We start from the raw sequence: 56,401 nt of genomic DNA on the forward strand, positions 1-56,401 counted from the left end.
GCTATCTCCGTCAACGGTGGGTCGGTGCTGGGTTCGGGTGGGGTGCTGACTGATGGGGGCAGTCTGACGGTGGCCCATGGCGGTGCCCTGTCGGTGAATGGGGGGTCGGTCGTTGGCTCCGGGGGGACGGTGACGGTGGGTGCGTCCGGCACGTTGACCGATGGTGGTTCGGTCACGGTTGGCGGTGGAGGGCTGCTGGGCTCGGGTGGCACCCTGACCGATGGCGGCACCGTGACGGTCAGTGCCGGTGGCACTTTGACTGATGGCGGGACCGTGACGGTCAGCTCGGGTGGCTTGTTGACCGACGGCGGGACCGTGACGGTCAGTTCGGGTGGCACGTTGACCGATAGCGGCGCGGTGACGGTCGGCTCCAGTGGCATCCTGACCGATGGCGGCACGCTGACCATCAATGCCGGCGGCACGCTGACCGACGGCGGGACCGTCACTGTCACCAGTGGCGGCATCGTGACCGACGGCGGCACATTCACGGTCAGCGCGGGCGGCACGCTCACGGACAGCGGCACGTTCACCGTCAGTTCGGGCGCCGCGCTGACCAACGGTGGCACCGTCACGGTCGGCGGCACCCTGGCCGACAGCGGCATCGTCACCGTGAGTTCTGGCAGCACCTTCACCGTCGATGCCGGCGGCTTCCTCCCCATCCTCAATGGCGGAAGCATCACCATTGGCCCCGGCGAGGTCATCACCATTGGCCCCGGCGGGAGTTACACCTCCACCGGCGTGATCGGCCCCGTCACCATCGCCCCCGGTGCGCCGGTGCCGCCCGTGCCGCCGGTCCCGTCGCCTGTGGTGGTCGGCATCTCTCCGAGCGGGCTTGCCGCTCCGGGCCTGTCGGGCCTCGCGGGGCTCTCCGGAATCCAAGGCCCGCAAGATGATTCGACGTTGGCTGCGTCTGGATCGGACGGTAGATCTTGCTGTCGATATATAGATGTCAATGGAGGTCGGTGCTGCTGGGATCTCGTCGCGTCTGAGGTCGACTGATGAGTCCGGTTCAGGCAGGGGAGATCGCGGAAAGTGTTGGGCGAGGCAACGACTCGAACCCCAGAGCACCAGAGCCGGTGCAGTCCCCGGCGGGCGAGGCCGCCGGACGGCGCGGCAAGGCCATCACGCGCGGGCCGTTATCCGTGCCGCTGAGTTGGTCCACGGCGGCCCCGCGCATCCAGACGGCTTCGCTGTTGTCCGCTGCTGCCAGCCGTAACGCCACCGCTCGCTCCACCGCAGCCATCCCGATGGCAAGCACGTTCGTCAAGGGACTGATGACAATGCTTGCCGGGCCGGGTCCGATAACCGCAGCGACCCGTTCACGGGACTACCACAAGAGTCACGGAGAAAACGCCGAAATTCAGCACGCCGAGACACGGGTCCGAGACGACGGCTCCCCGGAAGCGGCCGGCACCGCCATCGATTCCGCGTCCATGAGCGCCCCGATCCCGGGCGGCGAATCACCGCAGAGCACCGATGCGCACGCGCAGGGCGCCCTTGCTCGTGCGGTGGCCCTGGCCGCAGCCAACACCGCCGAACGGACCGCGGGCCCCGTCATCGCCATCCGCATCCTGCAAGGTCAAACCGTCAGCCTTCGGTATGGCAGCACCATCGCTCTTGCCGAAGGCACCGTCATGCTCGTCAACAGCGGCTCCATCACCGTGCAAGGGGCCGGGACCTGCATAGCCAACGTCCCCGTCACCGTTAACGACGGCAGCACTGTCACCACTCTTGGTAGGTGTTACGCGGGCGGCGCCGTGATCCCTTCCGACACTCGATTACACGCCGGCAGCTACGGCCCGTTCACCCTCACCCAGTACCGCCGCGCCAAGGTCGAGGTCGAGCTATTCAGCGGCTCGGCCACCACGGGTGCCAGCCCACACGTCGGCGAGGTCATAACCCCCACACACCGAACCGCCACCGCCACCGTCGGCGCAGAGGGCGCCACCATCACCATCACCGAAGGCTCGATCACCGTCACCACCCGTCGGTATCCCCAACTCGGGCACTGCCACGGCGGGTCTTCACCGGCTCGCATGCGCCCATAGCCAGGGTGGAGTTTTCGACGCCTGGATGGCCTCACAGGCGGGCCGGGTCGCAGTCCCGCGGATAGTGCACTGACGCCGCCCGGCGAAAAGCGGCCACGCTGCGTCAACGACACGACTCGTATAGTCGACCGGGGGTCGGGGTGTGAACAGGAGGACAAGTGGCAGGTCGACCACTGCAATGCTTCGAAGTCGTCGGTACCGAACAGCTCACACGGCACATGGTGCGGATAGTGCTCGGAAGCAAAGATTTTGACGCTTTCGTGCCCAGCAAGTTCACCGACTCCTACGTCAAGCTGGTGTTCGTCGCCGACGACGTGGACGTCGCCGGCTTGCCCGGGCCGCTGACCCTCGACAGCTTCGCCGACCTGCCCCCGGAGAAAAAGCCCTCGGTGCGCACCCTCACCGTCCGCCACGTCGACGTCGAGAAACGCCGCATCGCGCTGGACGTCGTCGTGCACGGCGAGCGCGGCATCGCGGGTCAATGGGCATCCACGGCCCGGCCCGGCCAGCCGATCTACCTGATGGGCCCCGGCGGCGCCTACACACCCGACCCCGCCGCCGACTGGCACCTGCTGGCCGGCGACGAGTCGGCGCTGCCGGCTATCGCCGCGGCGCTGGAAGCGCTGCCGCCCAGTGCGGTCGGCAAGGCGTTCATCGAGGTTGCGGGCCAGGAGGACGAGATCCCGCTGACCGCACCCGAAGGCGTCGAGGTGCACTGGGTCTACCGCGGCGGGCGTGCCGACCTGGTTCCCGAGGATCGCGCCGGCGACCACGCGCCGCTGATCGAGGCCGTCACCAGCGCCCCCTGGCTGCCCGGGCAGGTGCACGTCTTCATCCACGGCGAGGCCCAGGCCGTCATGCACAATCTGCGGCCCTACGTCCGTAAGGAGCGGGGCGTGGACGCCAAATGGGCGTCGTCGATCTCGGGGTACTGGCGCCGCGGCCGCACCGAAGAGACGTTCCGCCAATGGAAGAAAGAACTGGCGCAGGCGGAGTCGGCGAACTCGTCAGCCTGACGGCCGCCTGGCATTGTCTACCGCATGGCATTCGGCGACTACCAGAACGAGATCTACTTCAAAGGCCTGGGCGGGGTGGCGCCCGCGCTGCCGATGGCCTTCGCGGAGCTGGAGGCACGCGCCGAGCGGGCGATGCCGCCGTCGGTGTGGTCCTACGTCACCGGTGGCGCCGGCGACGAACGCACGCAGCGGGCCAACCGGGAGGCGTTCGATCGCTGGGGTCTGATACCGCGGATGTTCGTCGGTGCCGCCGCGCGCGACCTGTCGGTGGAGATGTTCGGCCTGACCCTGCCGTCGCCGGTGTTCATGGCCCCGATCGGCGTCATCGGCATCTGTGCCCAAGACGGACACGGCGACCTGGCCACCGCGCGTGCGGCCGCCGCCAGCGGCGTCCCGATGGTCGTCTCCACCCTGACCGCCGACCCGATGGAAGACGTCGCCGCGCAGTTCGGTGATACCCCCGGCTTCTTCCAGCTGTACACGCCGAAGGATCGTGATCTGGCCGCCAGCCTGGTGCAGCGGGCCGAAGCCGCCGGCTACCAGGGCATCGTCGTCACCCTCGACACCTGGATTCCCGGATGGCGCCCGCGCGACCTCGCCACGGCCAACTTCCCCCAACTGCGGGGGCTCTGCCTGAGCAACTACACCAGCGATCCGGTCTTCCGCGCCAAACTGCAGCGCCCGCCGGAAGAGGACCCGCAGGGCACCGTGCTGCAGTGGGTAACGACCTTCGGGAATCCCCTGACCTGGGACGACCTGCCGTGGCTGCGGTCGTTGACCGACCTGCCGCTGATCATCAAGGGCATCTGTCACCCCGACGACGCACGTCGTGCCAGGGACGGCGGCGTCGACGGCATCTACTGCTCCACCCACGGCGGTCGCCAGGCCAACGGCGGCCTGCCCGCCCTCGCGTGCCTGCCCGGCGTCGTCGACGCGGCCGACGGGCTTCCGGTCCTGTTCGATTCGGGGATCCGCAGCGGCGCCGACGTCGTCAAGGCGCTCGCGCTGGGCGCCACGGCCGTGGGCATCGGCCGGCCGTACGCCTACGGCCTGGCGCTCGGCGGCGCCGACGGCATCGTGCACGTGCTGCGCTCGATCCTGGCCGAAGCCGACCTCATCATGGCCGTCGACGGCTACCCGACGCTCAAAGATCTCACCCCGGACACGCTTCGGCGCGTCGACTAGAGCGCCCCAGGCCGTGCCTGGGACCGTGGGGGAGTGCAGGCGATCCTCGACGAGTTCGACGAGTACCTGAACTTGCAGTGCGGCCGTTCCGCGCACACCCGTCGCGCCTACCTCGGCGACCTGCGCTCGCTGCTCGCCTTCCTCGGAGACCGCGGCGCCGGCCTCGACGGGCTGAGCCTGCCCCTGCTGCGCTCCTGGCTGTCCGCCGCCGCCGCGGCCGGCGTCGCCCGCACCACGCTGGCCCGGCGCACCTCGGCCGTCAAGGCCTTCACCGCCTGGGCGGTGCGGCGCGGCCTGCTCGCCGCGGACCCAGCCGCACGGCTGCAGGTCCCCAAGGCGCACCGCATCCTGCCCGCGGTGCTGCGCCAGGACCAGGCCGCCGACGCCATGGCCGCCGCCAAATCCGGTGCACAGCAAGGCGATCCGATGGCATTGCGCGACCGGCTGATCGTGGAGATGTTGTACGCCACCGGAATCCGGGTCAGCGAGCTGTGCGGCCTGGACATCGACGACGTCGACACCCATCACCGGCTCGTCAGAGTCCTCGGCAAGGGCAACAAGCAGCGCAGCGTGCCGTTCGGCCGGCCCGCCGCAGAGGCGCTCGACGCGTGGCTGGCCGGCGGGCGCCCGGCCCTGGTGAACGCCGAGTCGGGCCCGGCGCTGCTGCTGGGCGCGCGGGGCCGCCGGCTCGACGTCCGGCAGGCGCGCACGGTGGTGCATCAGACCGTCGCCGCGGTGGACGGCGCGCCGGACATGGGGCCGCACGGCCTGCGGCACAGCGCGGCAACCCACCTGGTCGAAGGCGGTGCTGACCTGCGCGTTGTCCAGGAGCTGCTCGGGCATTCGAGCCTGGCGACCACCCAGCTCTACACCCATGTCGCGGTGTCCCGGTTGCGCGCGGTGCACGACCAGGCCCACCCGAGGGCCTGAAGCCCGCTCAGCGGTTCAGCGGCTTGAGCCGCACCGGCGTGGACTGCAGCAGGCCCAGCGGATCGACATAGCGGGCGCCCGACGCCGGGCCCCACATCGCGCCCCAGTGCAGGCACGCCGCGGCCGGGCAGCCGGCATGCCCGGGCATCAGCTCGCCGATCACGGTCGAGGCGGTCACATGCTGGCCGACCCGCACGGTCGCCCGCACGGGCTCGTAACTGGTGTGCAAGCCACCGGGATGGGCCAGCGACACCACCGGCCGCCCGGCCAGCAGCCCGGCGAACACGACGGTCGCGGCGCCCGCCGCGTACACCGGCTGACCGGCGGCCCCGGCCAGGTCCACGCCCCGATGTCCGGGATTCCAGTTGGGCGACGGGGCGTCGAATCCGCGGGCCACGGCCGGCGGCGGGCGCAGCGGCCACTCCAGGCGATCCTCGGCGGCACCCGCGGGCACCGCGCTGACCAGGCCCGCACACACCAGCACCGCCGTCCACCGCATTCAGGCAGTTCAGCGCGCCGTCGGTCGCCCGGCCACCCGGCCGCGCCGGTTTTGTGGACGCGCGCCCGGTTGGGGAAGCGTGGCAAAACCACCTGCTGAGTCGGTGTAAACTGCTGGTCGCAGCTCGTTCGCGGGCTGACTTCGCGCGTCTGCAACGCGTCTCTGGTTCCACTAGGAGTTCGCAATCGCATGCCGGGCGGTCCCGTCCAACGACGGGTCCGGCATAGCAGCAGCCGCCAGGGCCCGGCGTCAACCCGATGCCAGGCGACAACCGACACAAGTAAGGCGCAACCATGGCCGTCGTAACCATGAAGCAGCTGCTCGACAGCGGCACCCACTTCGGGCACCAGACCCGTCGCTGGAATCCGAAGATGAAGCGGTTCATCTTCACCGACCGCAACGGCATCTACATCATCGACCTGCAGCAGACCCTGACCTTCATCGATCAGGCGTACGAGTTCGTCAAGGAGACCGTCGCCCACGGCGGCAGCGTGCTGTTCGTCGGCACCAAGAAGCAGGCTCAGGAGTCCGTCGCCGCCGAGGCCACCCGCGTCGGCATGCCGTACGTGAACCAGCGCTGGCTGGGCGGCATGCTGACCAACTTCCAAACCGTGCACAAGCGGCTGCAGCGCCTCAAGGAGCTCGAGGCGATGGAGCAGACCGGTGGCTTCGAGGGCCGCACCAAGAAGGAAATCTTGATGCTGACCCGCGAGAAGAACAAGCTGGACCGCAGCCTCGGCGGTATCCGCGACATGGCCAAGGTGCCGTCGGCCGTCTGGGTCGTCGACACCAACAAGGAGCACATCGCCGTCGGCGAGGCCCGCAAGCTCGGTATCCCGGTCATCGCGATCCTGGACACCAACTGCGACCCCGACGAGGTCGACTACCCGATCCCGGGCAACGACGACGCGATCCGTTCGGCCGCGTTGCTCACCAAGGTGATCGCCTCGGCGGTCGCCGAGGGCCTGCAGGCCCGCGCCGGAGTCGGCCGCGGCGACAAGCCCGAGGCCGAGGCCGCCGAGCCGCTCGCCGAATGGGAGCAGGAGCTGTTGGCCTCCGCTACCACCACCGCCCCCACCGAAGCCGCTGCGGGCACCCCCGAACCAACCACTGAATCCTCATAGGAAGGCTGACCATTGGCGAACTTCACCGCTGCCGACGTCAAGCGGCTTCGGGAACTCACCGGTGCCGGCATGCTCGACTGCAAGAACGCGCTGGCCGAGAACGACGGCGACTTCGATAAGGCCGTCGAGGCGCTGCGCATCAAGGGCGCCAAGGACGTCGGCAAGCGCTCCGAGCGCGCGACGGCCGAAGGTCTGGTCGCGGCCCGGGGCGGCGCGCTGATCGAGCTGAACAGCGAGACCGACTTCGTCGCCAAGAACGCGGAGTTCCAGGCGCTGGCCGACCAGATCGTGGCCGCGGCCGTGTCGTCGAAGGCCAAGGACATCGACGAGCTCAAGGCCGCCACCGTCGGTGACAAGACCGTCGAGCAGGCGATCGCGGAGCTGTCGGCCAAGATCGGCGAGAAGTTGGAGTTGCGCCGCGTGGCGAACTTCGACGGCACCGTCGAGACCTACCTGCACCGGCGGGCGGCCGACCTGCCCCCCGCGGTCGGCGTGCTGGTCGAGTACCAGGGCTCGGACACCGAGGCCGCCCACGCCGTGGCGCTGCAGATCGCGGCGCTCAAGGCCCGCTACCTGTCCCGCGACGACGTGCCCGAGGACGTGGTGGCCAGCGAGCGCCGCATCGCCGAGGAGACCGCCAAGGCGGAGGGCAAGCCGGAGCAGGCCCTGCCCAAGATCGTCGAGGGCCGGCTGAACGGCTTCTTCAAGGACGCGGTGCTGCTCGAGCAGCCGTCGGTGTCCGACAGCAAGAAGACGGTCAAGGCGCTGCTCGACGACGCCGGCGTCACGGTGACGCGGTTCGTCCGCTTCGAGGTGGGTCAGGCCTGATTCAGGCCTGACCGCCCGGTGCCGATGCGGCCCGGGCCGCGCATGAGGCGGGAAACCTCCCGGTGGTACGGGTCTGCGGGTTAGCGTCAGTGTCATGCGACACGTGCACGCGTTCGGCGACGATGCCCTTGGCGACCTGGACGCGGTCGGCCTGGCCGATGCGTTGAAGTCCGGCCAGATCGGCAGGGCCGAGGTGGTCGAGGCCGCGATCGCCCGCACCGAGGCCGTCGACCCGCTGCTGAACGGGTTGGCGTACGCCGCTTTCGAGCAAGCGCGGGCGGCCGCGGCGGACCCGCCGAGCGGTTACTTCGCTGGCGTCCCCACTTTCATCAAGGACAACGTCGACGTCGCCGGGCAGCCCACGATGCACGGCACCGACGCGTGGACGAGCCGGAATGCCGTCGCGGACAGCGTCTTCACCGAACTGTTCCTGGCCACCGGCCTGGCGTCGGTGGGCAAGACGCAATTGTCCGAGTTCGGGTTCAGCGCGTCGGCCGAGCATCCGCGGCTGGGTCCGGTCCGCAACCCGTGGGACACCGACTACACCGCCGGAGCATCGTCGTCGGGTTCGGGCGCGTTCGTCGCCGCCGGTGTGGTGCCCATGGCGCACGCCAACGACGGCGGCGGTTCGATCCGGATTCCGGCCGCCTGCAACGGGTTGGTCGGGCTCAAACCCTCGCGTGGGCGGCTGCCGCTGGACCCGACGCTGCGCCGGATGCCGGTCGGCGTCGTCGCAAACGGGGTGGTGAGCCGTTCGGTGCGCGACACCGCGGCCTTCTACCGCGAGGCCGAGCGGATTTGGCGCAACCCCAAACTGGCGCCCATCGGGGACGTCAGCGCGCCCGGCCGGCAGCGGTTGCGGATCGCGGTGCTGACCCGGTCGATACAGCGTGAAAGCAGTGCTCAGGTGCGGGAGTTGACGCTGAAGGCCGCCGGCCTGCTCGAGGAGCTGGGCCACCGCGTCGAACACATCGACGAGCCCCCGGTCGCCGCCAGCTTCGTCGACGACTTCGTTATGTACTGGGGATTTCTGGCGCTGGCCCAGGTGCGCGGCGGCCGCCACATGTTCGGCGCGACGTTCGATCGCAGCAAGCTGGACAGCCTGACCCTGGGCCTGCTGCGGCACACCAGCCGCAACATCCACCGCCTCCCGATGGCGATCGTGCGCCTGCGGCGGGCGCGCAGGCGCACCGCGCGGTTCTTCCGCACCTACGACGCGGTGCTCACGCCGACGCTCGCCGACGAGACGCCCCGCATCGGATTCTTGGCGCCCACCGATTACCAGCAGGTGATCAGCCGGCTGATCGACTGGGTCTCGTTCACCCCGCTGCACAACGTCACCGGCGAGCCCGCCATCTCGCTGCCGCTGGCGCAGTCCGCCGACGGTATGCCGGTGGGCATGATGCTGTCGGCCGACGTGGGCCAGGAGGCGCTGCTGCTCGAATTGGCCTATGAGCTCGAAGAAGCCCAGCCGTGGGCGCGCATCCACGCCGCCGGGTAACCAGACTGAGGGGCGCGCTCGCGGCTAGTCGGAGCCGAGTTTCTCGAGCATCTTTTTGAATTCGCGCTGCTGAGGTTCGGTGAGCTTGGCCAGGATGCGGGCGTCGGCGCCGCGGACCGCGACTTCGGCGCGCTTGAGCAGGGCGCGGCCCTGTCCGGTCAGGTTGGCCGGGAGCGCGCGCCCCGAGGACACCGACGACGGGCGTGCCACCGCCCCGACCTCTTCGAGCTTGCGCAGCACCGTGTTCATCGCCTGCGGAGTGACGTTGGTGTGGCGGGACAGCTCGGCGCTCGACATGCCTGGGAACATCGAAAGTATGCGCAGGCAAACGAATTCGGGCAGGGTCAGGCCCAGCGGACCCAGCGCGGTGGCGACTTCCGGTCGCAGCACCGCCCCCACCCGATAGAGCAGATAACCCAGCGGAGCATCGTCGGCCTGAATCATGTCAACGATATTGACATACTTTCGCCGGGCCGTTGCGCACATTGTTCAGACCGTGGTTGTCCGCGCCGCAACGGGGTAACCGACCGGTTACCCGCAGCGTTGCGGCACACGAGGAGGTTCGATGCCGAAGACGACGAAAGGCGGCGCGGCGAAGAAGAGCGAATTGCCCAGCACTCTGCAACGTTCCAGCGCCAAGGCCCAACGGACATTCGCGAAAACCCACGACGCGGCCGCCGACGAGTACGGCAGCGAGGAGCGCGCCCACCGAGTCGCCTACGCCGCCGTCAAGCACAGTTTCGAAAAGGTCGGCGACCATTGGGAGGCCAAGGACGAGAAGGGCCCATCCGACGAGCGGGCCGAGAGGGGTGGTCTGCGGCCAACCGGGGAGTCGGCCGAGGGCGTCGACGCCAACGCCAGCAAGAAGCACCTGCTGGACCTGGCCCGCCGCCTCGGCATCGCCGGCCGGTCCACCATGAACAAGTCGGAGTTAGTCGAAGCGATCAAGAAGCACAACCGCCGGGTGCGGGGTCGCTGAGGCGGGTGCGGGGTCGCTGAGGGCCGCATAGCACGGCGAAACCGGTGCCGGCCGCGCAGCTTTCGGCTCGCCGGCCGCCTCCGGCATTTCCGTGGCGGGGGCGGTTTAGACGCCGGGTTACCGGGCACCCCGGCCTCCCATAGTTGCGTCCACTACTCCCAGCTAACTTCGCCAGTGCCTCAGCGATGTGGACTTCCCGGTGAACTAAGAAGACCTGCTCAGTGCGGCCGAGCGCAATGGGTGCGACGGCCACCACCATCCGCGCCCAGAACCCGATCGTCGACGAGTTGGGCGAAAATCGGGGCGCGTGAGTACCGCTGCGGGATAACGGCTTTGGTTAGAGGATCGGTCTTCCGCCGGTCACAGCCACCCGCGCCCCGGAGATATAGCTCGCATCGTCGGAGGCCAACAACACGTAGACCGGCGCGAGTTCGGCCGGCTGCCCGGCGCGACCCAGCGGCACGTTGTCGCCGAAGGATTCCACGCTCTCCGGCGGCATGGTCGACGGGATCAACGGCGTCCATATCGGCCCAGGTGCCACACTGTTGACGCGAATGCCTTTGTCGCCCAACAGTTGGGCCAGGCTGGCCGAGAAGTTGGCGATGGCCGCCTTCGTCGCCGCATACGGCGCCAGGGTGGGATTGGGTGTATCGGAATTGACCGACGAGCTGCCGATGATCGACGAGCCGGGTCTCATGTGCGGCACGGCCGCCTTCGCGAGGTAGAAATAAGCGCCGATATTGAGGCGGAACGTGTACTCCCACTCCTCGTCACTGATCTCGTCGAGGCTTTTGTGCATCATCTGGTAGGCGGAGTTGTTGACCAGGATGTCCACTCCACCCAATTCCTGCACCGCTCGGTCGACGACCGCGCGGCAGTGCGCGGGGTCGGAGAGGTCGCCGGGTACCAGTACGCATTTGCGGCCGGCGTTGGTGACGTAGCGGGCGACTTCGCGCGCGTCGTCGTCCTCGTTGAGGTAGGCGATCAAAACGTCGGCGCCCTCCCGTGCGAACGCGATCGCGACCGCACGCCCGATGCCGCTGTCCCCGCCGGTGATGATCGCCTTTTTGCCCACCAGTTTTCCCGAGCCCTGGTAACTGTTTTCACCACAGTCCGGAATAGAGTCCATCTGCGCCTGCACGCCGGGGACGGATTGTTGTTGCGCCACAAAGCCCATGTGATTTCCTCCACGGATTGATCTGGTGATTCACAACCCGGACGAGCCGGGCAAGTGGCCGGCTTTTCCGGTCAGCGCTTTACGATTCGCGCGGCGCCGGCCCGGCCGTCCGGACATCCGGGTCGTCGTCGGCCGGCGGTTCCGGGTCGCGCCATTCCTCGCTGCGGCTGGAACGATTACCGTGAACCGTGCCTTCCAATTCTTCCTTGAGCGCGTCGTCGTCGCGTGCCCCGTGGTTGGAGTTTTCCGCGTTCCACCTGACTGCCCCCCTTTGCGACTGTTCGGCTCGCCCACCCTGACATGCCGATTGCCAGGTGACGGCCTCAGCGCACCGACTACCCGCCAGCACGCCACCTAATCGCGACGGCCGACTGTGAGTATTGGTACAGGTGTTATCCACTGGTGCGAAAGATGCTGTCCAAGAATGCAATCCCATTTCGGGGGCTAACCGGGCGATATAGGCGCTTCGCGGCCGCAAATGTTTAAAGCGGTAGTCGGCTGGCTATTTGCTGCATATAAATGTCTGCCCTTCGGGGGGCAATTGTTCTACACGAAAGGAATGAACAATGAAGGTCACCAAGATCGCTGCGACAGCTGCCGCTGCCGGGGGTATAGCGGTGGCAAGTGTTTTCGCGGCGACGCCCGCATCTGCCGCGCCCAACATTCAGGGCTTCGGCACCAGCGAGCAACTCGTCGACGGGCCGCTGGTCACCAACTACACGGTGAGCAACTTGCAGCCCAGCAACGTCGCCATCCCCGGCTACACGCCGAAGGGGACGCTGTACCAGGCTGACATCACCGCCAGGTCGGACGGCGGCCTCGTCACCCCGATGGTCAACGACTTCATCGCCCGCGGCCCCAACGGCCAGAACTACCGGGTGATCGACAAGGTCGGGGTCCCGAACGGGCTCAACCCCGCGCCGATCGCGCAGGGCAACGAGTCGACCGGCACGCTGTACTTCGACGTGACCGGTGCGCCCCCGAACGGCGTCGTCTACAACGACGGGATGCAGGACATCCTGATGTGGACGTCCAACGTGGAGGGTGGATCGGCGCCCGCCGCGCCGAATAGCCCGGCACCGGGTGCTCCGCCTGCGCCGGCACACACCTAAACCGGCCGTAAAATCTCCCCGCGCCACGCACGTGGTGCGGGGAGATTTACATCTGGACGAATCGTAAGCGCCCGAATCGGGTATGCGCTACGGCATGAGTAACCCGGATCACAGACCGGCGCCGGTACGCGCTCAAGCGCAGCGGCACGCCGAAGAGGCCCGCGAGGCAATGGAAGAACGACGCAGCAAGCAGAGCGGCGGGCTGAGCGGTTGGGTGGCCGAACGCGCCGCGAAGTGGGATCTCTCCGGCCAGGACGAGACCGCCCTGCAGCGACAGAAGTATCTGTGGAATGTGCTGGTGGACTATTGGTTTCGGATGGAGATCGACGGCTGGGAGAACATCCCGGAGTCGCCACCCACGCTGCTGGTGGGGATTCACTCAGGTGCCCCGTTCGTCTGGGATGCCTGGACCGTCGGCCTGCAATGGTGGCGGCGGTTCGGCCAGGAGCGCACTCTGCACGGCACGGCCCACGATGCGCTGATGGCAATTCCGTTGTTCGGAAGGTACTTCCGGTCGATGGGGGTGCTGCCTGCGGCCCCCGACGCCATTGCCACCGCGCTGGCCGAGGGGCGAGACGTGGCGCTGTGGCCCGGTGGGGAAGTGGACTCGCTGCGCCCATGGACGGAGCGCGACCAGGCCAACCTGGCGGGGCGGACCGGCTTCGTCAAGATGGCGATTCGTGCGGGCGTGCCGATCGTGCCTATCGCCACAGTTGGCGGAGCCGACGCGATGCCGGTGTTGATCCGGGGCGACCGGCTGTCGAAAGCGCTACGCCTGGACCGCATCCTGCGGCTCAAGGTGTTTCCGTTGGCCGTCTCGTTGCCGTGGGGGGTCGCGCCGGCGGCGCTGCCGCAGCTGCCCCTGCCGGCCAAGATCAGAACCCGGTTCATGCCCGCCGTCGAACTCGACAACGATCCCGCGCGGGCCGACGACGACCAATACGTCGACCGCAAATACCACGAGGTGCAAGACGCCATCCAGGAAGGCATGGATGCGCTCGCGCGCAGGCGCGCCTTCCCGTTGTTCGGCTAGCGGGTCACCAAAAGCTTTGTGGCTAAAGGTGTCAGGTCTCGGAGACCTGTGGATCCGGGCGACCCGGCGCGGGCGTTGTGGCCGAGGTCCAGATCGGAGTCAGCGTCGAGCCGGCGGCGACCCATTCCGGTTGCGGCGGCGCCGCCGCCCGGTAGCCGACGCCACGGACGGTGTCCACCAGGAACTGGTGGCGGGTGCCCAGCTTTGCGCGCAGCCGCCGAATGTGCACGTCGACCGTGCGGACCTTGCCGGCGCTGTCGTGGCCCCACGCCTCCCGCATCAATCGGGTCCGGGTGAATGCCTGACCTGGATGCTGCACAAGGAAATTCAGTAATTTGAACTCGGTGAGGGTCAGGCCCAGGTCGTTGCCGTCCAGCGTCGCGGTGAATCTGGCCGGCTGCAGCAGGAGGTCGCCGAATTTCAGCGTGCCGTCGACCACGCCGCGCCGTCGTCCGATGGCAAGGCGCATCCGTGCCTGCAGTTCTTCGGCTCCGGTGCCGGGCAGCATCACGTCATCGAAATTGCAGTCGACATCGACGGACGCACAATCCGCCGGGGCAACCAGCGCCACCACCGCGGTGCCGGGGTTGTCGGTCGTCAGTCGATGGCTGATGGCCTGCGCCGCCGCCATATTGCTGCGCGCGTCGATGATCGCGATGTCGGCCGCGGCGAAATGCCCTTCGGGTTCTGCCGCCAGGGTGATGCGGCGCATCGGCTGCGCGAACGTCGCCAAATCCGGTAGGGCCGACTCGAAATCGTCCTCATCGGTGAGCACCACTACGTCCAACGACCATCTCCAAACTCGTGACGTCCCGGCTTCCCCCCGATCCCTAGGCACCTCTGCGGAGATGTCTTACAGCGCTACGCGTGGGTACCCGCCCTGCTCGAAACTAAGCAAACTCGTTCCGCACACCGACCGAATCGACCTTGAGAATCTTGAGAAAAGCGGTGGGCCCGGCCCGTTTCCACGGACCGGGCCCATCGACTACACCGTGCTACTGGTTGTCTTTCTGGCGCTCTTCGGCGGCCTTGGCGCCACCGCGCGCGGCCTCCGCTTCGGCTTCCTTCTTCGCCGCGTCGCGCTGCGCGTCGGCCTTGTCCTGCTGCGCCTGGCCCTCACGGGTGAGGTCATCACGACCGGCCACCGCGCCTACGGCCTCCTTGGCCTTGCCTTTGACGTCCTCGACGACGCCCTTCACAGCTTCGGCAGGTCCCGACTTGTTTTCTTCAGCCATGGAAAGTGCTCCTCCTCGTTGGCGTACTGCGAGCGATTCACGCTCGACGGCGATCGCGAGCGATCGACCCGTCATACGGCGAGGCCGGTCCTTCTTGCTTAAGACCGCATATTTCTGCCGCGTTGATGCGGGTTCCCATGCCAACCATCGCTCAAACGCGGGCTCGAACAAGCCCGCAGCGCGGGCCTATTCCGGTACCACGAGACTCGAAAATTGGCCCGGCGCGCCAACTATGCGCATAATGCACCCCGCCGGCGCCGCATTGTGCTGCGATGAGGCAGGATGTGAAATGCCGTTCCGGGATGGAGATCGCCCGGGATGGCACTCTCATGCGAGGAGTCTGATGACGGAGTCCAGGGAGCCCCAAGTCGCCGGCTCGGCGGCTCCGAGCCCGGAGCCGACAACCACCAGCAACGGCGTATCCGGCCAGCCATTGAGCCGGGCCAGGTATTCGCGAGTGTTGCTCAAGCTCGGCGGCGAGATGTTCGGCGGCGGCCAGGTCGGCCTGGATCCCGATGTCGTGGCGCGGGTGGCTCGGCAGATCGCCGAGGTGGTCCGCGGCGGTGTCCAGGTCGCCGTGGTGATCGGCGGAGGCAACTTCTTCCGGGGTGCGCAGCTTCAGCAGCGCGGCATGGAACGCACCCGGTCGGACTACATGGGCATGCTGGGCACCGTCATGAACAGCCTCGCGCTGCAAGACTTTCTGGAGAAGGAAGGCATCGTCACCCGGGTCCAGACCGCGATCACCATGGGCCAGGTGGCCGAGCCGTACCTGCCGTTGCGCGCCGTACGCCACCTGGAGAAGGGCCGCGTGGTGATCTTCGGGGCCGGCATGGGGCTGCCCTACTTCTCCACCGACACCACCGCCGCGCAGCGCGCCCTGGAGATCGGTGCCGAGGTGGTCTTGATGGCCAAGGCGGTCGACGGCGTGTTCGACGCGGATCCGCGGCAGCATCCCGATGCCGAATTGATCGCCGCGATCAGTCACCGTGAGGTGATCGACCGCGGGCTACGAGTGGCCGATGCCACCGCGTTCAGCCTGTGCATGGACAATGGCATGCCGATCCTGGTGTTCAACCTGCTGACCAATGGCAATATCGCCCGGGCGGTCGCTGGTGAGAAGATCGGGACTCTGGTCACCACCTGAGGGGAAAACGCGATGACTTGCGCGTGCGATGATGCGCAGCGCAGCAATGAGGAGGAGCGGCGCACATGATCGACGAGGCTCTCTTCGACGCGGAAGAGAAAATGGAGAAGGCCGTGGCGGTCGCCCGCGACGACTTGTCGACCATCCGGACCGGGCGCGCCAACCCGGGCATGTTCTCACGGATCGTGATCGACTACTACGGCACGGCCACGCCCATCACGCAGCTGGCCAGTATCAACGTGCCCGAGGCGCGCCTCGTCGTCATCAAGCCGTACGAAGCCAGTCAGGTGGGCGCGATCGAGACGGCGATCCGCAACTCCGACCTCGGCGTCAATCCCACCAACGACGGCACCCTGATCCGGGTGGCCGTGCCGCAGCTGACCGAGGAACGCCGCCGGGAGCTGGTCAAGCAGGCCAAGAGCAAGGGTGAGGACGCCAAGGTCTCGGTGCGCAACATCCGCCGCAAAGCGATGGAGGAGTTGCATCGCATCCGCAAGGACGGCGAGGCCGGCGAGGACGAGGTCGGCCGGGCCGAAAAGGACCTGGACAAGACCACGCATCAATACACCACCCAGATCGAAGAGCTGGTCAAGCACAAAGAAGGCGAACTGCTGGAGGTCTAGTGACCTCAGCAGCTAAGTCCACCAGGCCAGTGGCAACTCCAGAACCCGGCGCAGACGACCGGCCCGACAATCCGTCGCGCGCCGCCAAGGAGACGATCCAGCAGCCGGCCAAGAAGACATCGCGCGCCGGACGTAACCTGCGCGCCGCCATCGCGGTGGGCGCCGGTATCGGCGGCGTCCTGGTCGTGACGCTGGTGTTCGCGCCGCGCTTCTGGGTTCCCATCGTCGCCATTGCCATCGTCGTGGCCACCCACGAAGTGGTTCGGCGATTACGCGAAGCCGGCTACGTCATACCCGTCATCCCGCTGCTGGCCGGGGGCCAGCTCACCGTCTGGCTGACCTGGCCGTTCCACGCCGCGGGCGCACTGGCCGGCTTCGGCGTCACCGTGGTGGTCTGCAACGTGTGGCGGCTGTTCATGCAGGACAAGCGCAAACGGCCCGAGCCGTTCGACGGCTCGCCGTCGGCCAACTACCTCAGAGACGCCTCGGCCACGGTGTTCCTGGCCGCGTGGGTGCCGCTGTTCGCGTCCTTCGGCGTGCTGCTGGTCTACCCGCACGACGGTGCCGGGCGGGTCTTCTGCCTGATGATCACGGTCGTCGCCTCCGACACCGGCGGATATGCCGTGGGGGCGCTCTTGGGCAAACACCCGATGGTTCCGGCGATCAGCCCCAAGAAGTCCTGGGAGGGATTCGCCGGCTCCCTGGTGTTCGGCATCACCGCGGCGACGCTGACGGCGACCTTCCTGGCCGGCAAACCGTGGTGGATCGGCGCGCTGCTGGGAGTCGTCCTCGTGCTGACCTGCACCCTTGGCGATCTGGTGGAGTCGCAGGTCAAGCGTGACCTGGGCATCAAGGACATGGGCCGGCTGCTGCCCGGCCACGGCGGCCTGATGGATCGGCTCGATGGCGTCCTGCCGTCGGCGGTCGCGGCATGGACGGTGTTGACGCTCGTTCCCTAGGCAGGCCCGAGCGTGACCGATACTGGACAGGTCATGGTTCAACAATTGGTGTTCTCCGAGCCGCGGCGCGGCAAGCCGCCGCGGCACCTGGCCGACCTCGATGAGGACGGCCGCGCGTCGGCCGTCGCGGAGCTGGGCCTGCCGGCGTTTCGCGCCAAGCAGCTGGCGCATCAGTACTACGGCCGGCTGATCGCCGATCCGCGGCAGATGACCGACCTCCCAGCGGGCTTGCGCGACGCCATCGCCGAGACGATGTTCCCGATCCTGCTCACCGCGGCCTCCCAGGTGACCTGCGATGCGGGCCAGACTCGAAAGACGTTGTGGCGCGCGCTCGACGGGGTGACCGTCGAGTCGGTGCTGATGCGCTATCCGCAACGCAACACCGTGTGCATCTCGTCGCAGGCGGGCTGCGGTATGGCCTGTCCGTTCTGCGCGACGGGCCAGGGCGGGCTGACCCGCAACCTGTCGACGGCCGAGATCCTCGAGCAGGTGCGCGCCGGCGCCGCGGCGCTGCGCGACGACTTCGGGGACCGGCTGTCCAACGTGGTGTTCATGGGCATGGGCGAGCCGCTGGCCAACTACGCCCGCGTGGTCGCCGCGGTGCGGCGCATCATCGCCGCGCCGCCACACGGTTTCGGCATCTCGGCCCGTTCGGTGACGGTGTCGACCGTGGGCCTGGCCCCCGCCATCCGCAAACTCGCCGACGAACGGCTCGGCGTCACGCTGGCGCTGTCGCTGCACGCGCCCGACGACGAACTGCGCGACACGCTGGTGCCGGTCAACAACCGGTGGAAGATCACCGAGGCCCTCGACGCCGCAAGGTATTACGCCGACGCCACCGGGCGGCGGGTGTCGGTGGAGTACGCGTTGATCCGTGATGTCAATGACCAGCCTTGGCGCGCAGACCTTTTGGGGCAGCGGCTGCATCGTGCGCTCGGGCCGCTGGTGCACGTCAACCTGATTCCGCTCAACCCGACCCCGGGAAGTGAGTGGGACGCCAGCCCCAAGCCGGTCGAGCGGGAGTTCGTCCGACGGGTCCGCGGCAAGGGGGTGTCCTGCACGGTGCGCGACACCCGCGGACGTGAGATCAGCGCCGCCTGCGGGCAGCTGGCCGCCGAGCGCGGATGAACCGGGAGGGCGACGCGCACGTCTTAAAGGCATAACGCCAGCAAACGGGGGTGCGCCATGACTCGCCTGTTCTCTCCGCTCAGGTTGTTCGCCGCGGCCGTCTTCGCCGTGGCACTGATCGTCGTACTGGGCGGTGCGCCGCGCGCGCTGGCCGCCGACGACCGGCTGCAATTCACCGGGACGACGCTGAGCGGTGCGCCTTTCAACGGCGCCACTTTGCAGGGCAAGCCCGCGGTGCTGTGGTTCTGGGCGCCGTTCTGCCCGTTCTGCAACGCCGAAGCCCGCGGCGTCAGCCAGGTGGCGGCCGCCAACCCCGGCGTGACCTTTGTCGGGGTGGCCGGACGCTCCGACGTCGGCGCGGAACAGACCTTCGTCTCCAAATACGGCCTGAACTTCACCAACCTCAACGACGCCGACGGATCTATCTGGGCTCGTTACAACGTCCCCTGGCAGCCCGCGTACGTCTTCTACCGCGCGGACGGCAGCTCGACGTTCGTCAATAACCCGACCTCGGCGATGTCGCAGCAGGAGCTCTCCGACCGGGTCTCCGCCCTGAGGTCCTGACTTGGCGGACCAGGGTCTGGCCGGCCTGGCCTTCGCCGCCGGATTGGTGGCCGCACTGAACCCGTGCGGATTCGCCATGCTGCCCGCTTATCTCCTGCTGGTGGTGCGCGGCCAGCGTGCCGGGGCCTCGTCGGGTGTGGCGGCTGTCGGGCGGGCGCTGGCGGCCACCGTTGGGATGGCGCTGGGCTTCCTGACCGTGTTCGGCCTGTTCGGCGCGCTGACCGTCTCGGCGGCCACGACCGTGCAGCGGTACCTGCCATACGCCACCGTGGTCGTCGGCGTGGTCCTGATCGGGCTCGGGGTGTGGCTCCTGTCGGGCCGTGCGCTGTCGGCCCTGACCCCGCGGCCGCTGGGGCCGCGGTGGGCTCCCACCGCCCGGCTGGGCTCCATGTACGGCTACGGCATCAGCTACGCGATCGCCTCGCTGTCATGCACCGTCGGGCCGTTTCTGGCCGTCACCGCCGCCGGCCTGCGCGGGGGATCGATCGCCACCGCCGTGGCGATCTACCTCGCCTACAGCGCCGGGCTGACGCTGGTGGTCGGGGTGCTCGCCGTCGCGGCGGCGACGGCGAGCTCGGCGGTGGTCGACCGGCTGCGCCGCATGCTGCCGTTCGTCAACCGGATCGGCGGCGCGGTGCTCGTGCTGGTCGGGCTGTACGTGAGCTATTACGGCAGCTACGAGGTGCGCCTGTTCGGCGCGAACGGCAACCCGCAGGACGCGGTGATCAGCGCGCACGGGCGGCTACAGGGCGCAGTGGCCGGCTGGGTGCATCAGCACGGGGTGTGGCCGTGGGTGATCGCCCTGGTCGCGCTGGCGGTCGTCGTGATCGGCGGCGCCTGGCATCGCCGGGCCCACCGCTAGGGCGAACGGGGTGGCCGCTACCTGATCCAGCCGCGGCGGCGGCCCCACAGGTCGCGGATCAGCGCGACGAGAACCAGCGCCGCGAACCCGATCAGGAACCAGTTCTCGATGTGGCCGACGTGGTTGCCGCGCAGCATCGCCAGCAGGAATCCGAAGCCGATCAGGCCGGCAATGTGCCAGGTCCGGTGGTTGATCCTGCTCCAGCCCCACCCTGCCGACGGCACCTCGACGTCGTCGACGCCGTTGAAGCGCTCCACCTCGGTACTGGCCACGGCGAATCCCCTTCGGATCGGATTGGCTTGTCGAACCCAAATTCTGGCATACCCGCCAGCGGGCCTGCGGGGCATGGCCCGCGTCGGCGCCGGGCGGCACAATGAATGGGTGACCAACCCGACGACCGATGGGCAAACGCGGGACCGCCTGCGCGTGCTGGTGCTGGGCAGCACCGGCTCCATCGGCACCCAGGCGCTGGACGTCATCGCCGCCAACCCGGACCGCTTCGAGGTGGTCGGTCTGGCCGCGGGCGGCGCCAACCTGGACACGCTGTTGCGGCAGCGCGCCGAGACCGGTGTGACCAACATCGCCGTCGCCGACGAGGGCGCGGCGCAGCGGGCCGGCGACATCCCATTTTCCGGCCCCGAAGCGGCGACCCGGCTGGTGCAGGAGACCGAGGCCGACGTCGTCCTTAACGCGCTGGTGGGGGCGTTGGGGCTGCGGCCCACGCTGGCCGCGCTGGAATCGGGCGCCCGGCTGGCGCTGGCCAACAAGGAATCGCTGATCGCCGGTGGTCCGCTGGTGCTGCGGGCCGCCGAGCCGGGGCAGATCGTGCCGGTGGACTCCGAACACTCCGCGCTGGCGCAGTGCCTGCGCGGCGGGGGCCCCGACGAAGTCGCCAAGCTGGTGCTGACCGCATCCGGCGGCCCGTTCCGTGGCTGGACCGCCGCCCAGCTCGAGGACGTCACCCCCGAGCAGGCGGGCGCCCATCCGACGTGGTCGATGGGCCCGATGAACACGCTGAACTCGGCCTCGCTGGTCAACAAGGGACTGGAGCTGATCGAGACCCACCTGCTGTTCGGCATCCCGTACGGCCGCATCGAGGTGGTCGTGCACCCTCAGTCGATTGTTCATTCGATGGTCACGTTCGTGGACGGCTCGACCCTCGCCCAGGCCAGCCCGCCGGACATGAAACTGCCGATCTCGCTGGCCCTGGGCTGGCCGCAGCGGGTCCCCGGCGCGGCCGCCAGCTGTGACTTCAGCACGGCGTCTAGCTGGGATTTCGAGCCGCTGGACGACGACGTTTTCCCCGCCGTCGAGCTGGCCCGGCACGCCGGGCAGACCGGTGGCTGCATGACCGCCGTCTACAACGCGGCCAACGAGGAGGCGGCGGAGGCGTTCCTCGCGGGCCGGGTCGGGTTCCCCGCGATTGTCAAAACCATCGCCGACGTGCTGCACGCCGCCGACCAATGGGCCGTTTCACCCGCTAACGTGGATGAGGTACTCGACGCGCAGCGCTGGGCACGTGACCGGGCGCAGCGTGCCGTCGCGCAAGCCCAGCCCGCCAAGGTGTCAGCAAAAGCCTCCGGAGTGGTGTGAGAAAGGTCTTCGCAACCAAATGATGTTCGTCATCGGCATTGTGCTGTTCGCACTGGCCATCCTGATCTCGGTGGCCCTGCACGAGTGCGGGCATATGTGGGTTGCGCGCGCGACCGGCATGAAGGTGCGGCGTTACTTCGTCGGCTTCGGCCCCACCCTGTGGTCGACCCGGCGCGGTGAGACCGAGTACGGCCTTAAGGCGGTTCCGCTGGGCGGCTTCTGCGACATCGCCGGCATGACCTCGGTGGAGGAGTTGGCGCCCGACGAGACCGACCGCGCCATGTTCAAGCAGAAGGTCTGGAAGCGGGTCGCGGTGCTGTTCGCCGGGCCCGCCGCGAACTTCATCATCTGCCTGGTGCTGCTCTACGGGATCGCGCTGATCTGGGGGCTGCCGAACCTGCATCCGCCGACCCAGGCGGTGGTCGGCGAAACCGCTTGTGTGGCACCGGAAGTAGCGCCCGGCAAGATCGCGGACTGCACCGGGCCCGGACCGGCGGCGCTCGCCGGAATCCGGCCGGGCGACGTGATCGTCAAGGTGGGCGACACCCCGGTGTCGACCTTCGAGGACATGGCCGCCGCCATCCGTAAGGCGCACGGCAACGTCCCGATCGTCGCCGAGCGCAACGGCACCACGATCACCACCTACGTCGACGTCACCACCACCCAGCGCTACCTGACCACCGGGACCAACGGGCAGGGCGGCCAGCAGCAGCCCTCGACGGTCGGCGCCATCGGCGTCGGCGCCGTCAAGGTCGCGCCCATGCACTACGGGGTGTTCACGGCGATCCCGGCCACCGTCGCCTTCGCCGGTGACCTCACCGGCGAGGTGGGCAAGGCGCTCGTCGCGATCCCCACGAAGGTCGGCGCGCTGGTGCACGCCATCGGCGGCGGGCAGCGCGACCCGCAGACGCCGATGAGCGTCGTCGGCGCCAGCATCATCGGCGGCGACACCGTCGACCACGGGTTGTGGGTGGCGTTCTGGTTCTTCCTGGCCCAGCTGAACCTCATCCTGGGTGCGATCAACCTGGTGCCGCTGCTGCCCTTTGACGGCGGCCACATCGCCATCGCGGTGTTCGAGAAGATCCGCAACCTGGTCCGGTCGGCACGCGGCATGGTCGCGGCCGCGCCGGTGAACTACCTCAAACTCATGCCCGCGACGTACGTCGTGCTGGTGTTCGTGGTCGGCTACATGCTGCTCACCGTGACCGCCGATCTGGTCAACCCGATCAGGCTCTTCCAATAACGAAACCGAAGGAATCAACACAGTGACCATTGGCCTGGGCATGCCGCAGACTCCGGCGCCCACGCTCGCTCCCCGGCGTACCACGCGCCAACTGATGGTCCGCGACGTCGGGGTCGGCAGCGACTATCCGATTTCGGTGCAGTCGATGTGCACGACCAAGACGCATGACGTCAACACGACGCTGCAGCAGATCGCCGAGCTGACCGCGGCCGGCTGCGACATCGTCCGGGTGGCCTGCCCGCGTCAGGAGGACGCCGACGCGCTGGCCGAGATCGCCCGGCACAGCCAGATCCCGGTCATCGCCGACATCCACTTCCAGCCCAAGTACATCTTCGCGGCCATCGACGCGGGGTGCGCCGCGGTGCGGGTAAACCCCGGCAACATCAAGGAATTCGACGGCCGGGTCGGCGAGGTCGCCAAAGCGGCTGCAGCGGCGAACATCCCGATCCGCATCGGCGTCAACGCCGGCTCGCTGGACAAGCGGTTCATGGAGAAGTACGGCAAGGCCACCCCCGAGGCGCTGGTCGAGTCCGCGCTGTGGGAGGCCTCGCTGTTCGAGGAGCACGGCTTCGGCAACATCAAGATCAGCGTCAAGCACAACGACCCGGTGGTGATGGTCGCCGCCTACGAGCAGCTGGCCGCGCAGTGCGATTACCCGCTGCATCTCGGGGTCACCGAGGCCGGTCCGGCCTTCCAGGGCACCATCAAGTCCGCGGTCGCCTTCGGCGCCCTGCTGTCGCGCGGCATCGGCGACACCATCCGGGTGTCGCTGTCCGCGCCGCCGGTCGAGGAAGTCAAGGTCGGCAACCAGATCCTCGAGTCGCTGAACCTGCGGCCGCGCGGGCTGGAGATCGTGTCGTGCCCGTCGTGCGGTCGCGCCCAGGTCGACGTGTACACGTTGGCCAACGCGGTGAGCGCCGGCCTGGACGGTCTGGACGTGCCGCTGCGCGTCGCCGTGATGGGCTGCGTGGTCAACGGTCCGGGGGAGGCCCGCGAGGCCGACCTCGGTGTCGCGTCGGGAAATGGCAAGGGCCAGATCTTCGTTCGCGGCGAAGTCATCAAGACCGTGCCCGAGGCGCAGATTGTCGAGACGTTGATCGAAGAGGCAATGCGGATCGCCTCGGAGATGAACAGCGATGACGGGCCGGAAGCAACATCCAGCGGTTCACCTGTTGTCACCGTAAGCTGATAAACGCCAACGCCGGTCTGAGAGTTCGCACCACAGAGAGTTCGCCATATGTCGGCTCCGCCCCTGTTCCGCCTTGTCGGTGAGCGACGGGTGTCCGTGGTGCGCGACGCGGCCGCGGTCTGGCGGGTGCTCGACGGCGATCCCGTCGCCTCGTGCATGGTCGCCGCCCGGGTGGCCGACCATGGCATCGACCCGAATTCGATCGGCGGCGAACTGTGGACGCTGCGCGGTGCCGACGAATCGCTGTGTTTCGCCGGCGCCAACCTGATCCCGCTGCGGGGCGCGCCCGCCGACCTGAGCGCGTTCGCCGACGAGGCCATGCGGGGGACGCGGCGCTGCTCGTCGCTGGTCGGCAGGGCCGATTTGGTGATGCCGATGTGGGAGCGGCTCGAGGCGGCGTGGGGCCCGGCCCGTGACGTGCGCGACCACCAGCCGCTGCTGGCGTTGTCCAACCACCCCAGCTGCGAGCTGGATCCCGGTGTGCGGCAGGTCCGGCCCGAGGAGCTGGACGCCTACCTGGTGGCCGCCGTCGACATGTTCATCGGCGAAGTGGGCGTCGACCCGCGGCTCGGCGACGGCGGCCGCGGCTACCGGCGGCGGGTGGCCAGCCTGATCACGGCCGGGCGGGCCTGGGCGCGGTTCGAGCACGGGCAGGTCGTCTTCAAGGCCGAGGTGGGCTCGCAGTCCCCGCGGGTGGGCCAGATCCAGGGGGTGTGGGTGCACCCGGAGTGGCGTGGACTGGGCCTGGGCACCGCCGGCACCGCGACGGTCGCCGCGGTGATCGTCGGCACCGGGCGCACCGCCAGCCTCTACGTCAACGACTTCAACACGGTGGCGCGCGCCGCCTACGCTCGAGTGGGCTTCACTGAGATCGGCACCTTCGCGACGGTGCTGCTCGACTAGCGGATCACTCCTTGCGAGCGAGGGTGCGGCTGTCCGCACACTCGGCCCCGACTGCGCGGCTGCCCGCACATTCGCGCGAGCGTTCGACCCCGATCCACGTATAACGGTTGGGTCTCGGTGTGTCGGCGCCGCCGTTCAGCCCGCAGTTCTTAACATTTGCAACGATGGCAACTAGAACAACAATGGCCTCATCCGCCTCAGGCTTGCTGCTGGTCGCGGTCATCGTCCTGTCCGGATGCACGCCCCGGCCCGACGGCCCGGGCCCGGCGGCGGAGAAGTTCTTCCGCGCCCTGGCCGTTGGCGACACCGCGACCGCCGCGCAGCTCAGCGACAGTCCCAACGAGGCCCGCGAGGCGCTCAACGCGGCCTGGTCCGGCCTGCAGGCCTCCCACCTCGACGCGCAGATCCTCAACGCCAAGTACGCCGAGGACAGCGGCACCGTCGGCTACCGCTTCACCTGGCACCTGCCCAAGAACCGGACCTGGACGTACGACGGCCAGCTGCGGATGGCGCGCGACGAGGGGCACTGGGCGGTGCGGTGGACTACCACCGCGCTGCACGCCAAGCTGGGCGAGCACCAGACGTTCGCGCTGCGGGCCGACCGGCCGCACCGCGCCTCGGTGAACGAACTCGGCGGCAGCGACGTGCTGGTGCCCGGCTACCTGTACCACTACACGCTGGACGCCACCCAGGCCGGACCGGCCCTGTTCAGCACGGCCCACGCGATCGTCGACGTGCTGCACCCCTTCAACGGGGCCCTCAACGACCCGCAGCTGCTCGCCGAGCAGGCCAGCTCGACGCCGCGCCCGGTGGACCTGGGCGTGACGCTGCACCCCGACGACAACGACAAGGTGTCCCCGCTGGTCGGGCATCTGCCCGGCGTCGTGGTCACCCCCCAGCCCGAAATGCTGCCCACCGACCCGCATTTCGCGCCGGCGGTCATCTCCGCGGTGAAGAAGGCCGTGGTCGACCAACTCGACGGCCAGGCGGGCTGGCGGGTGGTGAGCGTCAACCAGAACGGCGTCGAGGTCGAGGTGCTGCACGAGGTCGAAGGGTCGCCGGCGCCGTCGGTATCGATCACCCTGGACCGGGTCGTGCAGAACGCCGCCCAGCGCGCGGTCGACAACAAGGGCGGCAAGGCGATGATCGTCGTGATCAAGCCGTCGACCGGGGAGATCCTCGCGATCGCGCAGAACGGCGGGGCCGACGCGGACGGTTTGCCCGCCACCAACGGCCTGTTCCCACCGGGGTCGACGTTCAAGATGATCACCGCCGGCGCCGCCGTCGACCGCGACATGGCCACGCCCAACTCGATGCTCGGCTGCCCCGGCCACCTCGACATCGGGCACCGCACCGTGCCCAACTACGGCGGCTTCGATCTCGGCGTGGTGTCGCTGTCGCGCGCATTCGCCAGCTCGTGCAACACCACCTTCGCGGAGTTGAGCAGCCGGATGCCGCCACGCGGTCTGACCCAGACGGCCGCCCAGTATGGGATCGGCCTCGACTACACGGTGGACGGCGTCACCACCGTGACGGGGTCGGTGCCCCCGACGGTGGACCTGGCCGAACGCACGGAGGACGGTTTCGGCCAGGGCAAGGTGCTGGCCAGCCCGTTCGGCATGGCCCTGGTGGCGGCCACGGTCGCCGCCGGCAAGACACCCGTGCCCCAACTGATCGCGGGCCGGCAGACGGCGGTCCAGGGGGACACCACGCCGATCAGCCCGAAGATGATCGATGCGCTGCGGCCGATGATGCGGCTGGTGGTGACCAACGGGACCGCCAAGGAGATCGCGGGCTGCGGCGAGATCTACGGAAAGACCGGTGAGGCCGAGTTTCCGGGCGGATCGCATTCCTGGTTCGCCGGATACCGCGGCGACCTGGCCTTCGCCTCGCTGATCGTGGGAGGCGGCAGCTCCGAGTGGGCGGTCCGGATGACCAAGTTCATGTTCGAGGCGCTGCCGCCGAACTTCCTGGCCTAGCGCCGGTCGCAAGCGCGGCGCGTGCGCCGGTCGCAAGCGCGGCGCGTGCGCCGGGCGCAGCGGGGCGGCGCCATCTGGCCTAGCGCCGGTCGCAAGCGCGGCGCGTGCGCCGGTCGCAGCGGGGCGGCGCCATCTTGCCTAGCGCAGGTCGCACCGGGCCGCATCAGCGGTAAATTGCGAACATGACCGATACCGGCGGCGACATGGTGGCCTTGCGGGTCTCCGACGCCGACCGCAACGGCACGATGCGGCGACTGCACAACGCCGTCGCGCTCGGGCTGATCGACATCGACGAGTTCGAGCAGCGCTCGTCGCAGGTGTCCTACGCGCGCACCCGCGGCGAGCTGGACGGGCTGGTCGGCGACCTGCCGGGACCGGGCGCCATCGTTACCTCCGCGGCCGACCGGGTGGAATTGCGCGGCTGGGCGGGTTCGCTGAGGCGCCACGGCGAATGGACGGTGCCCACCCGGCTGGCCCTGGTCCGCCGCCTGGGCTCGGTGGAACTCGACCTCACCAAGGCGCGGTTCGCGGGCCCGGTGGTGGTCATCGAACTCGACATGAGGTTCGGCTCGGTGGAGATTCGATTGCCCGACGGTGCCAGCGCGTCGATCGACGACGTCGAGGTCTACGTCGGCAGCGCCAGCGACCGGCGCAAAGACCCGCCTGGTGAGGGCAGGCCGCATGTGGTGCTGACCGGTCGGGTGGTCTGCGGCTCGGTCAACATCCGGGGACCGCGCCGCTCGCTGCTGCGCCGCCCGCGGCCCTAATCGCTTAGCTGGACCGCGGTTAAGCTGATCGCATGCCTGCTCGCACCGCGCTTTCCCCCGGAGAGTTGTCCCCGACTCTGCCGGTGCCCGGCCGTATCCCGCGCCCCGAATACGTCGGCAAGTCCACGGCCCAAGAGGGCAGCGAACCGTGGGTGCAGACACCCGAGGTGATCGAGAAGATGCGCGTAGCCGGCCAGATCGCGGCCGCCGCGCTGGTGGAGGCGGGCAAGGCCGTCGCGCCCGGGGTGACCACCGACGAACTGGACCGCGTCGCCCACGAGTACATGGTCGACCACGGCGCCTACCCCTCCACGCTGGGCTACAAGGGCTACCCGAAGTCGTGCTGCACGTCGCTCAACGAGGTCATCTGCCACGGGATCCCCGACTCGACCGTGATCGAGGACGGTGACATCGTCAACATCGACGTCACCGCCTACATCGACGGTGTGCACGGCGACACCAACGCGACGTTCCTGGCCGGCGACGTCTCCGAGGAACACCGGCTGCTGGTGGAGCGCACCCGTGAGGCGACGATGCGTGCCATCAACGCCGTCAAGCCCGGACGTGCCCTCTCGGTCGTCGGCCGCGTCATCGAGTCCTACGCAAACCGGTTCGGCTACAACGTCGTTCGTGACTTCACCGGCCACGGTATCGGCACCACGTTCCACAACGGCCTGGTCGTCCTGCACTACGACCAGCCGTCGGTGTCCACCGTCATGCAACCGGGAATGACGTTCACCATCGAACCGATGATCAACCTCGGCGGCTTGGACTACGAGATCTGGGACGACGGCTGGACCGTGGTCACCCGCGACCGCAAGTGGACCGCGCAGTTCGAGCACACCCTGCTCGTCACCGACACCGGCGTCGAAATCCTCACCCTGCCATGACGTTTGCCGGATGACCGGAGCGCTGCTGGTCGCGGGCACCAGCTCCGACGCCGGGAAATCGGTGGTGGTGGCGGGCCTGTGCCGGTTGTTGGCCCGCCGCGGGGTGCGGGTCGCCCCGTTCAAGGCGCAGAACATGTCCAACAACTCCGTGGTGACCGTCGAGGGCGGTGAGATCGGCCGCGCCCAGGCGATCCAGGCGCGCGCGGCGGGGCTGGAGCCGAGCGTGCGGTTCAACCCGATCCTTCTCAAGCCGGGCAGTGACCGCACCTCGCAGCTGGTGATCAAGGGTCAGGTCGCCGACTCGGTCAGCGCCACAAGCTATGTGCGACATCGTGATCGGCTAGCCTCCCTCGTAGTCGACGAATTGACCTGCCTGCGTGACGAATTCGATGCGGTGATCTGCGAGGGAGCCGGTTCGCCGGCCGAGATCAACCTGCGCGCCACCGATCTGGCCAACATGGGACTGGCCCGGGCCGCGCAGTTGCCGGTGCTCCTGGTCGGGGACATCGACCGCGGCGGCCTGCTGGCGCATCTGTTCGGGACGGTCGCGGTGCTCGAGCCCGACGACCAGGCCCTGATCGCCGGCTTCATCGTCAACAAATTCCGTGGCGACCCCGCGCTGCTCGAGCCCGGGTTGCGCCAGCTGCACGACATGACGGGCCGCCCGACCTACGGCGTGCTGCCATACGCCGACGAGCTGTGGCTGGACGCCGAGGACTCGCTGTCGGTGGTCGCGCACCGCGTCATCGGCACGCCCGCACCCCCGCACGGCGAACAGTGGCTGCGGGTGGCCGCCATCCGACTGCCCCGGATCTCCAACTCCACCGACGTCGAGGCGCTGGCCTGCGAACCGGGTGTGCTGGTGCGCTGGGTCACCGACCCCGCCGACCTCACCGACACCGACCTGATCGTCATCCCCGGCAGCAAAGCCACTGTCTCCGACCTGTCTTGGCTGCGCGATCGCGGCCTGGCCGACGCGATCTCCGCGCACGCCGACGCCGGCAAGCCGGTGCTGGGAATCTGCGGGGGATTTCAAATGCTGTGCAGTCGCCTGGACGATCCGGTGGAATCCGGGACCGCGGGCGTGCCGGGCCTGGGTCTGCTCGACGCCGACATCGCCTTTGATCCGGAGAAGACCTTGCACCGCTGGCAGCGGCCCCTCACCGGCTACGAGATCCACCATGGGCGGGTCGCCCGCTGTGCCGAGCAGGTCTGGTTCGCGGCCGATGCGGACCAGGGTCCGCAGGGTGTGGTGCGCGGCGCGGTCTTCGGGACCCATTGGCACGGCCTGCTCGACAACGACGATTTCCGGCGCGGGTGGCTGCGCCGGGTCGCCGATGCGGCCGGGCGCGGCGGTTTCGTGGTCGGCGACGTCAACGTCGCCGCGCGCCGCGATGCCCAGCTCGATCTCGCCGCCGACCTGCTGGCGTCTCATCTGGACATCGAGGGGGTTCTCAGTCTGCTTGATGGTCCGCCGCGGCGGCCGGTTCTCGCAAGTCGCTTGTCGCCGTAGGGCATTCGCCGCAGAATCGGCATGAACGCTGCAGTTGACGCTATGGTCAAATACCTAATTTGCATCCCAGATGCCCAGAATCGTCGCGCTCGCATGTCGTTTGGCTGTAGCGTGCTTGGGTGTCCTCGATGATGACCACTCTGGACGGGTTCCCCGTCCCGGTGGTTGTGGGCGGTCCGGAGAACGGCGTCGTCGTCGTCATACTGGGCGACGAGGACCGCGCCCCCGCGGCCTACGACGCCGTCTGCGAGCGGCTGCACACCGCATCGCTTCGAACGGTCGTGGTTGGCTTCGATCCGCGCCTGACCCCCAAGTCGATAATCGGCATCCTCGACGCGCTGGGCATCGGGTGGGCCGTGGTGATGGGGGACCGCGCCGGCGGCGAACTCGCCTGGGAACTGACCGCGACCCGGCTGGGCCGGTTCGTCGGCCTGGTGGTAATCGACCGCGGCCATCCGCGGGCCGGCAATTACGACGGCGCCATCACCGACGGACACTGCCCGCCGGTCGAGATCGGCACCACCGTGTTGGTCAGCTCGCCGGCCGCCCGGGCGGTGGCCCAGGCCAGCCAGCGCTACGTCTACGCCGACTACCGCGTTGTGCACCTCGGGCGGCGCACCGTGCAGGAGTCGACGGCCCAGCTGGCCGCCGAGATCATTTTGCGCACCAGCAGCTGGTAGCGCCTGGTTGACTGACGGTCATGGCCAGTGAAGAAAGTGCTGTGACCGATCCGAACGCTGCCATGTTGTCATTGACCGCGCTCGAACGACTCGTGGGCACCGGCGAGGTGGACACCGTCATCGTGGCGTTCGCCGACATGCAGGGCCGGCTGGTCGGGAAGCGGATCGACGCGCGGCTGTTCGTCGACGACGTGGCCGCCCACGGCGCCGAGTGCTGCGGCTACCTGCTCGCCGTCGACGTCGACATGAACACCGTGGGCGGGTACGCGATGTCGAGCTGGGACACCGGGTACGGCGACACGGTGGCCAGGCCCGACCTGTCCACCTTGCGGCGCATTCCCTGGCTGCCCGGTACGGCGTTGGTGATCGCCGACGTGGGCTGGGCCGACGGCAGCCCGGTAACCGTCTCGCCGCGGGCGATCCTGCGCCGCCAGCTGGACCGGCTGGCCGATCGGGGCCTGGCCGCCAACGCCGCCACCGAGCTGGAATTCATCGTGTTCGACGAGCCCTATCGCCAGGCCTGGGCCAACGGATACCGCGGGCTGACCCCGGCCAGCGACTACAACATCGACTACGCGATCTCGGCGTCGTCGCGCATGGAGCCGCTGTTGCGCGACATCCGCCGGGGAATGATCGGCGCCGGGCTGCGATTCGAGGCCGTCAAGGGCGAATGCAACAGGGGGCAGCAGGAAATCGGCTTTCGCTACGCCGACGCGCTGGTCACCTGCGACAACCACGTCATCTACAAGAACGGCGCCAAGGAGATCGCCGACCAGCACGGCAAGAGCCTGACGTTCATGGCCAAATACGATGAGCGAGAAGGGAACAGCTGTCACGTTCACCTCTCGCTGCGCGATCCGCAGGGCGGCGCGGTGTTCGCCGACCCCAGCCGCCCGCACGGCATGTCGTCGGCGTTCTGCGGTTTCCTGGCCGGCCTGCTGGCCACCCTGCGCGACCTCACACTCTTTTATGCGCCGAACATCAACTCCTACAAGCGATTCGCCGACGGCAGCTTCGCGCCCACCGCGCTGGCGTGGGGATTGGACAATCGCACCTGCGCGCTGCGGGTGGTCGGCCACGGTCCCAACACCCGGGTCGAGTGCCGGGTCCCCGGCGGCGACGTCAACCCCTACCTGGCGGTGGCGGCGATGGTCGCCGGCGGGCTGTACGGTATCGAACGGGGCCTCGAGCTACCGGAGCCCTGCGCGGGAAACGCCTACCAGGCTCCCGGCGTCGAGCGGTTGCCCGTCACGCTGGCTGAGGCGGCCTCGGTGTTCGAGCACTCGACGCTCGCGCGGGAGGTGTTCGGCGACGACGTGGTCGCCCACTATCTGAACAACGCCCGGGTGGAGCTGGCGGCGTTCAACGCGGCGGTCACCGACTGGGAGAGGATGCGTGGGTTTGAACGCCTGTGAGTTTGATGGTGGCGACCCGTCGCGAAGCCGCCCGGTGATCGGCCTGACGACGTATCTGGAGCAGGTGCAGACCGGCATCTGGAACATCCGCGCCGGGTACCTACCGTCCGACTACTTCGAGGGCGTCATCCTGTCCGGCGGGATCGCGGTGTTGCTGCCACCGCAGCCGGTTGACGCCGAGATCGTCGACGCGGTACTGCACGGCCTGCACGGATTAGTGATCACCGGGGGATACGACCTGGACCCCGCCAGCTACGGCCAGCAACCGCACCCGACCACCGACGCACCCCGCCCCGACCGCGACGCCTGGGAATTCGCGCTGTTGCAGGGCGCGCTGCGGCGGGGCCTGCCGGTACTCGGAATCTGCCGCGGCGCACAGGTGCTCAACGTCGCGCTGGGCGGCACGCTGCACCAGCACCTGCCCGACGTGCTCGGGCACAGCGGACATCGGGCGGGCAACGGGGTGTTCACCAGGCTGCCGGTGCGCACGGTGGCGGGCACCCGGCTGGCCGCGCTGGTCGGGGAGTCCGCCGACGCGCCGAGCTATCACCACCAGGCCGTCGACCGGGTGGCGGACGGCCTGGTGGTCAGCGCGCGGGACGCCGACGGCGTCGTCGAGGGGCTGGAGCTGCCCGGCGACAGGTTTGTGCTTGCGGTGCAATGGCATCCTGAACAGTCGCTGGAAGACCTGCGGTTGTTCGCCGCGATCGTCGACGCGGCCCGGTCCTACGCGGGGCGCGCGAGTTGAGCGCCGCGCGGCTGATCAACCCGGCGACCGAGGAAGTGCTGCGCTCGGTCGAACACGCCGACGCGGCCGCGGTCGACGACGCGGTGGACCGGGCGCGGGCGGCCCAGCGGCGGTGGGCGCGGTTGTCCCCGGCCGAGCGGGCCACCGGACTGCGGGACTTCGCCGCCGCCGTCGACGCCCATCTCGGCGAGCTCGCCGCACTCGAGGTGGCCAACTCCGGGCATCCCATCGCGTCGGCCGAATGGGAGGCCGGTCACGTCCGCGACGTGTTGAACTTCTACGCGGCCAGCCCGGAACGCTTGTCCGGCAAGCAAATTCCCGTGGCCGGTGGCCTGGACGTCACGTTCAACGAGCCGATGGGCGTGGTCGGTGTGATCACGCCGTGGAACTTCCCGATGCCGATCGCGTCGTGGGGTTTCGCACCGGCCCTGGCCGCGGGCAACGCCGTGCTGATCAAACCCGCCGAGGCGACGCCGCTGACCACCATCCGGCTCGGTGAGCTCGCGGTGCAAGCCGGACTCGACGCGGACCTGCTGCAGGTGCTGCCGGGTCCGGGCGCGGTGGTCGGGGAGCGGTTTATCAGCCACCCCGGCATCCGCAAGATCGTGTTCACCGGGTCCACCGACGTCGGCAAGCGGGTGATGTCCGGTGCGGCCGCACACGTGAAGCGGGTGACCCTGGAACTGGGCGGCAAGAGCGCCAACATCGTGTTCGCCGACTGCGACCTCGAGCGCGCCGCGGCGACCGCGCCGGCCGGGGTGTTCGACAACGCGGGGCAGGACTGCTGCGCCCGCAGCCGAATCCTGGTGCAGCACGGCGTCTATGACCGGTTCATGGAGCTGCTCGAGCCCGCCGTCGCCGGCGTCGTCGTCGGCGACCCGGCGTCCCGGGACACCGAGATGGGTCCACTGGTGTCGGCCGCGCACCGCGACAAGGTCGCGTCGTATGTGCCCGACGACGCCCCCGTCGCGTTCCGCGGCACCGCGCCGACCGGCCGTGGATTCTGGTTTCCGCCAACGGTTCTGACTCCGCAGCGCACCGACCGCAGCGTCACCGACGAGATCTTCGGCCCGGTCGTCACGGTGCTGTCGTTCGACGACGAGCAGGACGCCATCGGGTTGGCCAACGACACCAGCTACGGGCTGTCCGGGTCGATCTGGACCGACGACCTGTCCCGTGCGCTGCGCGTGTCCCGGGCGATCGAATCCGGCAATCTGTCGGTGAATTCGCACTCGTCGGTGCGGTACAGCACGCCGTTCGGCGGGTTCAAGCAGTCCGGGCTGGGCCGTGAGCTGGGCCCGGACGCGCCGCTGCACTTCACCGAGACCAAGAACGTGTTCATCGCGATCAGAGAGGACTAGGCGGTGGCGGTCGATCTCACCCAACGATTGGCGGGCCGCGTGGCCGTCGTCACCGGCGCCGGCGGCGGCATCGGGCTGGCCGCGGCGCGGCGGATGCATGCCGAGGGCGCCACCATCGTGGTCGGCGACATCGACGCCGACGCGGGCGGTGCGACGGCCGACGAACTGTCCGGCTTGTTCGTGCCCACCGACGTGTCCGACGAGGCCGCGGTCAACGCGCTCTTCGACACCGCGGCGCGGGCCCACGGGCGCATCGACATCGCGTTCAACAACGCCGGCATCTCGCCGCCCGACGACGACCTCATCGAGAACACCGAACTGCCGGCGTGGCAACGTGTCCAAGACGTCAACCTGAAGTCGGTGTACCTGTGCTGCCGGGCGGCGTTGCGGCACATGGTTCCCGCGGAGAAGGGCTCGATCATCAACACGGCGTCGTTTGTCGCCGTCCTGGGGTCGGCGACGTCGCAGATCTCCTACACCGCCTCCAAGGGCGGGGTGCTGGCCATGTCGCGCGAACTGGGTGTGCAGTTCGCCCGGCAGGGCATCCGGGTGAACGCGCTGTGCCCCGGGCCGGTTAACACCCCGCTGCTGCAAGAGCTTTTCGCCAAGGACCCCGAGCGGGCCGCCCGCCGGCTGGTGCACGTCCCGGTGGGACGATTCGCCAACCCCGACGAAATCGCTTCGGCGGTAGCATTTTTGGCCAGCGATGACGCGTCGTTCATCACAGCTTCGACGTTCATGGTCGACGGCGGCATCAGCGCCGCCTACGTCACCCCGCTTTAACCGCCGTACTTATCGGCCGCATGTGACCCGGGATGCTCGCTGATCGCGACCAGGCGGATGGGCTCCCCGACCCGGTCCTCGCGCAGCCGCTTCATCATCGGGGCGGCGGCCGCCCAGGCGCGCGGCACCGACAGCATACCGACTGGCGTCCCGCGCCCCAGGCCCGCATTCACGCCGTCGGTGACAGCGGGCTTGGGGAACAGCGATTGCAGGGCCGCCGTCTTGTTCATCGAATTGAGGTGGCCGATCGCGAAGTCCGACGGCGCGGTCACCGAATTCAGTTTCGACAGCGACGGGGTGACCGCGGCGAGGGACGCTTCGAGCCTGGTCAGCGGCGACGACGACAGCCCTTTGAGGGCGTCGGGTATCGCCGACATCAGTTCGCAGCCGGCGGATATGACGTCCGGCGCCGACTGCAGGGCCCAATTGCGTTTCTTCACAGCGGGATTGCCCGGCAGAGCGGGGAAGGGGGCCATCGTCACGGCACCGGCCGTAGCCTCGGCGTAGGCATGCATGGCGTCGGCGTTTCGCGCCCACATCGCGTCGTACTCGGCGTCGACGTTCGCGATCAACGCGCTCCGCTGGCCCAGGCAATTCGTCGACACCAGCGACGTTCGTCGCGTCCAGTTGCCGGCAATCTCCGGTGGCGGCACCGTCGCCGTGAAGGCGGACTGATGCGCGGCGGCCGCCGCCGTGAGCTGGGTGGCCGCGTGCTCGCTGCGGGCCGCGACGGCGTCGAGCCAGTCCACGTAGCGTGCCGCGGCTTGGCTGAGTGCCGCGCCGTCGCCGTCCGCCGCCAGCCGTGCGGTCACCGCCCGGTAGTCGGCCGCCGCGCTGAAGAGCCGTGCGGCCAACGCTTCCCACGCCGCCGCGGCGCGCATCATCGATCCCGCGCCGGGACCCGAATACATCAGCCCGGAGCTGACCTCCGGAGATATCGTCGCGAAATTCATGACAACCTCCGCCTGCCTGTGGCGGTACAAGTGGTGCCCGAAAACATGAGGGTCTTCTTTCACGAGATAGACACGGGGGTTACAAGCCGTGGGGCGCTCACGTGTCGCGCGCACACCGTGCGTCGGCGAACCACGCCCAGCGCGGGCGCAACGATCAGCGGCGGGCGACGCAGATCCGGGTCAAGATATCTCGGTCGGGCGTGACGGCCGCGGGCGCGCGGGGTTGAGTGCCGCCGGGCGCAACCCCTGTCGGGGTGAATGACAACGGCGCCGGCGTCAGCACCGACTGCGGTGACAACCGGTTCCACGTCAGGGGCCGTTCCTTGGTCATCCACGCGCTGCGGAACGGCTTCGTGTGGGTTTGGTTTGCCGGTGCCGAAGACCGCGCGGCGGCCCGGCCGATGGCGACGGGACGCTCATGCGTCAGCCCGGCCTGCGCGCCGACGGTTGCCGCTGACCACGCCGCCGGCTCCGGCGGCGCCGCCGCGGCGAAGTTGGGCCGCACCCACAAGCCGGTGACCAGGGCGATGAACACCCCCAGTGCCGCGGTAACCGCGATGGCCAGCTGCCATCGCCGAGTTACGCCAACGCCCCGGAAAACCACAGTGCACCGAATGTACCGCGCGAAGATCGGTGAATTGTTCGAGCGAGCTGTGAACTCGGTCCGAGTCCGATGAGTGTTTGCGCAGGTGGTGCGGCTGGCGCCCATCCGTCAGCGATTGGACCCCGCAGGCGGCGGAATTCGTCGTCACGACGGGTCCGTTCGGTGTCATCCATTGCCGGTCCGATCTGGGGAGACTGCATGCACGTGTAGCACCGGTCACCGACAGGCGCTACGGCCGGAAAGCGAGCAGCGGGATCGCCATCTCCGCCGCGGTGGCTCCGCCGTGAAAGCCGACCAGGCGGGCCGTTTCCGGCGGTTCGTGTGCGCTGGCCAGCACCGCGGCGTCGCCGGAACAGACGACCACCACGTCGCCGAGCCGCTCGATGTGTTGCGCGGCCACCGGCCCGAACATGCCGGTGGCCACCGCCTGCTCGCGGCTGTACACGGTGGCGTGGCCGTCCAGCAGCTCGCCCCACACGGCCTGCACGTCGGCGGCGGCGCCCGGCTCGGTGTGCAGATACCGCACCCGCGGCTCGCCGGCCACCACCCGGATTCCCTCGGCCAGCCGGGGGTCGGCGTCGAGGTCGATGCGCGCCTCCGGTGGAACGTTGATGCCGCCGTGGTCGGCGGTCACCAGCACCGCCGCGTTCGAGGGCAGCGCCTCGAGCAGGCTGGACAGCAGCGCGTCGATGTTGGTCGCCGCGGTGTGCCAGTGCGCGGAGCCGATGCCGAAGGCGTGGGCGGCGGTGTCGAGCTCAGCGGTGTAGCCATAGACCAGCCCGGGCGCCGCGCGCAGCTCGTCGGCCACCAGCCGCGCGTAGTCGTCGGTGGGGCTGGCCGGGTGGAATTCGGCGCCGCGATACGCGGCCTCGGTCAGTCCGCTGCCGGTGAACGCGGCCGGCAGCACGGCGCGTGCGCTCACGCCGGCGTTTTTGAGCCGTTCGAACCAGGTCGGCACCGGCTGCCAGATGGCGGGGGGCGGGTCGTCGCGCCACCGGACGTGGTGGAGCACCCGGTCCGTGCCGGGCACCCTGAGCGTAAAGCCCAGGATTCCGTGCTCGCCCGGGAGCGCACCGGTGCCCAGTGACACCAGGCTGGTCGGCGTGGTCGACGGGAACGTGCAGTCCAGCCGGGTCAGCCGCCCGGTGGCACCGGCCAGCACGGACGCGAGCAGCGGCGCGCTGCCGGCCAGCTGCGGAAGCAGGTGCCAGCCCAGCCCGTCGACCAGCACGACGAGCACCCGGTCGATCCGGTCGGCGCCCGCCCAGTCCGCCACCGCCAGGTTGTCCACCGCATCCGGGACCCCGAGCAGCGCGGCCGCGGCGGGCAGCACGTCGCACAGAGAACCAGGCACGGGGCCAGTCTGGCGGTGAAGTCAGACGCGCGCCAGTCGGTGGCCGGTCGCCAGCAGCTGCCGATTCGTGCTGTCGGTCAGCGCACGAAGCTGCGCCGGCGACAGCCGCCCGCACAACCGGCCCCAGTGCATCGCCACCACATCACCGGCGGCCACGTCGGGCACGGCGCTGTACCCGTCGGCCCACACCTCGAGCACGCGCGCCGACGGCTTCGACAGCGCCAGGGCCCGGCCGTCCCAGTCCAGCGTCCGGCACAACACCTCGACGCGGTCGGCGTCGCGGGAAAGCACTGTCCCAGAGGTGATTCGGCAGTTATCCAACACGCTCAGCGGCTGCTCGTCCATACCCCGACCCAGGAACCGCGTCCACGGATACACCCCGAACACGTGGAAGCAGTGGTTGCCGGCGGCCTCGCACGCCAGATCCGCGGTCAGGTGCGCCCAGTAGTGGCCTGCCTGCGGGCCGATGATCGCGAGCAGCCCGTCGAAGAATTCCTGCGGGTCCAGGCCGGCGGCGACGCCGTCGCCGAGCCAATACGATTCGACCAGACGGTAATCCAGCGGGTCGGCGATGCCGGTCAGTTTCGACAGCACCCGCAGATAGGGCCACGCGCCGGAGAACCTGGTCGCCGCCCTACGCACGTCGGCGACCGACCCGTCGCGCAGGGTGGCCCCCAACGGGGGACCGCAGTAGCCGAGCGCGTTGGGCGCGTAGGCGTACCGGGCGAACATCTCGGCGCCCTTGTCGCGGCTGTCCGGATCGGCCAAGGATCACCCCCGACCGGCCTGGCCCACCAGCTTGACGGCGTCGCGGTGCATGCGGCCGAAGTTGTAGTAGGCCGCACAGGCGCCCTCCGGGGACACCATGCAGGTTCCGATCGGTGTCTCCGGTGTGCAGGCGGTGCCGAAAACCTTGCATTCCCAAGGCTTGAGCACACCCTTGAGCACCTCACCGCACTGGCAGGCCTTCGGGTCGGCGACCCGCACGCCGGGCATCGCGAACCGCAGCTCGGCGTCGAACTCGGCGAAATCGTCGTGCAGCCGCAGCGCGCTCTGCGAGATGAAGCCCAGCCCACGCCATTCGAAGTGCGGACGCAGCGCGAACACCTTGCCCATCAACGCCAGCGCGGCGGGGTTGCCGTGCTCGGGCACCACGCGCTTGTACTGGTTCTCCACCTCGCAGCGGCCCTCACGGATCTGACGCAGCAGCATCGCGACCGAGGCCAGGATGTCCAACGGCTCGAAACCGGCCACCACCAACGGCTTTCGATACACCTCCGGGACGAACCGGTAGGGACGGTTGCCCACCACTGTGGAGACGTGACCGGGGCCGATGAAACCCGACAGCCGCAGGTCCGGTGACTCCAGGATGGCCCTGATCGGCGGGACGATGGTGACGTGGTTGCAGAACACACTGAAGTTGGGCAGGCCCAATTCGCGCGCCCGCACCAGCGTCACCGCGGTCGAGGGCGCGGTGGTCTCGAAACCGATGGCGAAGAACACCACTTGCTTGGCGGGGTTGTCGACCGCGATCTTCAGCGCGTCCAGCGGCGAGTAGACGAACCGCACGTCGGCCCCGCGGGCCTTGGCGTCCAGCAGGCTGCCGTGCGAGCCGGGCACCCGCATCATGTCCCCGAAGCAGGTGAAGATCACGTCGGGTTGGCCGGCCAGCCACATCGCGTCGTCGATGCGGCCCATCGGGATCACGCAGACCGGGCAGCCCGGGCCGTGCACCAATTCGACGTTGTCGGGCAACAGGTGTTCGATGCCGTGCCGGTAGATGGTGTGCGTGTGCCCGCCGCACACCTCCATGAACTTGAAGGTCTCGCCCCCGGTCCCGGCCAGGTGCTCGATGGCCGTCAGCAGCTTGCGCGCCGCGGCCGGGTCGCGGAATTCGTCAACGAATTTCATTGCCGCTCCTTGGTTCAGATGATGGCCGACGAATCGAAGGCCTGCATTTCGACTGCGTAGGTGTCGCCGAGTTTCTTGATGGCGGCCAGGGTGAGCAGCGCCTCGGTCTCGTCGATCTTGGCCATCGCGAACCCGACGTGCACCAGCACCCAGTCGTCCGGTGCGGGCATGTCGTTCTCCAGCAGCCGGACACTGATCGCCCGCTGCACGCCGCTGACGTCAACCTTGGCCAAGCAGTTGGCGGGATCGGTGATCTCCACGATCCGGCCCGGAATTCCCAGACACATGTTCATGCTCCTTTCGTCTCGTGGCGACCCGCTGCGCCCGGCTTCGCCGCGCTTGCGATCGCCACGTCAGCAGATCCGGGGCAGCGGGTCGCCGACCAGCATGTCGACGATCCGGGTCCCGCCGAATCCGGTGCGCAACACCACGGTTTCCGCGGGTTCGGCGACGATTTCCCCGACCTCGGCCGCCTGCGCGCCCAGGGGGTGCGACCGTAATGCGGCCAGTCCGGCCCCGGCCTCCTCCGGTGCGACGACGGCGACGAACTTGCCCTCGTTGGCGACATAGAGGGGGTCGATGCCGAGCAGCTCGCAGGCGCCATTCACCATGGGAGCCACCGGAAGTCGTTCCTCTTCTAGCAGCACCCCGAGGCCGCAGGCCTGGGCCAATTCGTTGCACACCGTGCCGACCCCACCGCGAGTCGCGTCGCGCATCCACCGGGTGGACGGGGCGGCCGCCAGCAACAACTCCACCAACGGGCTGACCGACGCGGTGTCGGAGGCGATGTCGGCCTCGATGGCCAGGTCGCCCCGGGCGAGCATCACCGCCATGCCGTGATCGCCCATCGACCCGGACAGCAGCACCTTGTCGCCGGCGCGGACCGACTGGGCGGACAGCGCGCGGCCCGCGGGGATGACGCCGGTTCCGGCGGTGGTGATGAACAGGCCGTCGGCCGCGCCCTTGGGTACCACCTTGGTGTCGCCGGTGACGACCTGCACGCCGGCGGCCGCGGCCGCGGCGGCCATGTCGGCGACGATCTCTTTCAATTCGGCGATCGGGAAGCCCTCTTCGAGCACGAACGCCGCCGAGATCCAGGACGGCACGGCGCCGGACACCGCGAGGTCGTTGCAGGTGCCGTGGATGGCGAGTTGACCGATGGACCCGCCGGGGAACCGGCGAGGCTGCACCACAAAGGAATCCGTTGACATCGCCACCCGCTCGCCGCTGGGTAGGGCCAGGACGGCCCCGTCGCCCAGCGACTCGAGCAGCGGGTTACGAAACGCCTCCACGAACACCGCGTCCACCAGTGCCGCCGACGCCTTGCCGCCCGCCCCGTGCGCCAGGGTCACATGATCGTCGAGCAGCCGGGGGCGACGCCGGCGGAACGACTCGATCCGCTGTATCACGTCGCCTTCGCCGAACCGCGGCCCCGACGACAGATAGTCGCCCGCCGACTTGGCCATCATGCCGCCCCCCAATCTTGATCTGTGCCAAGGCAATCGTGGACGGCCAGCCACAACTGGTAGCCGACCAGCGCTTGGGATTCCTGAATGCGGTGCACGCTCTGCGAGCGAACGACGAAGCAGGCGTCCACGTTCGGGTTGTTCACGAAGGCGCCTCCGTCGTAGCCGGCGAAACCGATGGTGTACAGGCCGCGCTTGTGCGCCTCGGCCAGCGCCGCCAGCAGGTTGGGCGAATTGCCGCTGGTGGACATCGCGATCGCAATGTCGCCGTCGCGCGCGCGGGCGATCAGCTGCCGGGCGAACACCAGCTCGAACCCGACGTCGTTGCCCAGTGCGGTCAGGATCGCCTGGTCGGCGGTCAACGACCAGGCCGGCAGGGGATTGCCGAGCGGTGGGCGCGCGAACAGTCCGGCCAGCGTGGTGCAGTCGGTGCAGCTGCCACCGTTGCCGAAGGTGAACATCCTTCCGCCGGCGGCGAATCGGCGCGCCAGCTCGGCGCCGGCGGCCGCCAGCAGGTCGGCGTTGGCTTCCAGCGTGGAGCGGCGCAGCGCGAGGCTTTCGGACGCCTTGGCCTGAGCGGATGCGGCGAGGTCGGCGAGCAGCGCGGAGGGGTCGTCCTCTTCGGCGTCGATGAACGGGTACAAGAAGTTCGTGGGCTCGTCGGTGGGACTCATGAAACGTCCTCCTCATCCACGTGGCTGATCGCCGTTCCGGCGTGTACCAGTACCAACTCGCCGGCAGCGACCGGGTCGACGAGCGTGGTGACCACGTCCTCGATCCCCCGGGCGGTGCGCACCCTAGCCTGTCCGTCGACCGAAGCGCTCACCACTTCGCCGAGCCGGCCCTCGTCGCTGCACGTGACACAGACTTCGTCACCGGGTTTGGGTTTGAGCAGCCCGGAGTGTTCGAAGCACACGTGGGTCAGCTCCCACAGCAGGTGGTAGAACAGCACGAAGCCACCGGTGGCGGGCACGCGCGGGTCGGGATCGTCCAGCCACAGCACGTGATCGGCCGCGGCGGCCGGGGGTGCGTCGCCGCTGCCAATCCAGATCGTGGTGGCGCCCCAGGCCGGGGCGCGGCGCATCACCGAGCGCACGTCGGCATTGTCCGCACCGGAGATCGCGATCACGATGTCGCCGGGGCGCACCGACACCCGCACCAGGTCCACCAGATCGGGCCCGGTCAACGCCACGGCCGGCAGGGCGCGCTTGCCCATGATCACCGGGTGGACGAATTCGACCGCGACGTGCAGCGCATGAGGTTCCCACGACGGCGCGATGGACCACATGGTGGCGCCCGCGGCGAATCGCTTGGCCAGCGTCAGGGCGGTGGCGGCGAGGTCTTCGGCCAGTTCCGCGCTCAGGCCGCGATCGATGGCGGTGGTGATCATCGCGTCAACCCCTCCTCCTGCGCGGTCAGCACCGAGACCGCGGCCTGCCCCAGGGCCAGCCCGCCGTCGTTCGGTGGCACGACGTGATGTGTGAGCACTTCAAACCCGTTCTGCCGCAGCCGCGTACGGCAGGCGTCCAGCAACAGGACGTTCTGGAACACCCCGCCGGTGAGGCCCACCAGCGTGGTGCCGTCCGCCACCTGGATGACGACCTCGGCAACGGCGTCGGCGACGGCTTGGTGAAACGCCGCGGCCAGCAACGCCGGTCGTGTTCCGGCGTACAGCGCCGCGACCATCGTCTGCACCATCGTGGCCGGATCGATCACCCCGTCAGGGCCCACCGTCAGGGGCAACGACGGCCGCGTGCGGGTTTCGCCGGGCGACTGCGCCAGTGCCTCGAGTTCGATCGCGGCCTGCCCTTCGTAGTCGATGCGATGCCGCACCCCGAGCAGGGAGGCGACCGCGTCGAACAGGCGGCCCATGCTCGAACAGGGCACGCAGCCCGCCCCGGTCTCCAATTGTGAACGGGTGAGCCGCAGTTCGTCGGCGGTCGCGGCGGCCACCGGCGCCAGGTCGGGGGTCCAGTCGATGTCGGCCATCCAGAGCTGGGACAGCGCCATCCGCCACGGATTGCGCACCGCCGCGTCGCCACCGGGCAGCGGTACCGCCGACAGGTGGCCGGCCCGAACGAAACGATGGCTACGGCTGTCGAGAGTGAGGATCTCACCGCCCCAAATGGTTTCGTCGCAGCCGTAACCGGTGCCGTCGAACGAGACCCCGACGATGGGTTCGCCGAGGCGCCCGTGTTCGGCCAGCAGCGACACCACATGGGCGTGATGGTGCTGGACCAGATCCAGCGGACGCTCGTCCGCACGACGCTCTGCCCAGCTCCGGGTGTGATAGCCGGGATGCAGGTCGGCGGCCAAACGCGCGGGCCGCCCGCGAATTTCGCTGAGCTGGCTCACCGCCCGCTCGAACGCGCGCAGCGTCTCCCAGGTGGCCATGTCGCCGATGTGTCCGGACAGGTAGGCCCGGCGGCCGTCGGTGAGGCAGAAGGTGTTTTTCAATTCGCCGCCCACGGCCAGCACGGCGGGGCCCTCGAGCTTCAAGTCGATCGGCAGCGGCGCGTAGCCGCGGGATCGGCGGATCGGCAGCTCGTGGGCACCCTCCTCGTCGTGCACGATGCGCACCACCGAGTCGTCGCACGGCACGTGAATCGGCCGGTCGTGGTCGAGCACCGCATCGCACAAAGCGGCAGGAGGCCGCAGAAGTCTGCGCGCGGCATCGTCGTCGGTGAAGCAGATGGGCTCATCGGAGCGGTTGGCGCTGGTCAGCACCAGCGCATCGGGCCCCGGTCCGGAGCCGCCGGGTACCGGCGCCAGCAGCAGGTGATGAACGGGGGAGTACGGCAGCATCAGCCCCAGCAGCGGGCTGCCGGGCGCGACGCCATCGGCGACCGGCGCGCCGGCGCGCCGCCGCAGCAAAACGATCGGGCGGGCCGGACCGGACAGCACCGCTGCCTCGGCGGCGTCCAGGTGGGCGTAGCGGCGCGCCACGTCGAGGTCGCGCACCAGCATGGCAAAGGGCTTGGCGCCGCGCGCTTTCCGTCTCCGCAACGCGGCGACCGCCGCCTCGTCGTTGACGGCGCAGGCCAGGTGATAGCCGCCGACGCCCTTGATGGCCACCACGGCGCCGGACGCCAGGGCGCCCTGGGTGGCGGTCAGCGCGGCGTCCGAGCCGCTCACCCGCCCAGCCGGCGACGCGAACCACAGGCTCGGCCCGCAGTCCGGGCAGGCAATCGGCTGCGCGTGGAATCGGCGATCTGCCGGATCATGGTATTCGGTGGTGCAGCGCGCACACATGTCGAACCGCGACATCGTGGTGGCCGGCCGGTCGTAGGGCAGCTCGGTGATAATGGTGAACCGCGGCCCGCAGTTGGTGCACGTCACGAACGGGTGCCGGTAACGCCGGTCGAGCGGGTCGAACAGTTCGGCGACGCAGTCGTCGCACACCGCGATGTCGGGCGGGATGGGGGTGGTCGTGCCGGCGGCCAATCGGCTTGGCACGATCAGGAATTCGGGTGGGCACGCGGGATCGGCGGCGACGTCGGCGAACCGTACCTCGGCGATCCGCGCCAGCGGCGGCGCCTCGGCGCACAGCCGGCGCCCGAATTCCGCCACCGCGGCGGGCAGGCCTTGCACCTCGAGGAAGACCGCACTCGAGTCGTTACCGACGAATCCGGCCAGGCCCAGCTCGGTTGCGATCCGATGCACGAACGGACGGAAGCCGACCCCCTGTACCACGCCGGTCACCATGACGCGCTGCCGCACTTGGGTGTCAGGGGGGCGGGGCCGCAACAGCAGGGGGGTGTCGGTCATGTCAGCCGGCCTCCGGGTGGGGTGTCAGGTCGGTGCGCCCGCGTCCCATCAACTCCAGGCCGGCCATGGCCTGTTCGGCCCCGGCCTGATCCGTCTTCTCGACGACGAAGCCCATGTGGATGATCACCCAGTCGCCGGGCGCGAACGTCTCGTCCGGCAACATGCCGACGTTGACCTTGCGTTGTTCACCGGCGACATCGACGAGTGCGAGCTGGCCCTCGTAACCGTCCAGCATTGCGACGACCTGCCCCGGTATGCCCAAACACATGGCTCAGCACCCCTTTTCGGCTGCCGAGGTTGTGGCGCTGTGTAAGGCCGCGACGATCTCCTCCACCGCCCGTGCCGCCCGTGGGACGGCCTGTGCGACGGGTTCGGTCAGCCCGATGCCCTCCTGGACGCTGCCCGCCTCGCACCCGACGACCACGGTGTAGGGCGGATGGCCGCCCAGCGCCCGCAGGCTGGCGAAGACCGCGGCGGGATCCATGCTGTGTCCGTCGAGGCCGTTCGTCTCGGGCGACCAATCGTGGTCGGCCTGAAAGATGTGCAACGTGCCGGGATGGCCCTGGCTGGGCACGGCGTCGACCAGGACCAGCGTGTCCCACTCTTCGAGCAGGTCATAGGCCAGGTGCATGCCCCGGATTCCGTAGTCGATGACCTGGACCGTCGGATCGTCCTGGGGCAGTTCGGCATTGCGGATCACCTCGGAGCCGAACCCGTCGTCGCCCAGGAAGATGTTGCCGATCCCGGCTACCAGGATGCGCGTCGTCATGGTGGTACTCGCGTCGGTTACATCCGCCTCAACTTGAGATAGCGGCGGGCATCCGGCACCGATATCACGCCGAACACCACCGCGACCGCGGCCACCAGCGCTACGAGGGCGATGAAGATCCAACCTAGGACTTCCATGGTGAACTCCTTTCAGAGGTTTGTGCTGTGCTGCGATTGCAGCGGTTCGACTTCGTCGGGGGAGAAGTACAGGTAGCGGCCGTACCAGTCGTGCAGCTCCGCGGCCGGGTCCTCGTCGACGACGACGCCCACGTGCTTATTGCCCTCGACGTCCTCATGCACCGATGTGACGCGGGCGGTCTTGCCGGCGACGAAGATGTCCTGCGCGTCGGCGTTGCGCCGCGGCCGCAGCCGGACCTTGCTGCCCCGCGCTATCCGGACCCCGTTCACCAGCACCGCGTCGATCTCGGGCCGGACGGCATTGTCGGCCAGTGGATCCCACCAATCGACGCCGTCGGGGATCTCGGGCACCAGGCCGGCGGAGACGTTGAGCCCGTGCGGGTCGCGCAGCACGCCGTGCAGTCGTGCCATGGCCTCCGGCGACATTGCGTCGCATTCGTCGATGATTCGCGCGGCCCGCGGGTCGGTCGCGCGGGCCTGCGCCTTCTCGTCGTCGGTCATGGTCATCACGCGCAGCGTGAGGATCTCGTCGATCTCCGTGCAGTCGTACAGGGCGGTGTCGCTCTGTTCGGCGACCTCGGGGTGGTCGTAGAGGATGATCGGTGAGATCAGCAGCATGTCGTCGGCACCCGGGGGCCCGGCCAGCACCGGGAAGCAGCGGTGCCGCCCGCAGCGGGACACCGCATCGGTCGCGGCCTGCGGCGGCTCGAGCAGCGAGATGAACCGGCCGCCAACCACTTCGGCGATGAGGTGCGTTCCGATCATGGATCGCGCGATCACTGAGTTTTTATCGTCATGTGCGCTTACGGCCGCACCGGTGTTGGCGACCCGCACCGAGACCCGGCGCAGGTCGCCGTCGGGCTCGCTGGTGACGGTCAGTTCGCCCCGTATCTCGTGTCGTTCGCGAACCAGCCGGCCGCCGTCCAAGGTTTCGATGTCGGTTGCCGCGCCGGCCGTCACCGGCAGTGACCAGGGCTGATCGCCGAACGCCAGGGGGCCGAAGGAAATCTCGCATTCCACGGCTTCATCCCAGGTCAGCCACGACCCGGCCGGGGTACGGAGCTCGTCGACGGGAACGAAATCACCGTCGCCGGTGGCTCGTTCGGCCCGCCGGCGCTGCAACTGCAGGAAGCGCACCACCAGCGTCAGCGCCCGGGCGTCGTCGACCAGGAAATCCGCGGACAGGGTGTCGTCTTCGCCCAGGCCGGCCCCGGCCGCGCCGGACGGACCCAAAACGCCGAACTGCCAACGTGATTGGTTCTTGCTCGACGTCCCCCGATACGGGTACAGCAGATAGCCCTCGTAGAGCACCGCGTCGGCGACGGCGCGGGCCCGATCCCAGCTCGATGTCATCGCGTCACCTCGTGATCGACGGTGGCATCCAGCAACGAGGTGACCGCGTGGTCGAAGTCGAGCATTCCATGGGCCGACTTGTATCCGGCCAATTCCGTGATGGTCTCGTGGCTCAGCCGAATCCACCCGCTGTTGGGATAGTGCTGTGCGATCAGGTCGCGCCAGACCGTGACCGGCATGGCGTAGTTGTCCTCACAGTCCCACGACACCTGCTGAACCGAGAACCCGCGCTCGGAGTTGACGAAAACCGTCCCGCTGAACAGGAACTGCAGGGGCACCGCCCCGTCGCGCAGCGCGTGCAAGTATTTGGCCGCGGCGACCTCGAAGTCGTAGGTGCAATCCAGGGACAGGTTCGCGGTCGTGTGACCGGTGAAGCCCGGCACCATCGCGGTGCAGTGCTGCCAGAGGAAGGTGCGTTGGGTGCTGGCCCAGCGTTCGCGGCCGCCGAACAAATCCATCAGCCCGGCGGCTTCGTCGTCGGAGTAGGTACGGCGCAGCGGCTCGATGCGGACCTGGCAGCGCAGGGCGATCGCGTGCACCGGGTCGTCGCCGCCCGCGGTGACGCCGACGCGGGCGGTGAGCACCGGGCTGACGGTGTACGGTTCGGCGGTCACGTCCAGAACCTCGAAGCTCACGTTCATCGGCGGGGCGTTCATCGCGGTATCTTTGCGGCGCGGGCGGCGAGCCGGTCGAAGAAGCCGTCGATGAATTCGCGGGCCTGCTGGCCGCCGTCGAAGCCGCGCCACAACATGCGCAGGCGTCCGACGAATTCGTAGCAGGCGTCGATCGGGACCAGATACGTTTGTGGCGCCGGTAATTCGCCATCCTGGGCGGTGTCGGCGACCCGGACCAGCAACGCCTCCACGTCGTCGGCCAGCAGGCTCACCCGCGGGTCGGCGCGGCGGATGGTCTCCCAAACCTCCATGTCCAGCTCGGATTCGGTTGCCCCGGCCGGTCCCGGGTAGAACGCGACGGTGTGTCCTAGGTCGGAGTTGGTGAAGAAGAAGGCCACCCCGACCGGGATCTGCAGTGCCTCCCACACCAGGCGATCCAGCGCGAAATCGGGAAACGACAGATACCGGTCCGGCACCGCACGGTACCGCAGGTCGGCTTCCGAGTCAGTGAACAGCAGATAACAGGCGCGGCAGACGCACATGAGTTGACGGCCAGCCACGTTGACTACGTGCTGGTGCTCGTCGGCGATCGACTCCGCACACATCTCACAGCGCTCACCCGCCGGCTCGGGAGTGCGCCGGTCGCTCCTGATACGGGCCAGGACATCGAACGGGGTACTCATGCCGGCGCGCCCGTCACGTCGGCCGGCAATGCCACCGACAGCAGGCCGTCGCGGGTCAGCAACGGAATCGGATCGAGATGGCCCGCCGAACCGCCGGCCGCGTCGGCTCCGGCATGGACGACGTCGAAATCCGTTCCACAGCCCGCACAGCGCAGCATCCGACTGTGCAGTTGCGAACCCGCCAGCGAGTCATCACACACCGGGCAGTGATCCCGGTAGGCGAACGTCTGGTCACCGACCCGGCAGGCCAGCACGGTCGCCCCGTCGATCGCGAAACCCGCGACTTCGCCGGGCGCCAACTCGGCCAGCTCGGGCGCCGGGTGCCAGGCGGTCGGTCTATGACCGTTCGAATGCAGGTGTGCCAGTAGCGATTCGGCGGGAATGACACTCGCCGGGGTGGTCGTGGCTTCGGCGGTCACCACCTCGATCGAGGAGATCTCCGGCGCCGCCGCGCGAACCGCATCCTGTACGGCCAGCTCCAGCGTCACCGTCGACGACGGGCAGGTCTTACAACTGCCCCGGAAAGCCAGCCGCACGGTGAGTTCTTCCGGGTGTCCGCCCGGAACGACCTCGAGCAGGTCGACGTCTCCACCGTGCGAACCCAAGTAGGGCCGCACCCGATCCAGCGCGTCGGAGACCCTGCGGTGCACATCGTGCGGATGTAGGCCGTGCACCAGGAGCAGGCTGGCCACCAGGTCGTCGGTGGCCAGCCGCTCGACCAGCCCCCGGTGCGGTCCGGGATCGTCGGCCATGCGGATGATCCGCTCCAGCCCGGCGCCGTAAAGCCCGACTACCTCGCGAACCAGTTGCTGGGCACGGTCATACGCGGCGGTCCCACTTGCTGCGCAGGAATCGAGCAGTGTCTGGATCCGATCGCCCGCTGTGCGCCATTGCGTGTCGGTCTCGGGGTTCTCCGGGCGATCCGCCATGTGTCACTCCCCGACGGGTGACTGGGTTGGCGTGTGCAGTCTGTCCAGGGTCTTACCCTTCCCCAGGTACATGTGCACACCACACGGCAGGCACGGATCGAAGCTGCGCACCGTGCGCATGACGTCGATGCCCTTGAAGTTGTCCCGGCTGTTCTCCTCGAAAATCGGTTGGCCCTGCACCGCGTCCTCGTACGGGCCCGGGGTGCCGAAGCTGTCGCGCGGGTTGGCATTCCACGGCGTGGGTGGGTACGGGTGATAGTTGGCGATCTTGCCGTCCCGGATCACCATGTGGTGGCTGAGCACACCACGCACCGCCTCGGTGAAGCCGCATCCGATGGCCTCGTCGGGCACCTCGAACTTCTCCCACGTCTTGGTGCGCCCGGCGCGAATCTCCTCGAGCGCCTTCTCGGCGAAGTGCAATGCGCACGCCGCCGCGTAGGCCTGGAAGTAGGTGCGCGCCCGGTCGCGTTCGAGCGTGTTGCTGCCGTACGAGGGGATCTTCCACTCCAACTCGACCGGTCCCTTCAGCGCCGTCTTGGGCAGGTTGATCTTCACACTCGAACCGGTCGCCTTCACGTAACCGATGTCGACCAGGCCGGCCAGTGCGGTCGCCCACAGCCGGGCCAGCGGGCCGCCGCCGGTGTCCAGCGCCAGGTGGTCCTTGCCGTCGAACCAGCGCGGCGACATCACCCAGCTGTACTTGCCGCCCTCGATGTCCCGCTTCTGCGGGTGCGGGTTGGTGTGCTGGTTCCACGGGTGACGCCGGTCGATTGCGTTGCCCAGCGGGTCGGTCTTGACGAACATCTCCTGGTCGGTCCAGTCGTCGTAATACGAACTGCCCAAAAGGATTCGGATGCCGAGGTTGATGTCCACCAGCGAGTGGGTGACCAGCTTGCCGTCGACCACCACACCCGGGGTGACAAACATCGCGTTACCCCAGCGCTCCATGTCCTTGTATTCGAAGTTGCACACCTCGGGATCCTGGAAGGAGCCCCAGCACCCGAGCAGGGTGCGGCGCAGCCCGACGTTCTCGTAACCGGGCAGCGCCTCGTAGAAGAAGTCGAACAGGTCGTCGTGCATGGGCACGACCTTCTTCATGAACTCGACGTAGCGCATGAGCCGGGTCATGTAGTCGGTCATCAGCTGGATGGTTGCGACCGTGCCGACCCCGCCGGGGTACAGCGTGGAGGGATGCACGTGGCGACCTTCCATGAGGCAGAACATCTCTCGCGTCCAGCGGCTGACCACGAGCGCTTCGCGGTAGAACTCGCCGCTGAACGGGTTGAGCGAGCGCATGATGTCGGCGATCGTCTTGTACCCGTGGGCGTCGGCGTGCGGCGCCGGTGTCTTCTCGGCCAGCGAGAGCACACTCGGGTTGGTCTCGGCGACCATCTTCTCGCAGAAGTCCACGCCGACCAGGTTCTCCTGGAAGATGTTGTGGTCGAACATGTATTCCGCGGCCTCACCGAGGTTGACGATCCACTCGCCCAGATGCGGCGGCTTGACGCCGTAGGCCATGTTCTGCGTGTAGCACGAACAGGTGGCGTGGTTGTCGCCGCAGATGCCGCAGATGCGGCTGGTGATGAAGTGGGCGTCGCGAGGATCCTTGCCCTTCATGAAGATCGAGTAGCCGCGGAAGATCGACGAGGTGCTGTGGCACTCGACGACCTCTCGGTTCTCGAAGTCGATCTTGGTGTAGATGCCCAGGCTGCCCACAATTCTGGTGATGGGATCCCAGGCCATGTCGACCAGTTGGCCGGGTTCCCGCTTGGCGTGGGTGGTTTCAGGACTGATGGTTGTCATCGCGTTACTTCTTCCGCTTTGGCTGCTGTCAGCGTTGGCTGATGCGGCGACGGCTCTTCGTCTATGACTGTGCGAGGGGAGCGCGCCGACCGGGTAGGTGGGCCTACCAGGTGCGGCGCGCTCCAGTGGTGAGTTGGTCGCCGTTGTGGCGCCACCGCGGCTCTTTGTCGACGGTCCGTTCCGTGATACCCCTCAGACTGCGAATCACGGCTCCGTACAAACCCGATGCGGTGCTCGAGATCTTGCCGCCCGGCGGCTCGTCCATGAACGGCATGAACTTGTCCGGGAACCCCGGCATCGTGCAGCCGATGCAGATCCCACCGACGTTGGGGCAACCCCCGACGCCGTTGATCCATCCGCGCTTGGGCACGTTGCATTTGACAACGGGCCCCCAGCAGCCAAGCTTGACAATGCATTTCGGCGACCCGTATTCGGTGGCGAAGTCGCCCTGCTCGTAGTAGCCGGCCCGGTCGCAACCCTCGTGCACGGTCTTGCCGAACAGCCACTGCGGGCGCAGCGCGTCATCGAGCGGGATCATCGGTGCCTGGCCGGTCGCCATGTAGAGCAAGTAGGTCAGCGTCTCCGACAGGTTGTCCGGCTGGATCGGGCAACCGGGCACGCACACGATCGGGATGCCCGCCTTGCTCTTCCAGCCCCAGCCGAGGTAGTCCGGCACGCCCATCGCCCCCGTCGGGTTGCCGGCCATCGCGTGGATTCCCCCGTAGGTGGCGCAGGTCCCGACCGCCACGATGGCGGTGGCCTTGGGCGCCAACCGGTCGAGCCACTCACTGGTGGTCATCGGCTGCCCGGTGGCCGGGTCGTTACCGAAGCCGCACCAGTAGCCCTCATCCTTGATCTTCTCGTTCGGAATCGATCCCTCGACCACGAGCACGAAGGGTTCCAACTCGCCGCGGTCGGCTTTGAAGAACCACTCCAAAAAGTCGTCCGCCCCTCCGTTCGGGCCGCATTCGAAGTCGATCAGGGGCCAGTGCACGGCGACCTGAGGGAGTCCGGGCAGGGCTCCCAGGGCGATCTCCTCGACGCTGGGCTGGGTGGCAGCAGTCAATGCCACCGAATCACCGTCACAACTGAGGCCCGCGTTAATCCATAGAACATGGATCAATGTTTGTTCTGCCTTGACTGCTGCTTCTGTTGGCATGCTGCAGCTCTCCGGAGCCGGGCTGGGGCTCCTGCGCCGCCGGAGTCGACCGTCGGCCCACTTGCGCAGCGCTAGTTTTTGGGTCTACTCCGGCTATCGAGCGTTGTCAACGGTCCGACATCACTTGCTGGTACGCACGCGTTGCATAGTACCGAAAAGCCATGGCGCGCTTAGGTGATTCGTCGAGTCCGGCTCGGGGGTCGTCCTGCGAATGTTTCGCAGGAGCGTGGTCGCCGTCGGGCATGATTCAGGCGTCGTCCGCAGCGAAGCGACGCAGCCAGCCGAACCACGCGGCCATACCGTCGCCGGTGCGCGCACTGACCGGCAAGATCGTCGCTGCCGCATTGACTTTGCGGACGTGGGCGATGTACGTGTCGACGTCCACGTCGAGGTGGGGAACCAGGTCGATCTTGTTGAGCAGCACCACATCGACCGACCGGAACATCACCGGATACTTCAGCGGCTTGTCCTCGCCCTCGGTCACCGAATACACCATGGCCTTGGCGTGCTCGCCGACGTCGAACTCGGCCGGGCAGACCAGATTTCCGACGTTCTCGATGATCACCATGTCCAGCGCGGCGAGGTCGAGCCCGGGCAGTGCGCGGTTGATCATGGGGGCGTCAAGATGGCATTCGCCGCCAAACCCATTGCTGGTATTGAGCAGCGACACCTGGGCGCCGCGGCCGCTGAGCTTGGCCGCGTCCAGGTCGGTGGCGATATCGCCCTCGATCACCCCGATGCCCAGCTCGCCGGCGAGTTCGTCGAGCGTTGCCTGCAGGATGGTGGTCTTGCCCGATCCCGGCGAGCTCATCAGGTTGAGGGTGCGCACCCCGTTGGTCTCGAAGGCCGCCCGGTTGGCGTCGGCGAGCAGGTCGTTCTCGGCGAAGATCGCCTCCAGCACGTCGATGCGCTGGCTGCCGGTCCGATAGCGGCTGTGATCGCCGTGGTCGTGATCGTGATCATGCGGAAGGTGATCGTGGGAGTGAGTGTGCACGGTTCCGTCGTCGTGCCGATGAAATCTACCCATCGCCAACGCCTTTCACGAGACATCCAATGACGTCACCAAGAATTCGTTGCCGCGCAGCACCTCGACGTCGGAGCTGTCGCACCGGGGACACCAGATCGACCACGGCGAGGTGATCTCGGACCGCCCGCCGCACGCACGGCACCGGACCTCGGCGTCGACGCATTCGAGTTCCAGCTCGGCGTCCGGCATGTCCTCGGCGTCGCGGACCAGCGTCCAGCAGAAGGACAGCGACTCAGGCACCACCTGACGAAGCGCACCCACCCGCACCCGCACCACGTCGACGTGCCGGCCGTCGGCGTGATCCTTGACCACGCCGGCGATCGCTTCGCACAGCGACAGCTCATGCACCGCCGATCACCGCCGATCCGCGAGCCGGGCGCAGGCCGAAAAGCCCATGAGCACTGTTCTACACCCGAACGGCCGTCTGCGGTCAGTCTCGTGCCGCTCGGCTCAGGGGGTCCACTTCTCTTCGATGCGCCCGTAGCGCCAGACGAGCAGGGCCACCGCCCACGTGACGACGAACATGCCGACGACGATGTAGCCGATCGTGTTCAGGTCCAGCCCGCCGATCCAGGTCCAGAACGCGCCGCGCCAACCGAACTGGTCGGCGAACAGGACGAGCAGTTCGATGCTGCCGATCAGGAGCGCGATCGCCACCGACAGGGCGGTGATGGTGAGGTTGTAGTAGATCTTGCGCACCGGGTTGGAAAAGGCCCAGCCGTAGGCGAAATTCATGAACGAGCCGTCGATGGTGTCCAGCAGGCACATGCCGGCGGTGAACAGCACCGGCAGGCACATGATGGCGTACCAGGGCAGGCCGGCCGCGGCGCTCGTGCCGGCCAGCACCAGCAGCGCGATCTCGGTGGCGGTGTCGAAGCCGAGCCCGAACAATAATCCGACGGGATAGCAGTGCCAGGACCTGGTGATCGACTTGGTGACGCGGCCGAGCAACCGGTTCATCAGTCCGCGGTTGTCCAGGTGCCGCTCCAGTTCGGCCGCGTCGGCGTCGGGATCGTATTCACCGCGGCGCAGCCGGGCGAAGACGCGCAGGATGCCGACCAGGACGATGACGTTGAGCAGCGCGATCGCGTATAGGAAGACACCCGAGACGCTGGTGCCGATCAGTCCGGTGTAGTGGTGCAGCGTCGAGGAGTCGTCGCTGACCGGTCCCACCACCGCCTTCACCCCGCACGCCAGCAGCACCGCCAGCCCGAAGACCACGGTGGAGTGGCCCAGCGAGAAGAAGAAGCCGACGGCCAGCGGGCGCTGGCCGTCGTTCATCAGCTTGCGGGTGGTGTTGTCGATTGCGGCGATGTGGTCGGCGTCGAAGGCGTGACGCATGCCCAGGGTGTAGGCCGTCAATCCGACACCGACGCCAAAAGCTTTGCCCCCCAAGCTGTATTGGGCCGGGGCGACGAAGACGACCATGGTGAACCAGCCGAGCAGGTGCAGCGCGACGATCACCGCCAGCATCGATCCCAGTCGACACCACTCCGCCGGCGACAGGGCGCCGAGAAACCTCGTCGTCCGTGACGGCCGCCGGTCGATCTCGGTGCTGGCCACTGGGGTCCTTCCGGCGCGTCCTTGCGGTATCGGCTGAGAACAACCGGCACGACTGTAAGTACCGCAGCTCGCCAGATGCAAGTGAGTCGCAGGAATTAAGGTGCCTCGATCGCGCCGAAGACTGGCGGTCCCGGCGCTGCGGCGCGACACTGAACCGGTGGCGCCCAAGCCTTCGGTACTGGATGCGTCGGTCAACGAGAGGATCGGCGATTTTCTGCGCGCCCGGGGGCTGCGGCGGATGGCCTCGCGGATCCAGGTGCTGGCGGTGCTCGAGCCGGTCAACGGTCACCTCCCGGTCGCCGAGATCGACAAGCGGCTGCGGGAGTGCCTGCCGCCTGGCGCCCACGCGCCCGATGTGGCCACCGTCTATCGCACGGTGACGACGCTGGTCGATCAGGGGGTGTTGCACGCGTTGACGCTCGACGGCGGTGTGACGACCTACGGCCTGGCCACCGCGCCGCACCATCACGCCGTGTGTACGAAGTGCGCCACCATCATCGAGGTGCCCGCCCGTCAGCTGAGCTCGGCGCTCGAACACGCGATGGCGGGCAGCTCGTTCGCGCTGTCGGAGGCGGCCGGGCTGACGCTGCACGGCCTGTGCCCGCAGTGCCAGCAGGACAAGTCCGCGGCGCGGCCGCGCCAGCGCTGAGGTCAGCGCAAGCCCAGCAGCGCGTTCTCGACCACCTCGGGCAGCGCCGGGTGGATCCAGTACTGCCCGCGGGCCATCCGCGGGGCGGTGAGCCCGAAACTCATCGCCTGGATCAACGGCTGGATGATCGACGAGGCCTGATGGCCCATGATGTGCGCACCCAGCAGCCGGCCGGTGCCGCGCTCGGCGACGAGCTTGACGATTCCGGTGGTGTCCTCCGACGCCCAGCCGTAGGTGACGTCGCCGTAGTCCTGGATCTTGACCGAAACCTTGAAACCCTTTGCGATAGCCTCGTTTTCGGTCAGCCCGACGGAGGCGACCTGCGGATCGGTGAACACCGCCGAGGGCACGTAGCGATGGTCGGTGACGGCCATCGCCTCGGTGTCGTCCCAGTCGCAGAGCAGGTTGTGTTGCACGACGCGCGCTTCGTGGTTGGCCACGTGCTTGAGCTCATACGGCGACGAGACGTCGCCGAGCGCGAAAACCCCACGCGCCGTGGTCCGCTGGTATTGATCCACGGCCACCAGGCCGTCCTCGACGGCGACGCCGGCCTGCTCGAGGTCGAGTTGATCGGCGTTGGACACCCGGCCGGTCGCCACCAGCAGCGCGTCGGCGTGCACGGTGCGACCGTCGTCGAGTTGTATC

At 68.5% G+C, this 56,401-nt stretch carries 57 protein-coding genes and 3 pseudogenes (1 of these 60 cut by a window edge); 31 read left to right on the top strand and 29 right to left on the bottom strand.

What is annotated here, in order from left to right:
• From B8W69_RS30745 to B8W69_RS24010, 5 genes and pseudogenes are all read left to right on the top strand, one after another.
• Nucleotides 1-999, top strand: a pseudogene (locus B8W69_RS30745) (autotransporter adhesin family protein); the annotation flags it as partial.
• The gene (locus B8W69_RS23995; protein ID WP_110882042.1) at nt 999-2,048 is read left to right on the top strand and encodes a hypothetical protein; all 1,050 of its coding nucleotides are present in this window, start codon (nt 999-1,001) and stop codon (nt 2,046-2,048) included. The pseudogene B8W69_RS30745 and the gene B8W69_RS23995, both read left to right, overlap by 1 nt.
• A gap of 158 nt (nt 2,049-2,206) precedes the next feature.
• The gene (locus B8W69_RS24000; protein ID WP_085292223.1) at nt 2,207-3,064 is read left to right on the top strand and encodes a siderophore-interacting protein; all 858 of its coding nucleotides are present in this window, start codon (nt 2,207-2,209) and stop codon (nt 3,062-3,064) included.
• A gap of 24 nt (nt 3,065-3,088) precedes the next feature.
• Complete coding sequence (locus B8W69_RS24005; protein ID WP_085292224.1) at nt 3,089-4,249, top strand: lactate 2-monooxygenase; 1,161 nt, start codon at nt 3,089-3,091, stop codon at nt 4,247-4,249.
• Between the two features lie 33 nt (nt 4,250-4,282).
• Nucleotides 4,283-5,179: a tyrosine recombinase XerC gene (locus B8W69_RS24010; protein ID WP_085292225.1), complete on the top strand. Its 897-nt coding sequence runs from the start codon at nt 4,283-4,285 to the stop codon at nt 5,177-5,179.
• 13 nt (nt 5,180-5,192) lie between these two features.
• Here the strand turns inward: B8W69_RS24010 and B8W69_RS24015 are convergent.
• Nucleotides 5,193-5,639, bottom strand: a pseudogene (locus tag B8W69_RS24015) (M23 family metallopeptidase); the annotation flags it as partial.
• 332 nt (nt 5,640-5,971) lie between these two features.
• On the opposite strand from B8W69_RS24015, the gene rpsB reads away from it, so the two are divergent.
• The 3 genes from rpsB to B8W69_RS24035 all read left to right on the top strand — a co-directional run bounded on the left by rpsB (nt 5,972) and on the right by B8W69_RS24035 (nt 9,131).
• A complete protein-coding gene (gene rpsB, locus B8W69_RS24025; protein ID WP_085292227.1) occupies nt 5,972-6,802 on the top strand; it encodes a 30S ribosomal protein S2 in 831 nt (276 codons plus the stop codon).
• Nucleotides 6,803-6,814: 12 nt separating this feature from the next.
• Nucleotides 6,815-7,630, top strand: a complete 816-nt coding sequence (tsf, locus tag B8W69_RS24030; protein WP_085292228.1) for a translation elongation factor Ts — start codon at nt 6,815-6,817, stop codon at nt 7,628-7,630.
• A gap of 94 nt (nt 7,631-7,724) precedes the next feature.
• Nucleotides 7,725-9,131: an amidase gene (locus B8W69_RS24035; protein WP_085292229.1), complete on the top strand. Its 1,407-nt coding sequence runs from the start codon at nt 7,725-7,727 to the stop codon at nt 9,129-9,131.
• Between the two features lie 24 nt (nt 9,132-9,155).
• Here B8W69_RS24035 and B8W69_RS24040 read toward each other — a convergent pair whose 3' ends face one another.
• The gene (locus tag B8W69_RS24040) at nt 9,156-9,575 is read right to left on the bottom strand and encodes a MarR family winged helix-turn-helix transcriptional regulator (protein WP_085292230.1); all 420 of its coding nucleotides are present in this window, start codon (nt 9,573-9,575) and stop codon (nt 9,156-9,158) included.
• Between the two features lie 121 nt (nt 9,576-9,696).
• Between B8W69_RS24040 and B8W69_RS24045 the strand changes: the two genes are divergently transcribed.
• Entirely contained in the window at nt 9,697-10,110 is a 414-nt protein-coding gene (locus B8W69_RS24045; RefSeq protein WP_085292231.1) for a ChaB family protein, read from the top strand.
• A gap of 337 nt (nt 10,111-10,447) precedes the next feature.
• On the opposite strand, the gene B8W69_RS24050 is transcribed toward B8W69_RS24045, so the two are convergent.
• The gene (locus tag B8W69_RS24050) at nt 10,448-11,287 is read right to left on the bottom strand and encodes an SDR family oxidoreductase (protein ID WP_085292232.1); all 840 of its coding nucleotides are present in this window, start codon (nt 11,285-11,287) and stop codon (nt 10,448-10,450) included.
• A 566-nt stretch (nt 11,288-11,853) separates the two neighbouring features.
• Between B8W69_RS24050 and B8W69_RS24060 the strand changes: the two genes are divergently transcribed.
• Both B8W69_RS24060 and B8W69_RS24065 read left to right on the top strand, forming a co-directional pair.
• Nucleotides 11,854-12,399: an MPT63 family protein gene (locus tag B8W69_RS24060; RefSeq protein WP_085292234.1), complete on the top strand. Its 546-nt coding sequence runs from the start codon at nt 11,854-11,856 to the stop codon at nt 12,397-12,399.
• Between the two features lie 94 nt (nt 12,400-12,493).
• Nucleotides 12,494-13,432 (top strand): lysophospholipid acyltransferase family protein, encoded by a 939-nt coding sequence (locus B8W69_RS24065; RefSeq protein WP_085292286.1) that lies wholly within the window; start codon nt 12,494-12,496, stop codon nt 13,430-13,432.
• A gap of 31 nt (nt 13,433-13,463) precedes the next feature.
• On the opposite strand, the gene B8W69_RS24070 is transcribed toward B8W69_RS24065, so the two are convergent.
• Together B8W69_RS24070 and mbp1 are read right to left on the bottom strand one after the other, a co-directional pair.
• Entirely contained in the window at nt 13,464-14,219 is a 756-nt protein-coding gene (locus B8W69_RS24070; RefSeq protein ID WP_181447472.1) for a winged helix-turn-helix domain-containing protein, read from the bottom strand.
• 208 nt (nt 14,220-14,427) lie between these two features.
• Complete coding sequence (gene mbp1 / locus B8W69_RS24075; protein ID WP_007775289.1) at nt 14,428-14,667, bottom strand: microaggregate-binding protein 1; 240 nt, start codon at nt 14,665-14,667, stop codon at nt 14,428-14,430.
• Nucleotides 14,668-15,010: 343 nt separating this feature from the next.
• Here mbp1 and pyrH point away from each other — a divergent pair, with 343 nt between their 5' ends.
• The 6 genes from pyrH (at nt 15,011) to B8W69_RS24105 (ending at nt 19,950) form a co-directional block, all read left to right on the top strand.
• On the top strand, nt 15,011-15,814 hold the full coding sequence (pyrH, locus tag B8W69_RS24080) for a UMP kinase (protein ID WP_085292236.1): 804 nt from the start codon (nt 15,011-15,013) through the stop codon (nt 15,812-15,814).
• A 65-nt stretch (nt 15,815-15,879) separates the two neighbouring features.
• A complete protein-coding gene (gene frr, locus B8W69_RS24085) occupies nt 15,880-16,437 on the top strand; it encodes a ribosome recycling factor (RefSeq protein WP_007775283.1) in 558 nt (185 codons plus the stop codon).
• 29 nt (nt 16,438-16,466) lie between these two features.
• Nucleotides 16,467-17,396, top strand: a complete 930-nt coding sequence (locus B8W69_RS24090; RefSeq protein ID WP_085292237.1) for a phosphatidate cytidylyltransferase — start codon at nt 16,467-16,469, stop codon at nt 17,394-17,396.
• A gap of 33 nt (nt 17,397-17,429) precedes the next feature.
• On the top strand, nt 17,430-18,524 hold the full coding sequence (gene rlmN, locus B8W69_RS24095) for a dual-specificity RNA methyltransferase RlmN (protein WP_085292238.1): 1,095 nt from the start codon (nt 17,430-17,432) through the stop codon (nt 18,522-18,524).
• A gap of 57 nt (nt 18,525-18,581) precedes the next feature.
• Nucleotides 18,582-19,088 (top strand): disulfide bond-forming protein DsbE, encoded by a 507-nt coding sequence (dsbE, locus tag B8W69_RS24100; RefSeq protein ID WP_085292239.1) that lies wholly within the window; start codon nt 18,582-18,584, stop codon nt 19,086-19,088.
• 1 nt (nt 19,089) lies between these two features.
• Entirely contained in the window at nt 19,090-19,950 is an 861-nt protein-coding gene (locus B8W69_RS24105; protein WP_085292240.1) for a cytochrome c biogenesis CcdA family protein, read from the top strand.
• A gap of 17 nt (nt 19,951-19,967) precedes the next feature.
• On the opposite strand, the gene B8W69_RS24110 is transcribed toward B8W69_RS24105, so the two are convergent.
• Nucleotides 19,968-20,222 carry a DUF2631 domain-containing protein gene (locus tag B8W69_RS24110; protein ID WP_085292241.1) on the bottom strand — a complete coding sequence of 85 codons (255 nt, stop codon included), beginning with the start codon at nt 20,220-20,222 and terminating at the stop codon, nt 19,968-19,970.
• 109 nt (nt 20,223-20,331) lie between these two features.
• Here B8W69_RS24110 and dxr point away from each other — a divergent pair, with 109 nt between their 5' ends.
• From dxr to B8W69_RS24175, 13 genes are all read left to right on the top strand, one after another.
• Complete coding sequence (gene dxr, locus B8W69_RS24115; RefSeq protein ID WP_165762680.1) at nt 20,332-21,543, top strand: 1-deoxy-D-xylulose-5-phosphate reductoisomerase; 1,212 nt, start codon at nt 20,332-20,334, stop codon at nt 21,541-21,543.
• Between the two features lie 19 nt (nt 21,544-21,562).
• Nucleotides 21,563-22,786: a M50 family metallopeptidase gene (locus B8W69_RS24120; protein WP_085292243.1), complete on the top strand. Its 1,224-nt coding sequence runs from the start codon at nt 21,563-21,565 to the stop codon at nt 22,784-22,786.
• A gap of 22 nt (nt 22,787-22,808) precedes the next feature.
• Nucleotides 22,809-23,975 (top strand): flavodoxin-dependent (E)-4-hydroxy-3-methylbut-2-enyl-diphosphate synthase, encoded by a 1,167-nt coding sequence (gene ispG, locus B8W69_RS24125; protein ID WP_085292244.1) that lies wholly within the window; start codon nt 22,809-22,811, stop codon nt 23,973-23,975.
• Between the two features lie 48 nt (nt 23,976-24,023).
• Nucleotides 24,024-24,878, top strand: a complete 855-nt coding sequence (locus B8W69_RS24130; protein WP_085292245.1) for a GNAT family N-acetyltransferase — start codon at nt 24,024-24,026, stop codon at nt 24,876-24,878.
• A gap of 164 nt (nt 24,879-25,042) precedes the next feature.
• Nucleotides 25,043-26,857 carry a penicillin-binding transpeptidase domain-containing protein gene (locus tag B8W69_RS24135; RefSeq protein ID WP_085292287.1) on the top strand — a complete coding sequence of 605 codons (1,815 nt, stop codon included), beginning with the start codon at nt 25,043-25,045 and terminating at the stop codon, nt 26,855-26,857.
• A gap of 182 nt (nt 26,858-27,039) precedes the next feature.
• Nucleotides 27,040-27,624, top strand: a complete 585-nt coding sequence (locus B8W69_RS24140; protein ID WP_064954439.1) for a DUF1707 SHOCT-like domain-containing protein — start codon at nt 27,040-27,042, stop codon at nt 27,622-27,624.
• A gap of 32 nt (nt 27,625-27,656) precedes the next feature.
• Entirely contained in the window at nt 27,657-28,514 is an 858-nt protein-coding gene (gene map / locus B8W69_RS24145) for a type I methionyl aminopeptidase (protein ID WP_085292246.1), read from the top strand.
• A gap of 10 nt (nt 28,515-28,524) precedes the next feature.
• A complete protein-coding gene (locus B8W69_RS24150) occupies nt 28,525-30,027 on the top strand; it encodes a cobyric acid synthase (protein WP_085292247.1) in 1,503 nt (500 codons plus the stop codon).
• Between the two features lie 128 nt (nt 30,028-30,155).
• Nucleotides 30,156-30,707, top strand: coding sequence for an alpha/beta hydrolase (locus tag B8W69_RS24155; protein ID WP_085292248.1), 552 nt, complete (start codon nt 30,156-30,158; stop codon nt 30,705-30,707).
• Between the two features lie 20 nt (nt 30,708-30,727).
• Nucleotides 30,728-32,122, top strand: a complete 1,395-nt coding sequence (locus tag B8W69_RS24160) for a glutamine synthetase family protein (protein WP_085292249.1) — start codon at nt 30,728-30,730, stop codon at nt 32,120-32,122.
• Nucleotides 32,103-32,870, top strand: a complete 768-nt coding sequence (locus B8W69_RS24165) for a gamma-glutamyl-gamma-aminobutyrate hydrolase family protein (protein ID WP_245843351.1) — start codon at nt 32,103-32,105, stop codon at nt 32,868-32,870. Before B8W69_RS24160 ends, B8W69_RS24165 begins: the two co-directional genes overlap by 20 nt.
• Nucleotides 32,867-34,231, top strand: coding sequence for an aldehyde dehydrogenase family protein (locus B8W69_RS24170; protein WP_085292250.1), 1,365 nt, complete (start codon nt 32,867-32,869; stop codon nt 34,229-34,231). Before B8W69_RS24165 ends, B8W69_RS24170 begins: the two co-directional genes overlap by 4 nt.
• Nucleotides 34,232-34,234: 3 nt before the next feature.
• Nucleotides 34,235-35,014 (top strand): 3-oxoacyl-ACP reductase, encoded by a 780-nt coding sequence (locus B8W69_RS24175; protein WP_085292251.1) that lies wholly within the window; start codon nt 34,235-34,237, stop codon nt 35,012-35,014.
• Here the strand turns inward: B8W69_RS24175 and B8W69_RS24180 are convergent.
• The 22 genes and pseudogenes from B8W69_RS24180 to nicT all read right to left on the bottom strand — a co-directional run bounded on the left by B8W69_RS24180 (nt 35,011) and on the right by nicT (nt 55,107).
• Nucleotides 35,011-35,967, bottom strand: coding sequence for a PPE family protein (locus B8W69_RS24180; RefSeq protein WP_085292252.1), 957 nt, complete (start codon nt 35,965-35,967; stop codon nt 35,011-35,013). The two genes, B8W69_RS24175 and B8W69_RS24180, sit on opposite strands and share 4 nt — an antisense overlap.
• 154 nt (nt 35,968-36,121) lie before the next feature.
• On the bottom strand, nt 36,122-36,571 hold the full coding sequence (locus B8W69_RS24185) for a hypothetical protein (RefSeq protein ID WP_085292289.1): 450 nt from the start codon (nt 36,569-36,571) through the stop codon (nt 36,122-36,124).
• Nucleotides 36,572-36,800: 229 nt separating this feature from the next.
• A complete protein-coding gene (locus tag B8W69_RS24190) occupies nt 36,801-37,925 on the bottom strand; it encodes an alkaline phosphatase family protein (protein ID WP_085292253.1) in 1,125 nt (374 codons plus the stop codon).
• Nucleotides 37,926-37,946: 21 nt separating this feature from the next.
• Nucleotides 37,947-38,693, bottom strand: a complete 747-nt coding sequence (locus tag B8W69_RS24195; protein ID WP_085292254.1) for a DUF6390 family protein — start codon at nt 38,691-38,693, stop codon at nt 37,947-37,949.
• A 3-nt stretch (nt 38,694-38,696) separates the two neighbouring features.
• Nucleotides 38,697-39,836 (bottom strand): hydrogenase formation protein HypD, encoded by a 1,140-nt coding sequence (gene hypD, locus B8W69_RS24200; RefSeq protein WP_085292255.1) that lies wholly within the window; start codon nt 39,834-39,836, stop codon nt 38,697-38,699.
• 14 nt (nt 39,837-39,850) lie between these two features.
• Complete coding sequence (locus B8W69_RS24205) at nt 39,851-40,123, bottom strand: HypC/HybG/HupF family hydrogenase formation chaperone (protein ID WP_064877940.1); 273 nt, start codon at nt 40,121-40,123, stop codon at nt 39,851-39,853.
• A gap of 66 nt (nt 40,124-40,189) precedes the next feature.
• Complete coding sequence (gene hypE / locus B8W69_RS24210; RefSeq protein WP_085292256.1) at nt 40,190-41,302, bottom strand: hydrogenase expression/formation protein HypE; 1,113 nt, start codon at nt 41,300-41,302, stop codon at nt 40,190-40,192.
• Nucleotides 41,302-41,976 carry a D-sedoheptulose-7-phosphate isomerase gene (locus B8W69_RS24215; protein ID WP_085292257.1) on the bottom strand — a complete coding sequence of 225 codons (675 nt, stop codon included), beginning with the start codon at nt 41,974-41,976 and terminating at the stop codon, nt 41,302-41,304. The genes hypE and B8W69_RS24215 overlap by 1 nt, the downstream gene beginning before the upstream one ends.
• A complete protein-coding gene (locus B8W69_RS24220) occupies nt 41,973-42,692 on the bottom strand; it encodes a HypC/HybG/HupF family hydrogenase formation chaperone (protein WP_085292258.1) in 720 nt (239 codons plus the stop codon). Before B8W69_RS24220 ends, B8W69_RS24215 begins: the two co-directional genes overlap by 4 nt.
• Nucleotides 42,689-45,070, bottom strand: coding sequence for a carbamoyltransferase HypF (hypF, locus tag B8W69_RS24225; protein WP_085292259.1), 2,382 nt, complete (start codon nt 45,068-45,070; stop codon nt 42,689-42,691). Before hypF ends, B8W69_RS24220 begins: the two co-directional genes overlap by 4 nt.
• A gap of 1 nt (nt 45,071) precedes the next feature.
• Complete coding sequence (locus B8W69_RS24230; RefSeq protein WP_085292260.1) at nt 45,072-45,338, bottom strand: HypC/HybG/HupF family hydrogenase formation chaperone; 267 nt, start codon at nt 45,336-45,338, stop codon at nt 45,072-45,074.
• 3 nt (nt 45,339-45,341) lie between these two features.
• Nucleotides 45,342-45,839: a hydrogenase maturation protease gene (locus tag B8W69_RS24235; protein WP_085292261.1), complete on the bottom strand. Its 498-nt coding sequence runs from the start codon at nt 45,837-45,839 to the stop codon at nt 45,342-45,344.
• Nucleotides 45,840-45,856: 17 nt separating this feature from the next.
• Nucleotides 45,857-45,976, bottom strand: coding sequence for a DUF6893 family small protein (locus B8W69_RS32325; RefSeq protein ID WP_439330638.1), 120 nt, complete (start codon nt 45,974-45,976; stop codon nt 45,857-45,859).
• Nucleotides 45,964-47,329, bottom strand: a pseudogene (locus tag B8W69_RS24240) (hypothetical protein). Before B8W69_RS24240 ends, B8W69_RS32325 begins: the two are co-directional and overlap by 13 nt.
• A complete protein-coding gene (locus B8W69_RS24245; protein WP_085292263.1) occupies nt 47,326-47,985 on the bottom strand; it encodes a DUF6084 family protein in 660 nt (219 codons plus the stop codon). Before B8W69_RS24245 ends, B8W69_RS24240 begins: the two are co-directional and overlap by 4 nt.
• Nucleotides 47,982-48,626, bottom strand: coding sequence for a DUF5947 family protein (locus tag B8W69_RS24250; protein WP_085292264.1), 645 nt, complete (start codon nt 48,624-48,626; stop codon nt 47,982-47,984). The genes B8W69_RS24245 and B8W69_RS24250 overlap by 4 nt, the downstream gene beginning before the upstream one ends.
• The gene (locus tag B8W69_RS24255; protein ID WP_085292265.1) at nt 48,623-49,555 is read right to left on the bottom strand and encodes a NifU-related iron-sulfur-binding protein; all 933 of its coding nucleotides are present in this window, start codon (nt 49,553-49,555) and stop codon (nt 48,623-48,625) included. Before B8W69_RS24255 ends, B8W69_RS24250 begins: the two co-directional genes overlap by 4 nt.
• Nucleotides 49,556-49,558: 3 nt before the next feature.
• Nucleotides 49,559-51,358 (bottom strand): nickel-dependent hydrogenase large subunit, encoded by a 1,800-nt coding sequence (locus B8W69_RS24260; RefSeq protein WP_085292266.1) that lies wholly within the window; start codon nt 51,356-51,358, stop codon nt 49,559-49,561.
• 103 nt (nt 51,359-51,461) lie between these two features.
• Nucleotides 51,462-52,517 carry an NADH-quinone oxidoreductase subunit B family protein gene (locus tag B8W69_RS24265; RefSeq protein ID WP_085292267.1) on the bottom strand — a complete coding sequence of 352 codons (1,056 nt, stop codon included), beginning with the start codon at nt 52,515-52,517 and terminating at the stop codon, nt 51,462-51,464.
• Between the two features lie 247 nt (nt 52,518-52,764).
• Nucleotides 52,765-53,544 carry a hydrogenase nickel incorporation protein HypB gene (hypB, locus tag B8W69_RS24270; protein ID WP_085292268.1) on the bottom strand — a complete coding sequence of 260 codons (780 nt, stop codon included), beginning with the start codon at nt 53,542-53,544 and terminating at the stop codon, nt 52,765-52,767.
• A gap of 12 nt (nt 53,545-53,556) precedes the next feature.
• The gene (locus B8W69_RS24275) at nt 53,557-53,892 is read right to left on the bottom strand and encodes a hydrogenase maturation nickel metallochaperone HypA (protein WP_085292269.1); all 336 of its coding nucleotides are present in this window, start codon (nt 53,890-53,892) and stop codon (nt 53,557-53,559) included.
• A 102-nt stretch (nt 53,893-53,994) separates the two neighbouring features.
• Complete coding sequence (nicT, locus tag B8W69_RS24280; RefSeq protein WP_085292270.1) at nt 53,995-55,107, bottom strand: Nickel transporter NicT; 1,113 nt, start codon at nt 55,105-55,107, stop codon at nt 53,995-53,997.
• A gap of 157 nt (nt 55,108-55,264) precedes the next feature.
• Between nicT and B8W69_RS24285 the strand changes: the two genes are divergently transcribed.
• Entirely contained in the window at nt 55,265-55,756 is a 492-nt protein-coding gene (locus B8W69_RS24285; protein ID WP_085292271.1) for a Fur family transcriptional regulator, read from the top strand.
• Between the two features lie 2 nt (nt 55,757-55,758).
• On the opposite strand, the gene mtr is transcribed toward B8W69_RS24285, so the two are convergent.
• Nucleotides 55,759-56,401, bottom strand: partial view of a mycothione reductase gene (gene mtr, locus B8W69_RS24290; RefSeq protein WP_085292272.1) — the final stretch only. The gene runs 737 nt beyond the window's last position; only the last 643 of its 1,380 coding nucleotides appear in the window; its start codon lies beyond the right edge, outside the window; the stop codon is at nt 55,759-55,761.

The sequence above is a fragment of the Mycolicibacterium vulneris genome (assembly GCF_002104765.1).
In the GTDB taxonomy this organism is placed as follows: domain Bacteria; phylum Actinomycetota; class Actinomycetes; order Mycobacteriales; family Mycobacteriaceae; genus Mycobacterium; species Mycobacterium vulneris.

What these genes read in the sequence shown, in the direction of transcription:
- map (WP_085292246.1), top strand. Translation starts at nt 27,657, where the DNA reads ATGCCTGCTCGCACCGCGCTTTCCCCCGGAGAGTTGTCCCCGACTCTG.
- B8W69_RS24160 (WP_085292249.1), top strand. Translation starts at nt 30,728, where the DNA reads ATGGCCAGTGAAGAAAGTGCTGTGACCGATCCGAACGCTGCCATGTTG.
- B8W69_RS23995 (WP_110882042.1), top strand. Translation starts at nt 999, where the DNA reads ATGAGTCCGGTTCAGGCAGGGGAGATCGCGGAAAGTGTTGGGCGAGGC.
- B8W69_RS24260 (WP_085292266.1), bottom strand. Translation starts at nt 51,358, where the DNA reads ATGACAACCATCAGTCCTGAAACCACCCACGCCAAGCGGGAACCCGGC.
- B8W69_RS24235 (WP_085292261.1), bottom strand. Translation starts at nt 45,839, where the DNA reads ATGACGACGCGCATCCTGGTAGCCGGGATCGGCAACATCTTCCTGGGC.
- rpsB (WP_085292227.1), top strand. Translation starts at nt 5,972, where the DNA reads ATGGCCGTCGTAACCATGAAGCAGCTGCTCGACAGCGGCACCCACTTC.
- B8W69_RS24220 (WP_085292258.1), bottom strand. Translation starts at nt 42,692, where the DNA reads ATGATCACCACCGCCATCGATCGCGGCCTGAGCGCGGAACTGGCCGAA.
- B8W69_RS24230 (WP_085292260.1), bottom strand. Translation starts at nt 45,338, where the DNA reads ATGTGTTTGGGCATACCGGGGCAGGTCGTCGCAATGCTGGACGGTTAC.
- rlmN (WP_085292238.1), top strand. Translation starts at nt 17,430, where the DNA reads ATGGTTCAACAATTGGTGTTCTCCGAGCCGCGGCGCGGCAAGCCGCCG.
- B8W69_RS24155 (WP_085292248.1), top strand. Translation starts at nt 30,156, where the DNA reads ATGATGACCACTCTGGACGGGTTCCCCGTCCCGGTGGTTGTGGGCGGT.
- B8W69_RS24205 (WP_064877940.1), bottom strand. Translation starts at nt 40,123, where the DNA reads ATGTGTCTGGGAATTCCGGGCCGGATCGTGGAGATCACCGATCCCGCC.
- pyrH (WP_085292236.1), top strand. Translation starts at nt 15,011, where the DNA reads ATGACGGAGTCCAGGGAGCCCCAAGTCGCCGGCTCGGCGGCTCCGAGC.
- B8W69_RS24250 (WP_085292264.1), bottom strand. Translation starts at nt 48,626, where the DNA reads ATGAGTACCCCGTTCGATGTCCTGGCCCGTATCAGGAGCGACCGGCGC.
- mbp1 (WP_007775289.1), bottom strand. Translation starts at nt 14,667, where the DNA reads ATGGCTGAAGAAAACAAGTCGGGACCTGCCGAAGCTGTGAAGGGCGTC.
- hypD (WP_085292255.1), bottom strand. Translation starts at nt 39,836, where the DNA reads ATGAAATTCGTTGACGAATTCCGCGACCCGGCCGCGGCGCGCAAGCTG.
- B8W69_RS24065 (WP_085292286.1), top strand. Translation starts at nt 12,494, where the DNA reads ATGAGTAACCCGGATCACAGACCGGCGCCGGTACGCGCTCAAGCGCAG.
- B8W69_RS24245 (WP_085292263.1), bottom strand. Translation starts at nt 47,985, where the DNA reads ATGAACGCCCCGCCGATGAACGTGAGCTTCGAGGTTCTGGACGTGACC.
- hypB (WP_085292268.1), bottom strand. Translation starts at nt 53,544, where the DNA reads ATGGGTAGATTTCATCGGCACGACGACGGAACCGTGCACACTCACTCC.
- B8W69_RS24130 (WP_085292245.1), top strand. Translation starts at nt 24,024, where the DNA reads ATGTCGGCTCCGCCCCTGTTCCGCCTTGTCGGTGAGCGACGGGTGTCC.
- dsbE (WP_085292239.1), top strand. Translation starts at nt 18,582, where the DNA reads ATGACTCGCCTGTTCTCTCCGCTCAGGTTGTTCGCCGCGGCCGTCTTC.
- B8W69_RS24135 (WP_085292287.1), top strand. Translation starts at nt 25,043, where the DNA reads ATGGCAACTAGAACAACAATGGCCTCATCCGCCTCAGGCTTGCTGCTG.
- B8W69_RS24255 (WP_085292265.1), bottom strand. Translation starts at nt 49,555, where the DNA reads ATGGCGGATCGCCCGGAGAACCCCGAGACCGACACGCAATGGCGCACA.
- hypF (WP_085292259.1), bottom strand. Translation starts at nt 45,070, where the DNA reads ATGACCGACACCCCCCTGCTGTTGCGGCCCCGCCCCCCTGACACCCAA.
- B8W69_RS24140 (WP_064954439.1), top strand. Translation starts at nt 27,040, where the DNA reads ATGACCGATACCGGCGGCGACATGGTGGCCTTGCGGGTCTCCGACGCC.
- B8W69_RS24150 (WP_085292247.1), top strand. Translation starts at nt 28,525, where the DNA reads ATGACCGGAGCGCTGCTGGTCGCGGGCACCAGCTCCGACGCCGGGAAA.
- B8W69_RS24035 (WP_085292229.1), top strand. Translation starts at nt 7,725, where the DNA reads ATGCGACACGTGCACGCGTTCGGCGACGATGCCCTTGGCGACCTGGAC.
- B8W69_RS32325 (WP_439330638.1), bottom strand. Translation starts at nt 45,976, where the DNA reads ATGGAAGTCCTAGGTTGGATCTTCATCGCCCTCGTAGCGCTGGTGGCC.
- frr (WP_007775283.1), top strand. Translation starts at nt 15,880, where the DNA reads ATGATCGACGAGGCTCTCTTCGACGCGGAAGAGAAAATGGAGAAGGCC.
- B8W69_RS24040 (WP_085292230.1), bottom strand. Translation starts at nt 9,575, where the DNA reads ATGATTCAGGCCGACGATGCTCCGCTGGGTTATCTGCTCTATCGGGTG.
- B8W69_RS24215 (WP_085292257.1), bottom strand. Translation starts at nt 41,976, where the DNA reads ATGAGTCCCACCGACGAGCCCACGAACTTCTTGTACCCGTTCATCGAC.
- hypE (WP_085292256.1), bottom strand. Translation starts at nt 41,302, where the DNA reads ATGGCCAAGTCGGCGGGCGACTATCTGTCGTCGGGGCCGCGGTTCGGC.
- B8W69_RS24060 (WP_085292234.1), top strand. Translation starts at nt 11,854, where the DNA reads ATGAAGGTCACCAAGATCGCTGCGACAGCTGCCGCTGCCGGGGGTATA.
- B8W69_RS24045 (WP_085292231.1), top strand. Translation starts at nt 9,697, where the DNA reads ATGCCGAAGACGACGAAAGGCGGCGCGGCGAAGAAGAGCGAATTGCCC.
- B8W69_RS24265 (WP_085292267.1), bottom strand. Translation starts at nt 52,517, where the DNA reads ATGCCAACAGAAGCAGCAGTCAAGGCAGAACAAACATTGATCCATGTT.
- B8W69_RS24005 (WP_085292224.1), top strand. Translation starts at nt 3,089, where the DNA reads ATGGCATTCGGCGACTACCAGAACGAGATCTACTTCAAAGGCCTGGGC.
- B8W69_RS24180 (WP_085292252.1), bottom strand. Translation starts at nt 35,967, where the DNA reads ATGAATTTCGCGACGATATCTCCGGAGGTCAGCTCCGGGCTGATGTAT.
- B8W69_RS24120 (WP_085292243.1), top strand. Translation starts at nt 21,563, where the DNA reads ATGATGTTCGTCATCGGCATTGTGCTGTTCGCACTGGCCATCCTGATC.
- B8W69_RS24050 (WP_085292232.1), bottom strand. Translation starts at nt 11,287, where the DNA reads ATGGGCTTTGTGGCGCAACAACAATCCGTCCCCGGCGTGCAGGCGCAG.